The following is a 57671-nucleotide window of genomic DNA, read 5'->3' as shown; positions in this document are numbered from 1 at the left end:
ATCCTGCAGTTATCAAAAGTCCTATATCACTCATGGGCTTATCGCCAAATTGCTGCCCGCTAACCACTTGTTTAAACACACCAACTAAAAAGAGCCCGTTAATCCCTAACAGGATTAGCCAAAGCCACCATTGTTTGAATCTTTGTCTTTCTGTAAATAGAATTTCGTTGGCCATCGTTTTATTTGCTGTTTAATGTTTCATCAACAAATTGTATCCAATTGTATTCTGATATAGAGTTATCAATAAAATAATCGGGCTGCAAACCTATATCGTCAATTGCAAAATCCGGAATTCTATAACTTCTTGACAGGCCATAGTACAATTCAAAATCTTTACATGGTGATTCAATAATATTGACATTAGAAATATCAAGCATCCCATGAGTGGTCTTTCCGTATAGTTTTACCTTCTTACTTTGTTTTGCAGTCAGCAAAAACTGCTCGGTCGTACTTCCGTTTTTTTCGTTAATAATAATACCTACGTTTTCCGGATATCTTGTTATTTCTTTCTGTGTCTGTATAAAAACATCTTTGTCAAATATATTTACAAATTTCCCTAAAGATGCATTCAGCGTCTCATAATATTTTTTGAAACTTTCCTGAGATTCTTTATCAAAGTCAGGGTTTTGTGAAAGTTCCAACATTCTTTGATTATTAAGAGGCGTAGAATAAAACAAGGTACCTACTGTTCTTATCGGATTTGTATATAAAAATGGTATCAATGCACTATAACTCGCATCACTTCCTCCAGGATTATTACGAACATCAATAATCAAATTTTTTGTTGCTAAAATTATGTCCCTGTTTTTTGCAATTATACTGTCAATATGTTTCTTTTCAGAAATTTCAAAATCCGGTATTCTTAAATAGGCGGTATTATCATTTAATTTTTCAAATACCGGTTTTGTTGTACTCAATCGTTGAATTTCCTTCAAAAGAACAGCATCTTCCTTAAGTTGTGGATACGTTTTTTGTAAAATCGTATTATCAAATTTTAGATATGTATTTCCAATAGCAGTAATTTTACTTATCGTTTGTGGAGATTTGTTCCCTAAATAAAGAGTTCCGTTATTTTCAGTAAAAACAGTTTTTACATCGCCAACTTTCCAATTTTTATTTGTGGATGAAAGGATAGTCCCCACATATTCGTTGTTTCTTTGTTTTATAGCAATAACATAACTTCCAAAACTCCAAATACCTTCATATTTGTTTGATGTTTTCTTCTTGTCTATATATTTTTTAAAATCTTTCTCATTAATCGGAAGATTTTCAACAGTAAAATTAGTTTCCTGAGCAGGTTCTTTCAAATATTTAATTCCTATATGCCCGTCCCGAAAAAACCTTACCCATTTATCTATCACTATCGCGCATTCTTTATCATTTGGAAGCTGTTTTGCCTTTTCTAAATACATTTTGCTGTGCAGCTCATAAGCATCTCTCCCCTTTTTACTGATAATGTATTCAAAACCTGCATCATTTTCTTCAAATGTTTTTTTTACCCAATTAAAGTTGCTTTCGCAATCGCAGTTTTGGGCATAACTAAAAGTTGAAAAAGTTAATAGTAGAAAGGGTAAAATTTTTCTTCTCATTATGTAGTATGTAGTTTTTTATGTTTTGTATTTATTACAATATTTTACATGACTCCGCCAGGTACAACCTTGCAGTAACACCTGAGAAATTCTTAATTATTACTATTTTTTATTTTTCTGGTTGTTCTTGTAGTTTCTCACCAGGATATTAATTGATAATATAAAGGTAATACCATAAATAAAAGCCAATCCTGTATGTTCAAATTTTAGGGTTTTAAAATCGAACTGCTTGAATAAAACACTTCCTAAAATGATTGCTATAATACCAAAAATAAACGATGACGCTTTGTTATTTTCCATGATTTTCAAGGCTTTAAAAATGCTGATAAGTACTCTAATTTCGTATGTAATATATGACTTTTATGCTACTTTTTATCTGCTGTTTGAATATTCATTTTTTATTTTAATAATTGCCTGATGGATGCCAAATGTCCAAATAATACAATAGGGACAATAAAAGTGGGCAACCAATTAAAGGGGAAATTTAGAATTGCAATATTGGGCTGGTCAAAAGCAAATTTTTGTATTGGAGACGGAGTTGAAAATAGGGCATTTACAACAATATTTATTAAAAGTCCGAGGCTGATAAAATTCCAAAGCAATATTCCTTTTCGTCCTATCCTGTGTTTTGTAAAACCAAAATAGGCAATAAAAGGTGCCGTGATTCCAGCAAAAATATCAAGGTTTCGTCCTTCAAAAGTCATAAGTTCCGGTATTGTTTTGTAAAGAAAAAGCCAAAACAAAACAATTTCAACAGGTATTCTAACACTATGCAAATAGGTCAAATTTTTGAGCGGTAAACTGTCAATAAATTGCCTGCCTTTTAAAGTTGAAAATAAGGCAATGATTGTCAGAATTGCCGGAAATATTCCCATCAACATAATTTTTGGAGGAAATGAATCCATATCTGAATTGTATGTATTTTCTATAGCCAAAATGGCCTGAATTGTCAACCAAATTGTTAAGCTCGCAAAAATAGGAATTGCTTTTTTTCGGGTGTGTTCCTGATTTGAATTTCTGATTGTCCATACAAAAAGCAGTAAGGTTGCCAATGCTGTCAGTCCAAAAGTTAAAGATATGTATGTAGGCAAATTATCTATCATATTAACTATCAACTATTATCTATGATTGACTCTTCTTTCTATATATTTTGATACCTAACCAACCAGTAATGCTGATAATTAATAGTAATATAATTATCAAACCTATCAAATATCCAAAACCATAATCTGTAAGGCGATCATAGTCATATATAAATATTCTTCCAATAGTATAGGTCAAGATTAATCCTATTATCAATAGAAGTAAAAAAAGTATTTTTCTCATCATTATTAGTTTTTTTATTTTAAAAAATCCGCAGAGAGCGGAACTATTTCATACCGCTCTCTGTCAGAATTTAACCTTATTTTTGAACTGTTGTGGTTGTTGGTGTATAGATACCTAAAGTCAAACCAGCAAGTAGACCGTTAACAAATGAGTGCTTTGTAGTAACAGTGTAATCAGTTGCTCCTTCAGCCATTGCTTTAGCATCTGAAACACCAACTGGAGCTAAACCATAAATTACATAATGGTTCCATTTTGAAACTTTTTGATTTCCTTTTGCTCCTTGTCCTACAACGGTAGTATAGGTATAGCATGAAGTGAATAATGTTGAGCATAGTAGTGCTCCAACTGCTAGAGTGAAAACTCTTTTTTTCATAAATTGTCTTTTTAAGTTAAATTTCCTTACTCATAAGGCTTTTCAGTAACGCCCCGTTTTTTTGAGTGGTTTCTGGTCTCCACTTAATATTTAGCTATCAGGCAATCCTTAATTCGTTTTTTCAGATTTCTGGCATTTGTCGCTTCAGTGTTATAAAACATTTATTCCTAGCAGATTAGCCACATACTTATTTTTCTAAATTATCCTCGCCCCACTTATCCATCAAATTCAATAATGGTTGGAGTGAAAATCCAAGCTCGGTCAATTCATACTCAACCTTTGGAGGTACTTGTTGATGAACAATTCTATTAACCAATCCGTCATTTTCCAATTCTTTTAGTTGTGAAATCAACATCCGTTCTGAAATCCCGACTAATCTGTTTCTTAACTCACTATACCTAAGTACTTTTTCATTCAACAGATAAGACAGTATGTTTATTTTCCATCGCCCTCCAATTAAAGACAAGGTAAATGCAATACCACAGCTGTTTTTCCAGTATGTCTCATTGATACTGTTTGTTGAAGTCTCTTTTCTCTTTTTCATACTTACTTTTTTGTTAGTACCATACAATTTTGTACGTTCTATTATTTATGAAAGTTAATTAAGAAGTTTGCAATATCAACAAAAAATTATAAAACAATGAAAACTATTTCTATCATTTATTGGCTCAGTTATGTTTATTATGTTTATGTGTTTGGATATGCTTCACTGTTTAAGGTTTTTCAGAAACAATCTATGATGCAGAGTATGCAATCTTTGGGTTTTAATACAACCTGGACAATTCTAATTGGTATAGGCGAGTTGATAGGTGTACTCCTGGTTGTAATCGGAATTTTTAAATCCCAATTGAAAAACTTAGGAATACTGCTGCTGTTTCCTTTTGCGGTTGGAGCTTTTACGGCACACATGGCACATCAGGAATACTTCCATTTTTATGATTCCTTACCCATGTGTATACTCACCTTTGTTTTACTGGCAACAGATAAAAACTTTAAGATAATACTTTAAAACTTTTCTATTTGTGATTCGTACAGTTCTCGCTTTTGCTATAAACCAGATGGCACTTCCATTTTTATCAGAAGGTGTAGCCTATCCGGAGGTGTAGATTTAGTGTTGTTTCGCTTTTATTTTCGAGATAACCTGCCTGTTTAGCAAAAATATAGCGGTATCCAACACCAATGCCTGTCTCATAATTAAAATGTTTGCCTATATTCCTCCTGATTCCCCAAGTAGGTATAATTGAAATGTCACTAATAATATTTACATCATCATTGGAAATAACAAACCAATCCGGATGATAACTCGTTTTAAGCGAAATAAAGTTTCCGCTATTTCCATCAATTCTTTTTGATTTAGCTACTCTTTTATTCAAATTGTAATACCAACGTGGTTCTACTGTTATTACAGGTGTCATTAAAAAACCTGTTTTATCATAATAATCGCCTCCCCATATTCCACTATCTAATCCTAGCTCACTTCTTAACACAATCTGATTTGACAATTTAGTTTCATTATGCGCCCAAACACCCAAAAAACCGGTCTGGATTCCAAATAATGATTTTTCAACACTTGCGGTTTGAGATTTTGCAGCCATAGTCAGGCAGCATAAGATAAAGGTGGATAAATTCTTTCTCATTTTAATTTAAGGTTTTTATGTTAATTCGTATTATGCCAAATGATTACGGCTATCCTCGGACTGCTTTTTAAGATAGGCAACAATAATTTTATACAATGTCACGGCCAGACCGGCCGCTGCGAGGTAAAACAATATCAGATTTTGGTTAATTATTCTGAATACAAGCAAAATACAGCAAATTAGAAATAGCAAAATAAAAACAGGACAGTATTTTTTATTGCAAATCCAAGCCCAGAGTTTGTATTTTCTGCTGATAAAGATACCGGCAAGTCCTGAGATATATCCTATGATGCTACCTACTATTACATCAAACGGATAATGGGCTCCTACTCCTACTCGTGTAAAAACAAGCATCAATCCTGCAACAACAATTGCTAAATACCATACGATTTTATATTTCAGGCTCTTGGGCATAAATGAAAACAACAGGACAGTAAGTACAGTAAAGACTGTAATAGAATGCCCGGAAGGCAGACTGTTGTGTCCTGTTAATTTTTTCCCGATAATGATAAAGCTATCATCACTAAATACTGCTGCAGGCCGTGGGATCGCAAATATTTTTTTTAGCAAACCGGACAATAGCAAAGAAACTAATGAACCTGAAATCAGAGATTCCCAGACTTTTGACGCATAAACGAAGAAAATACTTAAAAGTGACAAAATAACCAGGGCATCTCCTAATTGGGTAAGATTGATCAGTAGGTTCGGGTACTGCCCGAGATAGTGGTTGATAAAAAAGAAACTGTTCTTTTGAATTTGTATATAGCCTCCAACACTTAGAGCATTCTGGCTGTACAGAAACAAAGCGATCACAGCTAACAGAAACAGAGGCAGCAAGAATAGAGATGCCTTAAGCCTTGTATAATTATTAATAACATTGGTGTTCATATACCCATTTGTTTACCTGTGTACTTGCTAAATTTATTTTTAACAGATACAGAATATAGTTTGTTGGGCTTCTAAACAATTTGACATATAAATGCCAAATAACAATCTTATTATGCCTAAGGCTGATTGTTAGTCCTAACATTCAATAGAATTCCTACTATTGAATCATACCTAAATTTTTTGTGGAAGTATAACTATCTTCCTTTAGATTTTGAATATTCCAGAAAAATAGTTTGTATTATGATCCCTAAACTAAGACCAGCGTATGTGCTAAAGAAGAATAGAGAATCGCAAATAAAACATTAAATATCATAAAAAACAACAGTTTAAATGTTATTTATTTGTTATGATACGAATAATGGATACAATTTTCAACATATTAAATGTATTCAAATCACCAATTAATCTATATAATGGCATCCGAAAATTATTTATTACTCAATTTTATATACCTGATTCCCACAATCCAAAATTATTTTCTGGTTGAGAAATAATTTATTCCCAATCATTCCCTGCATTCCCGAAAGTTTCATCAAAAAGTTTTGTGCCTTTGACGTTCCTTCTATGCAGGTCACTTCTGAAAGTTGGAGCATTTTACTTCCAAATCTTATTTCTCGATCTGATGGAGCTGTTATTACTGTGAGGACTTTTCCCCATGAATTTCCTTTTTCAATTTTTACCTTATCGCTTGCCTTGTATTTTTCCCATTTATCTCTATTCATAATAAGCTCATAACCGCTTGTTCCTGAATCGTACATCAGCTTAAGATTTTCATTACCAACGATAGCAGGAATTAGTATTCTTCGCTTTTTAAATTCAAATTTGGAAAAATCACTCTCTTCCATTGTTTTGGAAAAGGAACAGCGGCTGTTTTTAAAATCGAGCGTGATAATTCTTTTTTCTAATAAATCAGTTCCAATAGTTCCAATTATATTCCGGGTATTAGGATTTTCAAAATCAATTTTACTGCCATAATCCAATACCTCAAAAACATCTGACGAAACCTTCATATCCTGAAGCGAAAAATCCAATGCAATTTTTCCTTTTTCCGAAATTACCGGAATCTTATTCGAAAATGCGGTCTTGACAGATTCCAAAGAGTTCTTATAAAATACAGTGACGGGCGAACCCAAATCCAACTGCATAAAAAATGGCTTATCAATTCCTTTAATGTGAACCGGCAAAAGAAGAGCAGCATGCGGATTTTCATCATCTCCTTCCCATTGTATTGGCACATCTTCCGAAATACCCGAAACATGAAGATAATTTTCAGGCGGCGAGAATTTTTTTTCAAAATAAAAATAACCTCCAATCAGTGATGCCACAATAAGGACAAATAGTCCCAACAAGATTTTTTTTAAAGTTTTCATTCCGATTTCTTTTTTGTGCAAGATTCGGAATACAACTCGAATTTTGCGATAAATACAGGACGTCATTATTACGACAATTTTGCGACATCACCATAAACAACTGTATTACAAAACAATACAAACACTATTCTTTTCTGATAGTGCGAGCCAAAAACTTTACATTATTATAACCGGATGTTTTCCATGCTTATTTATTTTACTACTTTTATAAAGATTTTTTCTACAATAAATAATTCTGACAGGCAATTTGCGTTTTCTACCACAATGAAACCTTATTTTCTCCTTTTCTTTTTTCTTATGACGTCTTGTGTATGGGCACAGCGCGATAGCACCTATATCAAGCCATACGAACATAAATTCTCATTACGAACCTATCTTGCCTTTAATTTTCTGTCTATGGAGCAACAGATAGGTACCGAAGAATCCAAAAAGTTCACACCTAACAATCCTCCCAATATTGGAATCGGATTTTCTATGAACAATACGATTGTAAATGTCAGCTACGGACAGGGATTTAATTTTATGAGAGACAAGGAAAAAGGGAAAACCAAAGCGCTGGATCTCCAGATACACAATTACGGAAAGAAATTCATCTTTGATGTTTTTATACAGCGATATAAGGGATTCTATACTCAAGATGAATCAGGTAATGTACTTGCCCTTTATCCTGATTTGAAAATCAGGCAATATGGTGCCTTCGGACAATATGTTTTCAATAATAAGAAGTTTTCATACAGGGCGGCTTTTAACCAAAATGAAAGGCAATTGAAGTCAGCAGGGAGTTTTCTGATTGGCGGTGGTGTTTATTTTTCAAAAATCGAATCCGATAGTTCGTTCGTTCATGAGAAAAAAAACTCATTGCATAATTTTCAATTCGGAGTAAGCGGAGGTTATGCCTATCTATGGGCCATCAATAAAAAATGGTTTGCCGGAATCTCCACAACAGTAGGAGTTAATATTGGTTCCGAAAAATTCAACACATTTGGCAAGGAAAAAATCGAAGTGTATCCAACGTTATTTCCACGTGTAGCCTTAGGATATGATACGGAAAACTGGTCTGTTGGATTTTCGTATGTCAGCAATACCATATTTTCTGCCTTTTCAGATAACGACAATGCAAATGTCAGCCTATTTTCGGGAAATTTTAAACTTTCCTATATCCGAAGGCTCGACTCTTTTGATTTCTTAAAAAAGAAGAAAAATCAAAAGACTCAGGATTAAATAATTACTTACAAAAAACTTCTTTTCTCTTCCTATTTTATTAATTTGGTTGCTTGCTAACATTTTAATAAAAATTCTATGAAAAACATTTTTAGAGTATCATTCAGCTTAATTGTCCTTTTTACAGTCATTAGCTGTTCCAAAAAGGCAACAGGTCCGGGACTTGACGGAACATGGGAGCTTAGGCATATTGCAGGAATACAAGTTGCGGGAGTAAATCCTGATTTCAAAGCCGGCAATGGTAATTATTTCAAATTCGACGGACAGAATTTTGAAAAATACAACGATGGTAAAAAGACAGACAGCGGCAGTTTTTCTATTACTCCGGAAGAAAATGTACCTGTCAATGACAAAAAAGCCAATTATAGCATCACATTTAATAATGGAGAAAAGATGTATGTTCTCTTATCTGACAAAACAATGGTTCTTTTTAACGGAATTATCGCTGCAGACGGAACAGAATCTACTTACGAAAAACAATAAACAGAAAAAGGCCTCTTGAGAGGCCTTTTCTATTGGTAATTGTCAAAAACTTTATACCAAAATACATTCTAAAAACTTTACGGCTTAGCGTCTTTGCGAGCAACTATTCTCTCGCAAAGACGCTAAGCCGCAAAGAAAAATTATTCGCAAGAAACCACCTTAACCGGTTCAGCTTCTTCTTCTATCAATTCTTCTACCTCTATTGCTCCTTCTACAACCTTACGCTTCTTTTCTAACGTAATAAAAGTAAAACCAAAAGCCAGCAATAGCAAAGGAACACTCAACCAAATAACTTCATGAACGCCATAGTGTGCTATGACAAAACCTCCAAGCAAAGTTCCCAAGGTGATACCCGCATTAAAGAAAGAAGGCATCAGTCCGTTTACACTTTCAAGTGCCTGTTCAGGAACACCGTTTATGATATGGATATTGGCCGCTAGAAAACCTCCTGTGTGTATGAATCCCCATACTGAAAGAATAATAACCATAGGAACAAAAGCGCCTCCAAATTGATAGGCCAATAAATGGATTCCAATCAGGGAAAGCAAAAACAATCGGTTGGTCAGCATTACATTTTTACTGAGCGCAATTCCCATAAGCCAGTTCCCAACAATACCAGTAATACCAAAAACCAACAGCATGATACTAATTTCTGTCCCGTTCATGTGCGAAATCTTATCCAAAAATTCAGCCAGATAGCCATAAGTTGCAAACATTCCTGCTACTATAATTAGCGACGTGAAAAGCTTAAACCATACCTGCGGCTTGTCTAATACTTTTACCTGATTTTCCGCAGATGGCTTCTCCTCTACTGGCATTGAAGGCACAAAAATGGCCAAAGCAGCAAAAGCAACAAGATTAATGATTCCGGCCAGAATAAAGGAAGCTCTCCAATCAAACAGATCAGCCATATACGTTGTGATAGGCACACCTAAAACAGTCGCCACACTCAAACCTGCCATAACAACCGAAATTGCTTTTGGAGCATCTTTAGGCCCAGCTTGTTTGGCTGCCGCCGACATGGATACCGCCCAAAAAACCGGGTGTAAAAAAGCCGGTACTATACGGGCAATCATCAGCATCGTAAAATTGGGAGCAATAGCCGAAAGCAGATTCGAGAGTACGAAAGTTGCCAAAACAGCACACATAATTGTCTTGCGGTTTATCTTCGCAGTAAGCATGGTCGTAAAAGGACCGGCAACCGCAACGGTCAAAGCAAAAGCGCTTAACAGCCAGCCAGCCGTATCGATTGAAACTTGAAATTCTTTAGCCAACGTAGGCAAAATACCTATAACTCCAAATTCTGTGGTAATGATACCGAAGGCTCCCAAAGCCATTATATAGATTGACTTATTCATTAATTCAAATATTTAAATGTTTCTATTAATAATAAAGGTTAAAAAAATTGCGGACAAGTAAAGCTAACCTTTCAGGTTATTCAGGCAAGCTATATAATCGTCAAGCACTTTCTGGTTGAGCGAATATTTTAGGTTTCTTCCTTCTTTTTCAGGAATAAGAAGATCGGCATCTACCAATTGTTTGAGGTGATGGGAAACAGAAGGCTGCGTAAGATCGAGCATATCATTAACCTCAGCGCAATAAACACCATCGTGCTTTTTTTTGAATTGCTGCAAAATAGCAATCCGGCTTACATCGCTTAAGGCTTTGGATATTTTCTCTATTTTTTTGTTATCCATCATCATAATTATGATAAAGATTTATCTGGTAAATCCATTGCAAAATTACAAAACATATCGAAACATATAAATATATTCATGGATAAATCTGATTTTAATATCAATATTTTTTATTCTTTAGTACCAAGGCCATGAAAAATAAGGCTTCTTCCCTATTTTACAGGCAGTTGATTACTGAACTTTCTTTGATGCTCCTGATTACAAAAGCACTTTTGATATTGGAAATAATTTCTAGCTTGGAGATTTTGTGTACGGCAAAATTTTGATAATCTTCCATATCATCCAGCAAAAGTTTTAATAAAAAGTCATAGGTTCCTGCTATATAAGAGGCTTCCAAAACCTCATCGAGTCCTAAAACATAATCTTCAAATTCTTCAAAAAGCGATTCCTGATGCCTCACGAGAGTTACCTGGCAATAGACCAGCAATTTTTTCCCCAAGGCTTTTGGGTCAATTACTGCCGCATAATTCTGGATGACACCCGATGATTCCAGCTTTTTAATTCTTTCATGAACCGGCGTAATGGACAAGTTTACTTTCTCTGCCAGCTGTTTTATCGATTGTTTTGCGTCTTTTTGAAGCTCCAACAGCAATTTTCTATCGGTTGCGTCTAGTGTTGTCATAGTATGATTTTCTGTTTTAGATAAAATGCTCATTACAAAACTACAAAAACATACTGTGAAAATTAACTTAAAAAGAAAAATATACTGATTTTAATATATTTTACAGAATTAAACTATTTAATTAAATAAATTTGCCACAGAAATATGGACTAAGAATTTGATGCTACATCAAATATTAAAATCTAAAAAATGAATCAGCTTACAAACATCAGTGAAAACACTTTTTCAAAATCTAAAAACTTTTTTGGCTTTTTAGACAGTATGATGCTATGTAAAAGTTGTTGCCATAGCGCCACAACCTCCTGTACAAATTCTACTTCAATGTATGGCAATACATCAATGAGCTATTGGTGTATGGACATCTCATAAAATCGTAAGACCTCAACTTTGTATAAAACAAAGGAGGCTTGTGTGAGCCTCCTTTTTTTGTGCCGTTTTTTATAGCAGCTAAAAAACGATACGTGTATGTGTATGCTGCTAAAATTAATCAAATCTTTTAAAAATGAAGAGTAAACTATCAAAAATTCTATTCGGATTTTTGCTTCTCAACGCGCTAATAGCAGCAGCGCAAGAAAAGGAAATTTCCGGCTATGTTACTGATGCGAACAGCCTTTCGCTCCCCGGTGTTGCTGTAGCGATAAAAAACACTACGCTAGGAACCCAAACCGATTTCGATGGAAAGTTCACTATTAAAGCAGCTCCTGACGATATTCTTGTCTTTACTTTTTTGGGATACAAAACCCAGGAAATTAAGGTTGGAAACCAATCCAGTCTGACAGTACAGCTTTTGGATGAAAGCCTTGGGTTAGACGAAATTGTAATTGTAGCCTATGGTACTCAAAAGCAACGTGCGGTTGTTGGTGCTATTGGAAAAGTGAGCAGCGAAGTTTTGGAGAAACAGCAGGCCACTTCGGTAATTTCAGCCTTACAAGGTTCTGTTCCGGGTGTCAGCGTTATTAATTCAAGCGGACAGCCGGGTGAAAGTCCTACAATAAGGGTCAGAGGAATCGGTTCTATTAATGCATCTGCTTCTCCACTGATTATTGTAGATGGTGTTCCATTTAACGGAAACATTAACTCTATCAGTTCTGACCAGATTGAATCGATGAATGTCCTGAAAGATGCGGCTTCAACAGCCTTATACGGTTCGCGTGGTGCCAATGGAGTAATTGTTATCAAAACAAAATCAGGTAAGAGAAATTCACTGCCTCAGGTAAGTTTTAGAGTTTCATCAGGAATCTCCAGCGATGCTGTAAAAACCCATGAAGTTTTGGGCACTAACGACTATGTAAAATATTTATGGGAAGCCCGAAAAAACACGTATCAGTATGTGCAGGGACAAACGCCAGAAAATGCAGCTAATAATGCCGCTTCAGGTTTAGTTAGCGCATTGGGATACAATCCGTATAACGTTCCAAACATTATCGATTCGAACGGACAGTTAAATCCAAATGCTCAATTAAACTGGCAAACCAATTGGAAAGACGAACTGTTTAGAAACCAAAGTTTCAGGAATGAATACAATTTCAACGTAAGCGGCGGTAGCGATAATACGACGTATTTCTTTTCCGGAAATTATCTAAATCAGGACGGATTAGTAAAAACCTCAAAGTTTGAACGTTCCACCTTCCGATTGAACCTTGATACCAAAGTAAACGACTGGCTTGAAATTGGCAGCAATGTTGCTTATTCCGCTTCCCGACAAAACTTTCCGGTGCAATCCGGTACTTCTTTTACAAGTGCCATGAGCTGGATTTATGCAATGCCAAGCGTATATCCTGTATACAGACGAAATCCTGATGGCAGTCTTGTTGCTGGAAATATTTTTGACTACGGAAACACTGCCCAATTGGTTAATGGAGTACGTCCGTTAATGAGTGGTGATAATGCTGTTGGTTCACTTTATAACGACCAAAACCGGAACAACAGAAGTAATGTAAATCTTAACGGATATGCTAAGTTTTTATTGACGGACAATCTTTCTTTCAAGACCAATTTGGCTTATGAAGATTACAACTATGATGCTAAGGAATACATGAGTTCGGTTTATGGGCAAGCATCAAGCGTTAATGGTAGGGTAAGCCGTGAAAAGACGAGCACAAAAACCATAAACTTCATCAATGCATTGCGTTATGACAATAATTTTGGAGATCACTCCATAGGTGTTGATGTAATTTACGAAGCCTACCAATCCAAAAATGACCTGTTTGCAGCTTCTTCGACCGGATTTTTGCCTGGCGTGACGGTCATAGGCGGCGGAACTACTCCTGAATCTATAGATGGATACGTTTTGGAAGACCGTTTAAACAGTTTCTTGGGAAGAGTGAGTTATGATTTTTCAAACAAATATTTCCTTGAAGCCTCTTACAGAAGAGACGGTTCTTCCCGATTTTCGCAAGATGTACGTTGGGGCAATTTTTACTCGGTTGGAGCTTCCTGGATAATCTCGGACGAGAATTTCTTAAAAGACAGCAATGTTCTCAGTCTCTTAAAATTAAGAACTTCTTATGGTGAATTGGGTAACAATCAGACAACTTCGTATTTTCCATATATCCAAAGTTTTGAAACTGGTTTCAGCCAATTAGAAAACCCGGGCGTATTGCTAGGCAATCGGGTCGATAAAAATCTGACCTGGGAAAAAACGGCATCATTCAATATCGGATTGGATTTTAGCCTTTTCAACAACCGTCTGGAAGGTTCGGTAGACTACTATAACAAAAGCTCAATTGACCTTTTGTACAATGTCCCTATTCCATCATCAACCGGAAATACAAGTGTTTTGACCAATGCTGGCTCTCTAAGAAATTACGGACTTGAAGTAAGCCTGACATCGCATAACATCAAAACTGACAATTTCTCATGGAATACGAATCTGAATTTTTCTTTAGACAGAAACAAGGTTACGGAACTAACGCAGGATTCTTTTATCACTGGCTTGAACCGATGGGAAGTAGGTCGTTCGCTCTATGATTTTTATTTGAGAGACTATGCCGGTGTTGATCCAAATGACGGTTATGCCATGTGGTATAAAGATGTAACAGATGCCAACGGTGTTGTTGTTGGTAAAGAAACCACGAAAGATTATGATGAAGCAACAAGATATTATAACAAGTCAGCTCTTCCTAAAATCATTGGAGGTATTACAAACTCTATCCAATATAAAAGATTTGACGCAAGCGCCTTATTCAACTTTAGTTTAGGCTCTTATGTTTATGATTCGGATTATGCTTCATTGATGGGCGGAATTTCAAGAGGACGACAAAGCTCTCCTGATATTGAAAATCGTTGGACAAAACCGGGAGACATTACCAATATTCCGGTGCTGTTAAACTCAACCAACAATTTTGCGGCGGCTTCTACGCGATTCTTGTATAAAAACGATTACCTGAGATTAAAAGCCTTAACGATAGGATACACCCTTCCAATTGAGAACATTCACAATTTGAAAATCAACCAGGCAAGAGTTTACCTTCAGGCTGATAACCTGCTGACGTTCCAATCACATAAAGGAATCGATCCGGAACAAAGTATTAACGGTACAACCAATTTTAGGTCGCCGCTTTCAAGAACCGTGACATTAGGATTCAACCTTAATTTTTAATACCTAAAGACATGAAAAAAACATATATTTTACTCGCTCTTATATCTGCAAACCTTTTGCAAACCGGATGTTCTTCGGATTTCTTAAACGATCCGAAGCCAACAAATAATGTCACTCCCGATGTTATTTTTAGCAACCGCGCAGGTGTCGATGCCTTTATTGCGGGAATATTACGATTGAACCGAGGACAGTTCCTTAACAATGAAGCCGCCGGATTGCAGTCTATTTATTTTGCGAGAAGCGTCAGGGGCGAATCGTTAATCCAGAAACAGATTTGGTTTGGTGACGATTATGATTTCCAAAATCGGGAAGCAACTTATACACGTCCTAATTTTACATGGAGATTTTCATATAAGATTATCGACCAGTTGAACAACCTGATTCAAGGAATTGATTCCAGCAGTCAGCTATCAGAACAGGACAAGCGAGAAACAAAATCGCAGGCTCTGGCGCTCAGAGGATTTTATTATTTCCAATTGGCTTTGGAATTTGGTGATGCCTACCAGTCACCTAAAAACCTGCAATTCCCGCCTATTTATACGGAACCGACTTCTGAAGGAAAAGGCATGTCGACAAAAGCTGAATTTTTCGGCCAGATTTTATCCGATCTTGAAACGGCTGTCGCTGGTTTGTCAGACGAACGAATTGACAAATCGTACATCAACAAACAGGTGGCTCAGGCTTTTTTAGCACAGGTATATCAATATGTTGGAGATTGGAATAATGCTAAAATTACAGCCAATGAAGCCTATGGCGGAAATACTGCTTCGGTGTTGGATGCGGCAAGCTATTCCAAAGGATTTAATGATTTTAATGCCAGAGAATGGTTATGGGCTTTGCCACAAACGGCAGACCAAAGCGCCTATTACATGTCACATCCGCACGCCATGATGGATCACGTGGCTGTAGCTTATCACGGAACATTTGTCAATGATGATTTTGTCAGCCTGTTTTCTGCAACAGACGTCAGGAATTTGTTTTCAAATCTTTACAATGCTCCTGTTGGCGACTGGCAAGAATTTGTGACTTCAAAATTCAAGTTTACATTTGATGCCGATATTCCTATCATCCGCTACCCGGAATTGATTTTGATTGAAGCCGAAGCTGAATACCGTTTGGGCAACGAAAGCAGAGCACGAGAATTACTGGATGCGATTCGTTTGAATAGAGACAACCAGGCACTAGCTTCAACAGCTTCGGGCAATGCTCTTTTTGAACTTATCCTAACGGAAAGAAGAAAAGAACTTTACGGTGAAAACGGTGTCGAATGGTTTGATGCAAAACGTCTGTTACGTGGCATTACCCGAACTGGAAATCATAGAACTCAAATCAATCTGGCTCCAGATGATAAACGATTTGAGCTTAAGATTCCGCAAGAAGAAATTGATGCAAATCCACACATCACGAGTTCAGTAAACAGTAACCGATAAAATAGTTAGTTATAAACCCTAAAAACGCAATCTGCATTATGTGGATTGCGTTTTTTTATACCGCCCAATATCCCGCATATCTCCAATACTGATTTATTTTATTATTTTTGTTTAACAAACCATCAAAAACAATGAACAGCACTAAAAGTGTTTTCAGTATTAAAGACCTGGAAAATTTATCAGGCATAAAAGCCCATACCATTCGGATATGGGAAAAAAGATATAATATCCTTGAGCCGATGCGTACTTCTACAAACATCAGGCTATACGATGCTGAAAATCTACAAAAGCTGCTTAATATTACGTTGTTGCACAGTCATGGTTATAAAATATCCAAAATCTCAAAATTCCCACCTGAGAAGATTCCGCAGCTTGTGAGCGAAATCGTTTCGGATAAGAACATAAAACATCAGGCTATCAGTTCGTTTAAAATAGCAATGATGAATTTTGACACAAAGCTGTTCCATACCACTTATGACAATCTTCTTATCACCAAATCGTTCGGGGAAATTTTTAAGGAATTATTCATTCCCCTATTAAATGAGATTGGATTACTCTGGCAAACCGGAACAATCACGCCTGCCCATGAACATTTTATCAGTTATCTTGTCCGTCAGAAGTTAATAAACAATATCGAACAGCTGCAACTTGCTGCACCGCTCAAAAAAGATAAAGTCTTTGTATTGTACCTGCCACAGAATGAAATTCACGAGTTGGGACTATTATATCTTAACTATGAAATTCTTTGCCATGGCTACCAAACAGTTTATTTGGGACAATCTGTTCCGGTTGAAAATTTAAAAGGATTGTCTGCCCATTTTCAAAATATCGTATTCCTGACGTATTGGACTGTTGCACCGGAAACCGATACCATTCCTGACTATCTTAAAAAAGTACAGTCTGAAATTTTGAATAACGACAGTACTGAACTTTGGATTTTAGGAAAAATGGCACGCCATATCGAATTGGAAAACCTCAACCCAAAAATTTCCGTACTTACTGCTTTACAAGAGGCGCTAAACAAACTATAATTATTTCTTAAAACCTCAATTTTGTTTATCATTTTGTTATATTTGTTAAACAATATGGGCAAAAATATCAAAATCATAGGTTCCGGCTTTTCTGCTTTGGCAGCGTCATGCTATTTAGCAAAGCAAGGCCATTCTGTGGTGATTTATGAAAAAAATGCAACCTCCGGAGGACGTGCCAGACAATTAAAAAAAGAAGGCTTTGTTTTTGACATGGGCCCAACCTGGTACTGGATGCCTGATGTTTTTGAACGATTTTTTGCCGATTTTGGAAAAAAGCCATCAGACTATTATGATTTGTCTAAATTATCGCCGGCTTACAAAGTCTATTTTGGAGAAAAAGATAGTATTACCATTGCTGATAATCTGGAACAGATAGCCACAGCGTTTGAAGATGTAGAAAAAGGCAGTTCTCAAAAACTAAAAGAATTTATTTCGGAAGCCCAAAGCAATTATGACATCGCCATAAAAAATTTGGTTTACCGTCCGGGAGTTTCACCTTTAGAATTGATAACGCCAGAAACTATGATGAAGGTCGGGCAGTTCTTCGGCAACATTTCAAAAGATGTACGCAAACGGTTTAAGGATAAAAAGATAATTCAGATATTGGAATTTCCGGTATTGTTTTTAGGTGCTAAACCTTCGGATACGCCATCGTTCTATAGCTTTATGAATTTTGCCGATTTCGGACTCGGAACCTGGCATCCAAAAAACGGAATGTATGCCGTAGTCGAAGCCATGCAAAAACTGGCAGAAGAATTGGGCGTAGAAATAAAGACCAATGCTGTTATAAATGAAATTAGTGTAGCAGATGGAAAAGTGGAAGGGCTTATTGTGAATGGAACCTCAATGGAAGCCGACATCATTGTAAGCGGCGCCGATTATCACCATACAGAAACCCTCCTGCCACAAAAATACCGATCGTACTCTGAAGAGTATTGGAATAAAAAAACGTTTGCCCCGTCCAGCCTGCTCTTTTATGTAGGTTTTGACAAAAAGATAGCCGATGTAGAGCATCATACCTTATTTTTTGATGTGGATTTTGAGAAGCATGCCGCCGCCATATATGACGACCCAAAATGGCCTGAAGAACCATTGTTTTACGCCAGTTTTCCATCAAAAACCGATAAGAACGCTGCTCCTGAAGGAAAAGAAGCCGGAATATTTTTAATTCCGCTGGCACCAGGCATAACCGATACGGAAGAATTGAGAAACGTTTATTTTGGCAAAATCATGGAACGTTTTGAGAAACTTACCGGACAAAGCATTCGAAATAATATTATCTTTAAGGAATCCTTTTGTATCAATGATTTTACAAAAGAGTACAATTCCTATAAAGGAAATGCATACGGATTGGCGAATACGCTTTTGCAGACCGCCTTTTTAAGGCCCAAACTCAAAAGCAAAAAAGTCAAAAACCTATATTTTACAGGCCAGCTAACGGTTCCTGGACCCGGAGTTCCTCCTGCATTGATTTCAGGAAAATTGGTTTCGGAACTGATCCGGAAGAACAAATCTTAGAATTGCTAAACCACAACCACCATGAAAGCTATTTTTGACTACATTTCCTTTGAATCCAGCAAAAGCGTGACTAAGGCGTACAGTACTTCTTTTTCTTCTGCCGTAAAAATGCTTTCCCCAATTATCCGCCAGGATATTTACAACATCTACGGCTTTGTACGCTGTGCCGATGAAATTGTCGACAGCTTTCATGAATACGATAAGAAAAAATTGTTTGATTCTTTCGAACAGGATTTTTATCATGCCTTAGAAGATGGCATCAGCCTGAATCCCATATTAAATTCATTCCAGCATACCGTAAAAAAATACGACATTCCTATCGAACTGGTCAAAGCTTTTTTGGCAAGCATGCGTTGGGATCTGACCAAAACAGAATGCCAAAATAAAGACGAATACCAAAATTACATCTACGGTTCTGCTGATGTTGTAGGGTTGATGTGCTTAAAAGTATTTGTAAAAGGTGATACGGCAAAGTATGAAGAATTAAAGCATAGTGCCATGAAATTAGGATCTGCTCTTCAGAAGATAAACTTTCTGAGGGATATGAAAGAAGATTTTGAAAGTCTTAACCGCACTTATTTTCCAAATGCAAATCTGGAACAACTGGATGAAGCATCAAAAAAACAAATCATAGACGAAATTGAAAATGATTTCAAACATGCTTACGAAGGCATTATAAAACTACCTATCGAAGCCAGACTAGGCGTGTACACAGCTTACGTCTATTACAAAAAACTGTTATATAAGCTAAAGAAAACACCTTCGGCTAAAATAAGAACCACACGCATACGCGTTCCTGATTATGAAAAGCTAAGTTTGTTTGCCAAATGCTATTTCAGCTATAAATTGAACATTTTATAATTCGCATTATGTGGTTACATCTGATTGTTTTTATACTTACCTTCTGCATCATGGAATTTATGGCATGGTTTAGCCATAAATACATCATGCATGGTTTTTTATGGAAATTACATGCCGACCATCATAAAAAAGACCATGATTCGTGGTTTGAAAAAAATGATTCTTTTTTTATCATCTATGCCGTCATCAGCATTATCTTTTTTCTTTTATGGCAGAACAATATTCTTGAAATAGGATTGGCTATTGGGTTAGGAATCTTTACATATGGCTGTGCTTATTTTTTGGTACATGACATTTTTATCCATCAACGGTTTAAGCTATTCAGAAACACTGACAATCGGTACGCGAGGGCCGTAAGACGGGCACACAAAATGCATCATAAACATATCGGGAAAGAAGATGGAGAATGTTTCGGAATGCTGTTGGTTCCATTCAAATACTTCAGACAGGAATTCCGTAAAAAATAAAAGCGCCCAAAATTGGACGCTTTTATAACTAACCATAACAACCTAATCTAATTCGGTACCATTTTTTGCAGTGGTTTTAACTGCTCAATATCCAGATTTGCTTTTTTCAATACAGAAAGCATTGTCATTATTGATGATGGAGACATATTCTTGCCCAACACTCTGACTACTGCGAACCCTGCATCATTTTTATTGGCATAAAGCACAAACTCATCAATTGCATCATCTTTGCCTACGAAGTATACGGCTCCGCCTTCTTTTCCTGAATTCACCTTAATAAGCTCCTGATATTTTTCATTCTTCAGGATAGTCTTGACTTTAGCACGCTCTGTCTCATACTTCGCCGGATTTTTTTCATCTGCCTTAAACGCTAAGATGTTCATCTTTTTTAAGGTTTCCAGTGCCGTATTTTCTTCGGCAGAAATCTCAGATTTGTTCAATCTCAATATGTCTGTCGTAAGGTCAAGAGCGATAAAATCTTTTGATTCCGTGTTTTCAACAAAATATTGCTGTAAGGTTGGTTCTGAATTGCAGCTCCATAACATAAGGCATATTGCCGCTACTATTGCAAGTTTTTTCATGGCTTTCATTTTATTTTGGTCCTTTCGGTCCTTTTGGTCCTTTCGGCCCTTTTAATCCTTTTTTCAATGCGTCTCCACCCGGAAGATTGTCTGTCAATGCCGATACGTCGTTAAGGTCAAAATCACCTCTCAAAGACATCAAGACTGTTTCGTCTTTGCCACCGCCTTCGATAAACATCAGCAGTTCTTTTACTCTGGTAGAAGAGCCTCCTGATTTGACATAAATCTTGATGTTTTTTCCACCTTCGTTGACTCTCATGAGTTCTTCCAGGGCAGCAGACTTAAGATATTTATCAGAAGTCGCTTTCATATCAGACGTTACCTTAGGATCCGATGTAACGAATACCCTCAAGTTATCAAGTTTTTTGACCAGATTCATATATTGCTGTGATTCTTTGTCATTTGACTTGATGTTTCCCATCATTTCAAACATTTTTTTGTTTACGATGACTGCTGTTACTTCATCAAGCCCGTCATACTTGTCAAAAGCTGACTGTCCGAAAAAGGTGAGCGGCATTAATGCTAGGATTGCTGTTATTAAAAACTTCTTCATTTTAGTTGTATTTACTGATTTTTATATGCGTTTCTTATTTTGACAAACCGTCAAGATTGGCAAGGTCAATGTCACCGGTAAGTGAAATCAAAACTGTATCTTCACCTTTTTTATCTCCTCCGTCGATAAACATAAGCAATTCTTTTACTTTAGAAGAATTTTTTCCTGATTTCATGTAAATCATTACATTCTTTCCATCGTCATTTACTCTTAGTAATTCTTCAAGGCCTTCTTTTTTTCTGTAGGATTCGAATGCCGATTTCATTTCTGCCGCTTTTTTGATGCTTGATGTAGAGAACAATCTGAAATTATCAATATTGTTGGCCATCTTCATGTATTTTGCCGCTTCCTTCTGTTTTACATCCGGTTTGACTTCTCCAAGCATTTCAAATGCTTTTTTGTTTACGATTACGGAAGTAATGTCATCCTGCCCGTCAAATTTATCAAATACTGACTGTCCGAAAAAGAAAGTTGGAACTAAGGCTAAAGCTAGGGTAATTATAAATTTTGTCATTTTTTCTAATTTTTAAATATTAAGTTTTTTGAATCTTGGTACTCTTTAACGTATTGCATACTTTCAACGCCTACATTCACATTCTTAGACAACAATTTCAAGGCTTTTTGCGTTTCTTCAAACGCTTTTTCAGGATTGTTATAGGTACCTAAATCCTCGCTCTGATTGATGTTTCGGTTGTAAAATGTAAACATGCCCAGCATAATCACAATTGATGCTGCAACTGACAACCACGCTACCTGTAATTTTTTAGATTTTAGCGGTATTTGCTGCTCGAACTTTTGCTCTTTTGCTGAAGAGAAATAACCAAACATTGCCTTGTAATGCTCCAAATGCTGCGCAACATCTGCAGATGAAAAATAAGATTTTAACTCATTTTCTTCGGCAATAGAGGTTTCTCCCTCAAAGTATTTTTCTAATAATATTTCTATTCTATCCAATTCCATAACTGTGTGTTTTTGTCATAAATTCTCTAATCGTCTTCCTTGCTCTTGAAAGCGCAACTCGCACTGCGGTTTCATTCATATCCATCATTTTGGCAATTTCTTCAAATTCATATTGTTCAATATCTCTAAACTGAATAATCATTCGTTGCTGTTCCGGTAGTTCGTTAATCATTTTTTCAACCCATCCCAAGCTATCCCGGTCTTCAAGCTGCTTTTGCATTCCGGCCTGTCCATCTGTATAATTATTATGTACAATCTGGAGGTTTCCGGCTCTTTTTGATTTTAGCTGATCCAGACAATAATTCTTTGTAATTGTCATGGCAAAAGCTTCAACACTATTATACTTGTCCAACCCATTTTTTTTATCCCAAAGCTTGACCAAAACTTCCTGCGTTGCATCTTCTGCTTCCTCCGTACTGACAAGCAGACGCTTGGCAAGCCTAAAGACTTTATCCTTAAAAGGAGTTATCAGTTTTACAAACTCAGATTGGTTCATTATTTAACTTTTAATTGGTCGGTTATATAATCAAGACGAGCCACTTTATTTTTTGTTACAAGAAAAAATTGAAATTAAGACTAAAACCTCTAAATTTACGTTAATTATATTGCTATACCAATAAGATAATCTGTTTATGAAAAAGACTTTTATATTCGCAATCCTTTTATTCATCGGAATTTCCGGCTTTTTTGCTTGTCAGGATGACCTTGATGATATTGAAGTTCCAAGAGAATTAAAAATTAACGATTTTATTTGGAAAGGGCTTAACTTATATTATTATTGGCAAGCTGATGTAACAGATCTTTCAGATAGCCGCTTTGCTAATCAAGGTGAATTGAATGCTTATCTAAATGGTTTTAGCTCTCCAGAAGATTTGTTTTACAGTCTTCTGAACAATTATCCTAATACCGACAGATTTAGTGTAATTTTCAGCGATTATACGGTTTTAGAAGGCGTTCTTAGCGGAAATACGGCTAATAACGGAGTGGATTATCAACTGTTGCGAAAAACGGAAGGTTCAGATGAAGTTTTTGGTTGGGTACGTTATATTCTCCCAAATTCAGATGCTGCTTCTAAAGATATTCGTCGTGGTGACATTTTTTATGCCGTGAACGGAACTCCTTTAAATGTCAATAATTACAGAGAATTGCTTGCCGGACAGAATTATACCTTAAATCTGGCCGATTATGATAGTGGTAATATTACTCCAAACACACGTTCAGTGGCATTGGCCAAAACAATATTGGCTGAAAATCCAATCCTGATTAATAAGGTTCTTACTTATGATACGCATAAAATAGGCTATTTAATGTATAATGGCTTTTATGGAGAGTATGACAATAATCTGAATACAACCTTTGGGCAGTTCAGAGCAGAAGGCATAACTGATTTAGTATTAGACCTGAGATACAACTCCGGTGGTGCAGTCAAATCAGCCGCGTATCTTGCGAGTATGATTACCGGACAATTTAGCGGACAGGTTTTTGCAAAACAACAATGGAATGCCAAAATCGAAGATTATTTTAATGACAATGATCCGGAACAGCTTATTAACCGATTTTCAAATAATATCAGCGGTAATGCTATAAACAGCCTAAATCTGACTAAAGTATATGTATTGACTTCAAAAAGTACGGCTTCTGCCAGCGAATTAGTCATTAACGGACTAAAACCTTATATTGAGGTTATCCAGATTGGAGACGTTACAACTGGAAAAAATGTGGGTTCTGTAACTCTATATGATTCACCTTCGTTTGGAAAGCAAGGACGTTCCAATCGTCATAAATATGCAATGCAGCCTATCTGTTTCAAAATTGTGAACTCAACAGGATTTGGGGAATATCAAAATGGTCTGACTCCTACTACACCTCAAGTTGAAAATTTAGGTGATCTTGGTATTCTTGGCGAGCCTACTGAACCTCTTTTGAGTATCGCAATTTCACAGATTACAAACGTAGGAAGAAGAAGAGTACAACAGCCTGAAAAAATATACGAAGCTTTCAAAGACCGTAAATCAATGCAGCGATTTGGAACAGAAATGTATATTGATAAGGTTCCGGAGGGAATTAAAGATTTTTTCAAGTTTTAATCGATAGTAAAAAACAAAAAGGCTTCCAAAATTTGGAAGCCTTTTTTATTGTAAGGTTGCAAGATTATTTTATAATCAAACGTTCATTAACCTTTTTTGTTCCGATATGTATCTCTACTATATACATTCCTGTATTTAATCCCGAGACCGGAATAGCTTCCTCTTCCTGAATGTTCTTTTCATAAACAATTCTGCCAGACAGATCATAAATTGTTATCCTGGCACTTTCTTTCAGATTACGGATATAGAATTTTTCAGAAGCCGGATTTGGATACAGAGCCATTGCTTTTCTGGAAGCATGGCCTATACTCAATGCGCTTTGATGGATTACACCAACGGCATCCAAGTCAAATCCTCCCGAATTAAATGGCGTAGGAAAAGAATCATTCACTGCATTTCCATAACTGTCATAAGTAGCATACGACGGATCTATAGAGCCTACAACATCGATTACTTTTACATGTGTAATCTTGTTCTTATCTAACAAGGGATTGTCTGGAATATCCGTCAAATCAAAAGGCGTTCCTTTACTTCCGTATTTTCCTGCCAGATTGTTTAGAAAAGGTGCTGAAGGTGTCCCAAAAGTTCCAATCTGGGTAGCGGTCTGCGTTTGGCTATGCGCCGGAAATCTAAAAAAATTGATTCCGTCAGAACTTACTTCTACAAAACCAAGCTCTAAAAAAGCAGGGCCACCGTTTTCAAAAACAGCAAAATCAAATCCCGGTCCGTTAATGATTGGCAATTCAAATGTCAGAATTGCACTGCCTTCATCACCCAAACTCACGATGCTTCCATTTGCAGGTCCTAATGCATTTTCAGGAATACCAGCCGAAGCCCGGTTGCTCCCTGAAACAACAAGACTTGGATTTGCCTTATTGATATAGCCTCTTTCCACTGCAACGCCAGTAGCCCAAGCTACAAAAAGCTGACTATTTGGCTCTATAGCTGTCGAACCAGCCACTCCTGCTTCCGGTGCATACGATTGCGCTAAAACCGGAGAAAGAGCCATAAAAGACATCAGGGATAAGATTCTTTTCATTCAGTCTTATCTTTTTATTATTTTTTGAACACTTGTAGTATTATCAATTGTGATTTCCACAACATACATACCTGGATTTAATTCCGAAATACTAACTCCAGATGTAGCATAGGCCTGGTTTTTTATCAATCTTCCTGCCATATCATACATCTTTATCGTAGCCGGTTTGTCTGTACTCACATATAAATGGTCTGTTGCCGGATTAGGATAAAGCACAACATCCAGCTTTGTATGTCCTCCAGTTCCCAAATTGCTATCAACAGCTTTGATGAAACCATTAGGCAATTTCCCTACAGTATAGGTATTTGACAAAGTTCCATCGGTTGTGGAATACACATATACTTTACCGTTAGATACATAATTAACCGCATCTCCTACATATAGCTTGTTATTGATGATTTCCATTCCGTAGATTCCATATTGGTTCTGTGGAGGAAGTGTAAAGAAAGGCGTTGCTGGTATCGCAGTATCAGTAATCTGAGCTTTGTAAACATTTGCATCAATACCATAATACATATTGTTGCCATCGATTTTCAAATTCGATGGATGCTTTTGAGGAAAATCAACCTGTCCTATAACAGTATTGGTTTCCGTGTTTATTTTTACTAAAGCTCCAAAAGTTTCTGATCCTGACCAGTTTGGTTTTCCACCACAAAGCACATACAGAATCCCATCTTTTTCTACCATAGAATTTGGAACATCGCCTACCTGAATAGTTTGTTCCAATGTATTTGTTGTTGGATTGATTACAGAAATTCTGTTTCCATAACCATAACCTCCCTGATGTGCTACATAAAGCTTTCCGTTTATTTCCAGAATTCTTTCAACACCTTCAGCCAAAGCAATATTCGCTTCAATTGTATTTGTAGAAAGATTAATTACGGCCACATAATCATCATTCGCATTTCCTCCGTTACCCCAATTGGTTACATAGGCTTTTCCATTACTAAAGGCAATATATCTCGGATTGTTAAGTCCTGTATTGATAGTCGCTACATATTGAAATGTCTGGCTATTGACAATTTTAATCGTATTAGAAATATTCAAAACGATATAAGCATAATCACCGTGGATAGCGATATTTTGAGCCGTATCTCCAAGAGCTCCGTCATTAGGATTTACTGTTGCATAAATATTGTTTTGCAGGTCTCCTGCATTGGAAAGAAAAGAAACCGAAGAATTGTTAGATCCGGCACCTCCTTCATTCAGGATAAAAACGCCATCATTAAAAGTTTGTCCAAAAACCGGCAAAGCGGTAAAAGATAATAAACTGGCTGCAAGAAAGCCGTAAAGTTGTTTCATGGAATTGAGTTAAAAAAAATTGATTATTAATTGAAATTAAAGCCGTTTGGTCCCACACCTACTGTAATTGTTCTTAATAGGGAACCTGTTGTTGAATAGATATAGGCTTTGCTGTCTGAAGCGAAATCTCCTCCATCAGCAATATAAATCTTACCATCGTTTACTGCAAAACCATACATTCTTCCATATTCTGATTGAGATTGATAGGTAAGCAATGGAATTGACGGAGCCGCAGTTGCATTAATTGGCATAGCGTAAACAGCCGTATCCACTGTATAGTAAATCTTATTGTCTTCAATATTCAGGTTTTTAGCTCCTGCTGAAGTCGGTGCCGCAACAGTAACCGGAGTTCCTACAACCGTATTGGAAGCCAGATTGATTTTTGCAAGTTTTTCAGAACCTAAAACATATAGGATACCGTTTTCTTCTTCAAAAGAGTTCGGGCTAAATCCTAATGGAATAGTAGCTTCTACTGTATTGTTTGCAGGGTTAAAAACCGTTACGGACGTACCATTACCATAAGAACCATTCGCAATATAGAGCTTGCCATTTTCTTCAATTATTTTTTCTGACCAAACACCTATGGTTACAGTACTGGTAGAATAATCCGAAAGATTAATTACCGCCAAGTAATCGTCTGCTCCTGTTTCCCATCCCGCCGCATTGGTTACATAAGCCTTACCATTGGCTACCGCTCCAAATCGTGGATTTTGCAGGTTGGTACTGATGGTTGCAATAAATTCAAAAGTATAACGGTTAACGACCGTAATTTTATTAGCCGAACCTGAAATGATAAAAGCTCTCGTATTATCAAAGAACATTGGCTGAAGGTACGTTCCTAATCCTGCCGCTCCGGGATTGACATTCCTGAAAACATCTTGCTCTACAGCACCAGAATTGCTAATAAAAGTGATAGAGCTGGTAGTAACGGTTGAATTTCCTTCATTTACTACAAATACTCCATTATCATATTGACCTAATGATACGTTTGGAGAATTGTCATCACTGCTACATGAAGCCAAAAAAAGCGAGCTTGCAATCAGCATCAAAAAAAACTTATTTAGCTTTTTCATATTTTAAAAATTTAAGGTTAGATACATATTAAAATTTCTTCCAGGCAGAAATCTGCTTTCTACACTGGCATAGTTTTCATTTAGAAGATTCAAGACTTGAAAACCCAAAATCCAGGAATCTTTTTTTCCAAAGTCATAGCTTATTGAAGCATTATTTACAAAATAGGCATCAATATTATACCGCGAATTGTTGTCAGATCTTGTAAAAACTTCTCCGTTATATAAACATTGGTAATCCACAGCCAGCTTATTCCATGAATAACCCAATGAGGAAGTAGCCTTATGGTAGGGAACATAAATTAACTGTTTCTTTTTTTCCATATCTTCTGAAACGGTATAAGCATAAGTTCCATTCAATATGAAATGGTGTTTCCCAAAACTTTTGGACCAATTGAGTAAGGCTTCTCCTCCGTAGGTACGGACTTTGTCTGTATTTTGTGGTGACCAAACAGAACCATTCGGAATCCAGCGAAGCATATCTTTAATATCGATATAATATCCGGTCAATGTGACCTTGAAACCTGCAAAACGGAATTCGTTTCCTATTTCTGCCTGATAGGATGACTCCGGTTTTAAATTTTCATTTCCACCCGGCTGCCAATACAAATCATTAAAAGTGGGTACTCTGAAATTTTTTGATCCGTTCAGTTTCAGTGTATAAAAATCAGAAGCAGCCCATTTAGTTCCTAGAGAAAATAAGAATGGGCTTTTGTAATTATTGGTAAATTCTTTTCTGAAACTTAATTCATAAAGTATTTTTTGTGTCAGCTTATGCTTAAATAGCAGACTGGCAGAACCGATGTTTCTTTGCTCATTTTTAATATCCGAACCTTCTCCTTTATTTTGAGTAAAATCAACAACTGCATTCAACTTGATAGCATCGCCGGCATCAAAAGCAAGGTCATATTTCCCAATGTAAGTCCTGACTTGTCCATACGTGTATATATCTGAATTGGTGTTGCCAAAATATTTATACTTTTCGCTGAGGGCGGCTACTTTTACTTTGGAAACAAATTTGCCGAAAAAGCTATCCCATTCCAGTAAATTCCTCGAATTCAGGTCTTGGTATTTGGTTGGAGTTTCAGAAGGGAAGATTAGCGAAAAATGTCTTTCCCCTTCAAATACCTGACTGTATAGTTTTAAGAAGTTAGCCTCATTAATTTTATAACCCACTGCTGCATTCAGGCTGGTATTATAGTATTGTCCGTTTAAGTTTTTACTATCAGAATCCACAAAATCATAATCATTATCCGAACTGTTTCTGGACACACTTACCTGAACACTGAATTTGCCATTAGAAGCATCGATCTTATAGTTTCCGCCAAAAGTGTTGAAACTGCCATAATTTAATCGAAGTGTATTAGAGAAATGCTCTTCAAAATTAATTGTGTTATTGAGGTGGATACTTCCGCCAATGGCGCTGCTTCCGTAAATAGAACTTCCGCCTCCGGCGCGGACAGCAATAGAATTGAAATCTCTGGTAGTGATAGTATTGAAATCCGTCTGACCGTTCAATTGCGAATTAATATTGATACCGTTCCAGACAACGGCAGTTTGCTGCGCAGTTGTTCCTCTGAAAGACGGAGAAGATACCATGCCAAGACCGTTTTCTTTAAAATAGATTACGGAATTATAATTCAGCAATGAGGTAAGTGAAGATTGATTTTTGTTGATAATCGAGTCCGGCAATTTCAATACAGACTGCGAATCCGAATAATCCTTAAGTTGCAGATCTGAGATCTCTACTACTTTCAAATTATGAATGCTGTCGTGCTGTGCCAATACAGATTGGCAGATGCAGAAAAACAAAAACAGGTATAGCTTTCTAAAAATCATAATTTTCGAAACCTTTTTCCCGAAGGTTTGATAATTGTTAAGAAAAAAGGCAGGTCTCCTGGCTTGCGTCTTGCTGTTTACCTTCCCATCCGCTAAGCGGACAGTGGTTTGTAGATAACAGCAAGCTAAATAGCTTACAGTTGCGGGAACAGCTTTGGTTTTACACCAAATTCCCTTTTAATGTGATTTGTAACAATAAATCACAACCTTAATTCGAGTGCAAATATACTACATTAAGTCATATACTTTTTGCTGTTTCATTAATATTTATATCTTTACAATACCTAACAGTCAACATTTATGAGAAAAATAATACTTTTATTGCTAATTCCAATAGCGTCGTGGGCGCAAAACACCGGAGTTGAAATGATGTTGGTCAACCAACAAGTAGGAACTCCTTTGAGCAATTGGGGCGCTACTACTTCAAACGATCAGGGTTTGAATAGCATATTACAATCATATCCTATTTCAGAATATACATTAAAAGGAGGAAATCCTTATTCCGAATATGAAGGAAGAATTATACAGATCAAATGTGTAGGTTGTAATCTTAATGGACTTAAAGCTGATTTGGAGGCTTATTCTTCGGTCGTTGCAAAAGCATATCCTGCAAGTCAGACTCATTTCATAAATACTTTGTCTGTAGTTTTACAAAACGCAGCTGTTGGAACTCCTACGGGAACTACTGCAAATATTGCAACTACAAATGATTCAGGCCTAAACCAAATTTTTCAAAATTTCAATGTCAGGTCATTTGACCCGGCCGGAAGTCCAGTCGAGTATAAATTAAGCTGCGATTGCGATAACACTCAATTAAAAATGGCTTTAGACAACTACAACAATGTTGTTCAGAGTACAGGCTATAACACTGCTGCTTATTTGTTAAGCAACGAAGGTTTTAAAAATATAAACCCTAAAATTTACCCAAATCCTTTCAATTTGAATTTCCAAATTGAAACAAACGCTACTATTTCAAATTATTCATTATACGATATTTCCGGAAAGCTCTTGATTTCTACTGATTCAAAATCAAGACTGGATAATCAATCCGGCCTGCTTTCAAACGGTGCTTATTTTTTAAAACTAACGTTTGACAACAATCAGAACTATACTCAAAAACTGATTAAGATTTAAAAAGTAGTCTAAGACAAACACAAAATCGCTCTGAGAAATCGCAGCGATTTTTTTTATTCAATTCTTAAAATTATCCAACAGTTCGCTACAAATTCAGATACAAAAAAATCAAAATTTGTAAAACTGCTGTCGGTTCAATACAATAACTTTTATCTTTGCGGTCTTCACAAAAACTTTTTTATGAAATCATTTCTTTCAAAATATTCTTTGTTTCTGTTATTGCTTTTTGCAGTGGCATGTAAAAAAAATGAGCCGGTCAGCTCCAGTATTACTGAAACAAAGATTCAAAATAGCATTCGTTACGCAAAAGGATTTGAAATTTACAAACATGAAGGTTTTTCTATCGTAAAGGTTTCAAACCCTTGGCCTGAAGCCAATAAAACCTTTACCTATGTGCTTCATAAAAAAGGAGTTTCTTTACCCGACAGTTTAAAAAATTATACTTCGCTACAAGTTCCTATCAAGAGTATTGTGGTGACTTCAACAACACATATTCCGTCTTTAGAAATGCTTGGAGTTGAAAACACTCTGCTTGGTTTTCCGGACACCAACCTTGTTTCGTCTGAAAAGACCCGAAAGCTTATTGATGCCGGTAAGGTTACGGAAATTGGAGCGAACCAGAGTCTCAATACAGAAAGACTGATTGACCTTGATCCGGAAGCTCTCGTAGGCTACAGCAGTGGCAGCGATACCAAAACGTATGATAATTTGCAGAAAAGCGGACTAAAAGTTTTTTTTAATGGAGACTGGATGGAAGAATCGCCTTTGGGCAAAGCAGAATGGATTAAGTTTTTTGGAGCTTTATATGGACTGGACGAAAAGGCAGACCTCTTGTTTTCTGAAGTGGAAACTGCCTATAAAGAAGCTACAGAATTAGCTAAAAATGCAAAAACAAAACCAACTGTTTTAAGCGGCGCCATTTATAAAGAGCAATGGTATATGCCAAGAGGTAACAGCTGGGCAGCGACATTTCTGAAGGACGCCAATGCGGCTTATCTTTGGGCTGATACAGAAGGAACGGGAAGTTTGGCACTTTCTTTCGAAACCGTCATGGAAAAGGCTGAAAATGTAGATTTTTGGATTGGTCCGGCTCAATTTACTACTTTTAAGGAAATGGTAGAAAGTAATCCGAATTATGCCCATTTTAAAGCCTTTAAAAATAAAAACATTTATTCTTTTAGCAGCAAAAAAGGAAAAACGGGCGGAATATTGTATTATGAACTGGCATCAAATCGCCCGGATCTTATCCTGAAAGACCTTATCAAGATTTTACATCCTGAACTGCTTACGGAATATGAACTGTATATTTTTGAAAAATTAAAATAATCGATCGTTTGCAGCAAGACAGCCGAAATAAGATTCTTTTTACAGCCCTGCTTATCTGTCTGGCTGCCTGTTTTTTGCTGAATATCAGCTTGGGATCTGTCAATATCCCTATTGAGGATATCGCCAGTTCGCTTTCAGGCGGACAGGCCAGCAAAAATTCATGGGAAATTATTATTTGGAATTATCGGCTTCCTAAGGCTTTGACAGCAATATTGGTAGGCATGGGCTTATCGATAAGCGGTTTGCTGATGCAGACTTTATTTCGAAATCCGCTTGCCGGACCTTATATTTTAGGATTGAGTTCCGGAGCCAGTCTTGGAGTTGCTTTTATAATACTTGGCTCAGGACTTCTACCTTCATTTTTAAGCGTCTTTTTCCTTTCTTCCTACGGAATCGTACTTGCTTCATGCCTGGGTAGTCTTATGGTGTTGTTAGCCGTATTGGTAGTTTCACAAAGACTTCGCGATACGATGGCTATTCTTATAGTTGGCTTAATGTTTGGAAGTTTTACAAGCGCAATTATTGGAGTACTCTCCTATTTCAGTACGGCTGAAGAGCTGCAAAAGTTTACCTTTTGGTCTTTGGGCAGCCTGGGTAATCTATCCTGGGCAAATATTTTGATTTTGTCCATCTGTTGTTTGATTGGACTTTTATTGAGTGCCTTATGTATCAAACCCTTAAACGCCCTGCTTTTAGGCGAACGTTATGCAAAAAGCCTTGGGATCAATTTTAAAAAAACACGGCTGATTATTATTATAGCAACCAGCTTATTGGCAGGCAGCATTACCGCTTTTGCCGGGCCAATTGCTTTTATAGGACTCGCTGTTCCGCATATTTCAAAAATGGTTTTCCAGACCAGCAGCCATTATATATTATTTTGGGGCACCATACTTTTTGGGGCTATAATACTGTTAATATGCGACACCGTTGCACAAATGCCCGGAAATGATTTTACTTTGCCTATCAATGCGATAACTTCTATCGTAGGAGCACCAATCGTGGTATGGCTTTTAGTCCGTAAACGAAAATTCATGATCTGATGAGCACAGGCAAAACCATACTTAGGGCTGAAGAATTGAGCATTGGATATCTCTCAAAAAAAGAGAAAACCACCATCGCTTCGCAAATCCATTTGGATTTAAAAGCAGGAAAGCTAATTTCTTTGATTGGAGCTAACGGCATAGGAAAATCAACTTTGCTTAGAACGCTAACCGGAATCCAAAAAGCACTTTCTGGCCAGGTTATATTAAACGAAAAAGATATCCGGAATTATAGTCCGGCAGCTTTGGCGCAACAACTTAGTATTGTATTGACAGAGAGTTTACCACCAAGCAATCTTACCGTTTTTGAATTGGTTGCTTTAGGCAGGCAGCCTTATACAAACTGGATAGGAAAACTAACAACTGATGACAGGGAAAAGATCAGAGAAGCCATAGATCTTACACAAATCAGCCATCTGGCAGATAAAAAACATTATGAAATCAGTGATGGACAATTGCAAAAAGTTCTGGTTGCAAGAGCATTGGCACAAAGCACTCCTTTGATAATTCTGGATGAACCTACAACACATTTAGACCTGCTTCATAAAGTTTCTTTGTTAAAACTGCTTAAAAAACTGGCTGTAGAAACCCAAAAATGTATTTTGTTTTCTACACACGATTTAGATCTGGCCCTACAATTAAGTGATGAAATGATTGTCATGAGTCCCGAAAAAACCTTACAAGGCACACCTGAATTCTTAATTCAGACAGGAATATTAAATTCTTTATTTAAAGACGAAAACATCTTTTTTGATACCGGAAAGGCTAAATTTATTCTCAAAAACCTGTAAAATAATCGCTGTATCGCCTATCTTTGATAGAACACTAAAACCGATACCATGAAGTTTTGTTTTTCTATCTTATTCATTTTCACATCAATTATCGTCGGTGCGCAGGCTCGAATGGAATTGACACCAAAAGGATTTGATCCGAATCCGATACGAAGCAACCTTCCTTTTATGACCAACGAGAAATTTCTCGATGGTACAAAACTTTGGATACAAGAGTTTAGCCGTGGTGAAGCAGATGTTTCTGAAATAACCGAAAATTCGCTGACGATTGATGCTTTTAGGGACAATGCTTTTTTTTACCGAAACCTTGGAGATACCTATTATCAAAAAGTAAAATACCGCATGAAAATTTCTAAGGAAGGAAATGAATATGTGCTTTCTTTTCAGGTCACTGAAATTTATGCTAAAAACACCCTCATGAAATCGGGAATTACGGATTATTTTACGCCAGACGGAAAAATGAAAGACGGATTTCAGGAAGTAAAATCGTCTATTGAGAAAACAGTTGGCATTATACTCGATTCTTACAATAAATATATCACCAATTACGCCAAGACTTAATTTCCTTTTAACAGGTTGATACTTACGGTAGCGATATCGGAATCAGGAAATTTTCTAAAAATAGCTTCGTCCGGAAATAAGCCCGCTTCAGCTGCTATCTTATTAAACACATCTATTTCTACTATATACTGATCTGAAAATCCATGTGTAGCATCATAAGCAGTTGCTGCCGTCTTGCCTATATTCTTTGCAGTCAAAACAGGATTTATAGTATGGAGTTCTATAAGCAAAAGCCCAAACTTCTTAACGTAAGGCGACCATTTTTGAAGGTGTTCTAAAAGATTGTCTTCTACTTTATTATTAGAAATTCTCTCGCCTCTAAAAGCAAAAGCACCGGTAGAGCTGCTAATCCTATCTTGGGAAATATGTTTAGGCTCTTCCCAAATACGGTTATGGTCGAGAAACGTCCTGACATTCAGCAAATCTTTCAGGTCGATTGCATAATTTTCCATCAGATCATGCGATAACAGGTCCGGTCTTCCAATATCGCCCCAGATTACCTTTGCCCAGATGTCTGCTTTTATCAGGTTGGCACGCGTAACTTTTAAGGCTGCCTGATTGTAATCGGCTCCAACAAGAAACAGCGGATATTCATCAAGCATTTTTCCTCTTAGGGTTTGCCTGTCAATGACTTCAAAAATGTGTTGCAAAAAAGCACCGTTTCCACAACCCATATCCAAAATTCCTTTAGGTTGTTCTTCAATCGGGCGGTTAAAGAGCTGAACGATGATTTCATCCACAATTTTAAAATAAGTATCGTGTGCGCCTCCACTTCCCCAAACATTCATCTCGCGGTCTACATGGATTTCATTTTCGCCATCAGCAACCATCCTTAGCACATTTGGATCTCCAAATATCAGTTCATCTATCTTAGCAAATGTTGGTAAATACGAAACTGTAACACCATAGGCACTGGCTCTTTTAGCAAAGAACAGTCCGGTTTCGGTAAACTGGTAATTCCCATTTTTTTCCTGAAACCATCCCAAATGGGTAAAAAAGTTCAATATCTTTTTAAAACTTTCAGGGTTTTTGTGAAATTCTTCCGGCCTGAAAGAAGTTTCCATAAAATACTTATGGAACATTCCACTCATAGCCAATCGAACAACGGTTGGCCCTATCAGATAACCCTCAATATGTTTTAGGATTTGTTTCTGGACTTCATTCTCTAACGCATCCGCCGAAAAATTGATTCCATAATTCAGTTTAAATTTCTCAAAAATCCGATCCAGCATTTCAAAAGGAGCATCTTCAAAAATTCTGGGATGGAATTGTGTCGAAAACTGCAAAAGATCGACTACATCCTGATACAGATGTACCATTGAAAATGCTATTGGTGTCTTGTCGTTTATCGAAAAACTAATAGCATCGGCAGCATTATCAATATGATAGTCCAAAAAGCCTTGCGAACACAATACCCGTAAGCCAACGTTCAGATAACCTTCGTTGGCTTTGAATTGGTTTTTTAATTCTGACAGGCTGGCTTTTTTGTTCTCCTGGATGTATTCAAGAACTCCTTTGTTTTTTAGAGCAACGGCTACAGGAGCAACAGCCAGGCCGTCGAGATGCCTGAAAATAGAGCTGCGAAGGTAGGATTTGTCAATCATAGATATTTGAAAAAAGCTTCTTTCAAATATACTGTTTTTTTAGATGGAAAGCTGCCTTTTTGCCTCGCCTATTGCAAAAGCAACCGAGTTTGCCAGATTATAACTCCTTACCAGAGGTGAGATAGGAATAGTCAAATGGTTTTCAAATTGATCCAAAACTTCCTTACTCAGTCCAACCGATTCTTTTCCGAACACGAGCCAATCGCCATCCTGAAAAGTTTCCTGTAAATACGACTTTGGGCTGTGGGAACTAAATAGAAAAACTCTGGACTTATCCGGTATTTGCTCCATCCATTCTTTAACAGACTGGTATTCTTTCCAATCCAAATGTACCCAATAGTCAAGACCGGAACGTTTTAGGTTTTTATCGGTAATTTGAAAACCAAAAGGATGGATCAGGTGAAGACGACTGCCTGTGCCAACGCATAAACGGCCTATGTTACCGGTGTTATTTGGTATTTCTGGCTCTACAAGAACTATATTCAGCATTTTTAGAAATTTTAAAGTTTTTATTATAGTGAGAATTGGCCGACTTCTTTGACTTCTCCCGATTTCAAATTGTCAAGGTAAACATTGCCTACTCTTACTCGTACCAATCGCAATGTGGGAAATCCTACAGCCGATGTCATTTTCCTGACCTGGCGGAACTTTCCTTCATTTAATGTAATGGAAATCCAACTAGTGGGCCCGTGGCGCTCGTCTCTTATTTTTTTTGAGCGAGGTTCGAATCCCGGGTCATCTATCTTAACAGCATTACACGGATTTGTGACGTATCGTATTCCGTCAAAACCAATCTCAACGCCTTTTTTTAGCTTTTCAATGGCTTCTTGGGTTATTATTCCATCAACCTGCGCATAATATTCTTTGGTTACTTTTTTACTCCTCACCAATTCGCTCATCTGCCCATCTGTTGTCAAAAGCAGCAATCCTTCCGAATCTTCATCCAGTCGTCCAATTGCCATTGTGCCTTCTGGAAAATCATATAGTTCTCCCAACAGTTTTTTCTTTCGTTTTAATTCATAGATAAACTGGCTGAGATAACCATAAGGCTTATGCAACAAAAAATGCTTGTGGGCAGACATAGAATATTTTTGCCGCAAATTTACTACTAACAATCGGAAATCTTACACATTAAAGCAATGTTAAAGATGTGGCTTTTGTTTTTATATCGTCGTAAATTAACAAGACAAACTAAAAATTAAAATTATGGCAACTTCAGATAAAGACATTGGAAATAAAAAATGGAATAGCGAACAGGAAAAGCAAAAAGGAGAAATCAACGAAGGTTTTAGCGGAAAAAATCTTCCTGCCGATTATAATCCTTCCAAAGGGAAATTAAAAACGGAAATAGAAAAAGACGCAAAAGGCAATACCGATGTCGTAAAAAGAGCTCGTCCCAGTAAGGAGACTAAAACAGACGAAAATCTGAAAAACAAGAAAAATCCGGAGAACCGAGATAAAAATTCAGATATTGATCCGAATCGTTATCCTTCGTCACATCCGGACAATAAGAAAAACCGGGGCAATATAAAATAGAGGATTAATCTTCTTCTTTATCAAATTCGATGTTAGCATGGATTTTTAATTCTTCGCCAATTATCAAATGGCCGCTTTCGGTCACATCATCGGCTAAAATCCCAAAGTCTTTTCTGTCCAGCTTACCGCTGATTTCAAAACCTGCTTTCATTTTACCAAAACCGTCTTTTGCCTGTCCACCAAAAACAGCATCCAAGACAATTTCTCTGGTTACTGATTTAATGGTTATGTTTCCGGTGAGCTTATAATGATCTCCTTCTACTTTTTTGAGGCTTGTTGAGCTAAAGTTAATTTCAGGAAACTGGTCAGCATCTAAAAAATCTTTAGACTTGATATGCTCATCTCTTTCAATATTGTTCGTATCAAAACTATAAACATCAATGGATAAGGCTATTTCGGCAGTTTCAAAGTCGTCATTTTTTGTGGTCATCTTTCCGTTGAAAATCTTGAATGCTCCAGAAATATGAGAAATAACCAAATGCCTGATTCTAAATTCTATGTTTGAATGATCGGGATCGATAAACCAATGTGTAGTAAAATTCATAATTGTATCCTTTAGTGTGAGAATGGCTAAGTATAAATTTACGCATAGCGATTTTCATTTAGTAAAAATAAATCGTGAATTGTTTGTTAAAGTTTACACCCTATGATGATCTGGTTTCCAATCGATTATACTCTTTTTGATTGCCTGCCCAGAAAGATTTTCCTGCAGGGCTCTTTTTAACAGGTTCGGAAATTCTTCGTCTGGAGCAAATCTTAAAGCAAACAGCTGACTGTCGGATAATTGATTCTCTAACAATTCCAGCCTATCACCTGTCAGTGTAAAATACCGATAATGCAATTCCAGTCTAACAATCCTGTCTTGCAAAGTCAATGCATAATGCTGTCGCAACATAAAAGCCAGCCAGAAAATTAACAGCAGTACTATGCTGATAAAAATCCATATTGTTCTTTCAGTTTCCCTACTAAAAATAAAATAAATAGCTGTCCCAAGCAAAAGCAATAGCAAGGGATATAAAACAAAATGATGTGGATTATAGAAACGGATATGATTGGAATAGCTTTGCGTTTTCATAGGACGATAATTTTGGTTATATCCTATAAAAATAATCAATTCCAGAGATAATCCCGAGCTATATTAGCCTAAAACCGTATTCTCCAAATCCTGGAGAGAAGATTTTTTCAGTTCAATACAGAATGTACTGCTATCAATATACTCTGCTGCCGAAAAATCGAGCAGATACATTTTTTTCCTGAAAAATCCGTAGACGGTAAGTACAATTTTTTGTGACGCATCTGGCTTTTCAAGCAAGAAGTGTCTCTTTTCGGTAATTTTATTTCCTACCTTATACCATAAGGCATTTCGGAACCTGTAGTCTAATATGATAAATTTATCTCCAAAGAAGTGTTTATTCGAATAATTGGAGTAAATCAGCCTGATGTTTTTATCGGTCCTAAAAAGGACTTTGATAATACGCGTAGCTACATTAGTTACAAATTCATAATTAATAGGGGAATCTGTGACTTTTTCTAAAGTTAAATTTTGTGGTTTCATTTATAAGAACTTAGGGGGTAGACGACAATAATAAGACATTTTCTTAAAAATTAATTAAAAAATCGATGAAATACCAAAATACACCCTTAAATCACCTAATTGCCCTAAAAAACATAGCCTTTTTTTAAAATTATCTTACTACTTGTAGCACAAAAAAACCGCCTACAAGAGGCGGTTTTATATTTCAAATTAATTGAATCGCAGCTGATTAATTTTTAATCAAACGTTTAACAATTGTTCCGTTTTCTCCTTCCAGTTTCATGATGTAAACACCAGTGGCTGCTTTTTGAAGATCGACTGTATAGTTATCTGATGCATTGTTAAATTGCTTAGAATAAACTAACTGACCAGAAACTGAGTATACATTGATTGCATCAACCGTGGTTGGGTTAGCAAACTGTATATTCACCAATCCATTTGTAGGGTTTGGATAAACAGAAACTGAAGCATTTTCAAATCCAGGAGTTGAAAGTGATGGAGCTATTGTTACCGTATAATCTTCCATTTCACCAAAATTGTTATCAGCAACTACTGGTCCACAAGCAAATTGGTGTCCGAAAGATGTCGCTGCAGATGCTGCAACAACAACTCTCATCCTCGTATTACCTACTACTGCCGTTGCAGGAATTGTTATATTGGCAGTAAGTGCTTGATTCAAGCCGGTACCGATATAGTTATATTCTGCCTCATCAAAAACTCCGTTTTTGTTATAATCAATCCAAACGCCAACTGATTCATACAACCATCCATCTCCTGATGGACCTACAGAAACAGAAACCGGAACTGTCGCTCCAACATTCAATACCGGAGGCGTAACTGAACCACTATAATTAGTATATCCTGTTGTTGCATTTCCGCAAGTTGTAGCATTATTCATCGTTCCGATGCTAACATTAGTAATTACGTCACCGTCACCACAATTGAAATTGATAGCATTTGTACAGTAGCAAGCATCAGCTGGATTTTGTGCAACAGAAACTGCTGTTGAAGTAGCACTCAGACTACTACCTGTACAAGTTATTACAACTCTGTAAAAAGTAGTTTGTGATTGACCTGTTCTGGCATAACTTAAAAAAGATTGTGCTGTTCCTAAATTTGTCCATTGATCAGTCCCTGTAGGAGAAGACTGCCATTGATAGGAATATCCTGACGTTGGTGTTACTCCCGAAGCACTCAGAACAAAAGAACTTTGAAAACAAACAGAAGCCTGAGTAGATGTTGCTGCTCCTACTACAGGAGCACCTGTACATTCTGTTGGAGAAATTACAGTTACGGTATAGTCTTCATATTCTCCATATCCAAGATAAGGTTCGGCGCAAGAGCTCGTTGCGGCAATCGCTTGTGAATACTGAGACTTAACTCTCATCCTAATATTTCCAACCGGAACTGTAGCTGGAATTGTAATAGAAGTCGTCACTACTGAACCTGCTGCTGGAGAGCTTCCTATGTTTGTAAATTCTGAAGCATCAAAAGAACCATCGTTATTATAATCAAGCCATACACCTACTTGCTGGACACCAAAATGTTCAGGAATTGTTACCGAAATATCATACGGTCTTCCAGCAATAACGACAGCCGACATTGCTGAAGTATAATTACCATACCCAAATTCTGAGCAGGCAGAGGAGTTGTTAATCCCGGCAAAAGTAACATTTACAATTACGTCGCCATCAGAGCAGTCTCCTTCTTCTGGCGTACAATAAGTTTGAGATTGAGCAGAAACTGACGCTAATAAAAATGCGCCAAAAAATAAGCCTTTAATTTGTGTAAAGTTTTGTCTTACACCTGACAGTAATGTAGTTTTTTTCATGAAAGTTATTTTCATGCAAATAACACCTAATACATTTGGGTTAAGTTTCGTATTAAAAAATTATTTACATCGTTATACTCTACTAAGATATGAATTTTATTATTAAAATAAAATTTAAAAAGCCAAAATAGACCGTAAATCCTCAAACTTTAACATCTGTCAAAACTTTTTGGCTAGAAATCAAGCACCGCAAAACCTGAATAATTTATTCTTACTTTTACTTCTTCAAAAAATTCAAAATGAACGACACTATCATTACCATCATTGCTTTTATAATTGCCTTAGCTATAGGAATTTTTATTGGAAAAGCATTGTTTTCCGCCAATGCAAAATCAGAAAAAGCCGGCCTTGAAGAAAGGGTAAGTGGACTCATGTCACAAATCGAACAATTAAAGTTGCAGCAACAGCAGGAAATCCGAAATGCAGAAAATCAGTTGCAGCAGACGGCAATGGAACGGGAAAATCTCAGAGCGGAGAAAGAAGCGTTCGCAATACAGCTTTCCAAAAAAGAGGTAGATTTTGAAAACTTATGGGAACGTAACAAAGAACAGAAGCAGGAAGTAGAACAACTTCAGGAAAAATTCACAAAAGAGTTTGAAAACCTTGCCAATAAGATATTAGAAGAAAAATCTTCAAAATTCACCGAACAAAACAAAGAAAACTTAAAAAACATACTCTCCCCTCTTCAGGATAAAATTCAGCTTTTTGAAAAAAAAGTAGAAGACACGCATAAAGAAAGTATCGATTATCATGCCGCGCTTCGTCAACAAATACTAGGCCTTCGTGAAATGAACGAACAGATGAGCAAGGAAACGCTCAACCTTACCAAAGCATTAAAAGGCGATAGCAAAATGCAAGGAAACTGGGGCGAACTCATTCTTGAAAGAGTACTTGAAAAATCTGGTCTTGAAAAAGGCAGGGAATATGAAGTACAGCAAAGTTTTGTAACGGAAGAAGGAGCACGCGTTTTCCCAGACGTAGTAATTAATCTTCCGGACGGGAAGAAAATGGTCGTGGATTCAAAAGTATCGTTGATTTCCTATGAAAGATATATTAATGAAGAAGACGAAATACTGAAAGCCTCGTTTTTAAAAGAGCACTTAAATTCCATAAGACGACATGTTGAGCAGCTGGGCGCTAAAAACTATCACGATCTTTACCAAATAGAAAGCCCTGATTTTGTCCTGCTTTTCATTCCGATGGAACCTGCATTTGCCATAGCACTTAACGAAGACACAACTTTATACAATAAGGCTTTTGAAAAGAATATCGTAATCGTCACTCCATCTACTCTTTTAGCCACCTTACGAACAATTGATAGTATGTGGACCAACCAGAAGCAGCAGGAAAATGCTTTTGAAATTGCCAGACAAGCCGGAGCGTTATACGACAAGTTTGAAGGTTTTGTAAGCGACCTTATAAAAATTGGCAAGAAAATGGACGAAGCCAAGACAGAGTACCAGGGCGCAATGAACAAACTATTTGACGGAAAAGGCAACCTTATAAACAGTGTAGAACGATTGAAAAAAATGGGGGCCAAAGCAAAAAAATCACTTCCCGAAAATATATTAAGAAGAGCAGAAACCGACGAAACCGAAAATTAACCTTATTGAATATGGACAAAATCTATAAAACTCCGAAATCTTCGCGAATCACGATTTCCGAATTGATGCTACCTTCACATTCTAACTTCAGCGGTAAAATTCATGGCGGTTACATCTTATCCCTGATGGATCAGATTGCATTTGCCTGTGCTTCAAAATTTTCCGGAACTTATTGTGTCACAGCTTCCGTTGACACTGTAGATTTCTTAAATCCTATAGAAATTGGCGAATTAGTTACCTTGAAAGCCTCTGTAAATTATGTAGGCAACAGTTCGATGGTAATCGGTATTCGCGTTACGGCTGAAAATATCCAAACCCGAAAAATAAAACATTGCAATTCGTCCTATTTCACCATGGTCGCAAAAGACGATACAGGTAAAAACGTATCTGTACCAAGATTAACACTGACAACAGCAGAAGAAGTACGCCGTTTTTGTGATTCTTTGAGAAGAATCCGATCCAAAAAAGACCACAAGGAACAGGAACAATTATTTGACCACACCTCACTGGATATGCTGCAAGAGATTCAAAACATGGACATCAAAATCCATCTATAAAGACTTTCAAACAATTTATTATCAAGACTATAAGTTTTTTATTATAAAATCATTTTCTTTATAGTTTTATTATATATTTGCCATATTATTTCCTAATTTTTTGATAGCAAATCTATGAAACAAAACTATTTTTTAAAGAAATCTTTATTATTCCTGCTTTTCTTTGCCTTTATTTCATGCGGTTCTGACAATGATTATGTGCCTATCCCTGAACCGACTTCTCCGGTTGTAGTTGACCTTGCATCCGTCCCTTATGCAAAGTTATCTGATTACAAGTTTTTTGAGGGAACGATGAAAAATCAGGTTCCATCGCTTGACGTATTACCTTACGAGCCAGCCAGCCAGCTTTTCACAGATTATGCTCACAAAAAGAGATTTGTGTGGATGCCTAAAAACAAAAAAGCTGTCTATGACGGTGATGGAAAAACATTGGTTTTTCCTGTAGGCACTGTACTAATCAAGACTTTTTACTATGACAATGTACAACCTAATAATACTACCCGAATTATCGAAACACGGCTCATGATTCGAAAAGAAGAAGGTTGGATTTTTGCAAACTATGTATGGAATGCAGAACAGACAGAAGCCACGCTTGATACAAACGGTAGTTTCACTGAAATCACATGGAGGGAAGGCACAACCATAAAGACCGCGAACTATCGCATTCCGTCATCTGCTGGTGGCGAATGTTTAACCTGCCATAAATCAGTCGACAAAGCTTTGCCTATCGGGCCAAAACCTCAAAACCTGAACTTTGCAATAAATTATGGTTCGGGCAGTAAAAATCAATTGGAAAAATGGGCTGAAGTAGGCTATCTGGATAATAACTACCCAAGAGAAATTGTATCGACTGTACGATGGAATGATACGTCTCAGCCTTTGGAAAAAAGAGTACGATCCTACATTGACATTAATTGCGCTCACTGCCATCAGGAAGGCAGCCACTGTTCTTATCGTGACATGCGTTTTGCTTTCAATGAAACTTCTGACATTGCCAACATGGGTGTCTGCATGATTCCTGTAGATAATGTAGGTAGCGGGTTTTCTCACATTGTAGCACCGGGAAGCCCTAGAAGATCAGTACTATCTTTCCGAATTGAATCTGTAAACGAATCAACACGAATGCCCTTACTAGGAAGAACCATTGTCCATGAGGAAGCTGTCGAAATGATAAACCAGTGGATAGGTTCTTTAGAAACAAGATGTAACTAATAAACAAACAGCAATATGAAAAAAAAATTACCCCTAATTATCTTAGCCTTTTCCGCATTTTTTGCACAGGCACAAGATAATTGTCAATCTGCCCTGACTATTACACCAGGAAGATACACTATTGACATAATCAATGGAGCAGCCAACACAAGTGCTATTTGCGCTGGAAGCGGTACAGCATCAAATGCTAAATGGTACAAATACACACCAACTGCAAATATTTCTGCAACTATAACAACCGACCTTATTCTTAACATTGGTAGAGATACCCGATTTCAACTTTACAGAGGTACGTGTGGCGCCCTGACTTGTGCTGGCGGGGATGATGATAGCGGAGATTTAGGAAATGGATATTTGTCTAAGTATACTTTTAACGCCATTGCAGGAACTACTTACTATATTGTTTTTGATAACAGATGGGAAAACAACGGCTTTGATTTTGTTCTTGCTGAAGGATCTTATACTCCGGAACAGCCAGAAGTTCCAGGACAAATTGTTAGGTTTACAACGCAAACCCTCAATATTTCAGGTTCCTATAAAAACTGTGTTGTAGATATGAACGGCGATTATCTGGATGACATTGTCGGTATCAATGGCAATAATCTTAATATCCATTATCAAAATAGCGCTGGCGGATTTACTTCAACCACCGTACCTACTACATCAATTAGTTTTTTACCTTCATGGAGCGTTACTGCAGGTGATTTTGACAAAAATGGCTATAATGACTTATTATTTGGAGCTGGAAATGGCGTAACTTTCCTGAAAGCCAATAGTAACGGAACAGCATATACCGCAATATCAGGTCCTCAATCTATATTCAGCCAGCGTTCCAATTTTGTAGACATCAATAACGATGGACATCTTGATGCTTTTGTCTGCCATGACGTAAATCCTAATGTTTATTACATTAATGACGGAAACGGAAACCTTGTCTTCCATCAAGGAGGTATGGGTGATTATCCAAATGGAGGAAATTATGGCTCTATCTTTGTTGATTATGACAATGATGGCGACCAGGATCTTTTTATTGCAAAATGTAGAGGAGGTAACCCTGCAGCAAGTACTGATGAATTACACAGAAATAACGGAGACGGAACCTTTACCAATGTAGCCGCACAAGCCGGATTGGCTGATCCGGATCAATCATGGTCAAGTGCTTTTGGTGATTTTGACAATGACGGTTATATGGATGTTTTAATTGGCTCAAACGCAAATGGGACAGCACAGAAACTGATGCGTAATAATAAAGATGGTACGTTTACCAATGTAACTGCCGGGTCAGGATTTGACACCTACAATAATATGGGTAGAGAGTATATTGCGCGTGACTTCAACAACGATGGGTTTATTGATGTTTATGGTCCGGGTGGTATCATAATGATTAATAACGGCGACTGGACCTTCACAAAATCTGGTGGAGCTCCTCCTAATGGCCCTATCGGAGATTTAAATAATGATGGCTTCCTTGATGTTCAGAACGGGAACACCATCTATCTGAATACCGGAAATGATAACAACTGGATTACAATTAATCTTAAAGGCATTCAAAGCAACAGTAATGGTATTGGAGCAAGAGTCGAGCTTTACGGAACCTGGGGCAAACAAATCAGAGATGTTAGAAGTGGTGAAGGTTTTGAATTTGCCAATACTTTAAATACACATTTTGGAATAGGAACAGCGACAGTAATTGAAAAAGTAATTATCAAATGGCCTTCAGGATTAGTAGACATAATTCCAAATCCATCTAAAAATTCCAGACTGCTTGTTACTGAAGGTTCTACTTTAGGTATATCTGAAGCAAACAGCACCATGTTTATAATTTATCCTAATCCGGCATCTAATCAAATCCGAATTCAGCTTAATGAAATGAAATATGAGATTACTAATGCGAAGATCTATGACTATAACGGAAGAATGGTTTCCGATGTAAAAATCAAAGATAGCACTATTGATATCCAGTCTTTATCAGCAGGAAACTACATGATGGTTTTACAGAACAGCAAGGGTGAAAAATTCTCTCAAAAGTTCATCAAAAAATAAAACACACTTTAACCAATAAAAAAATCCCGAACAATGTTCGGGATTTTTTTATTGGTTCTTTTACGATTATTCAACTATCAACGTTTTTGTCGCGTTTCCATAATTTGTCCTGACAACTACCATATAAGAGCCTGTAGCCAAACCAGAAGTGCTAATGGTAGCCTGCGATTCTGAAACAGCCTGTACCTTAATTACCTTACCTAAATTGTCATATATTTTAATTTCACCTTCTGACACAAAATCAGGAAGCTCTACCGTTGTAAAACCTTTAGCAGGATTAGGATATAACTTAAACGATTCCGCAGTAAAACTTTCGGTTCCGAGTGTAAAATTAGCGGCAGTAGCCCCACTATTCCCAGATCCATGATAACCCATAGCCAAACTTCCAGGTCTATGTGCCCATGCCAGATTGAGCGCCTGAGCCGAAGCGCTAAAAGTATAATCATTGGAATCTCCCGTATCGCGTGCACGTGTTGCCGTCACGGTTCTTACGCCAGCATTGATCGTATTAGAGGTTACTGTCCAATTTTGGCTGGCATCCAAAGGCGGCGTCACACCTATTCCAGCAAATGTCCGATCTGTCATATTAGTCCCGTCAAAAATTACCACATCGCTTCCATTGTCATTCATAGATGTTGAATTAAAAGACAAGCCCAGCCAATCTGTTGACGGACCAACAAAAGTGAGCGTAACCAGACTGCTGGTTACATCTATCTTAGCGGTAAATCCAGTTGTCAAAGTCACTGTTCCCGTACTATAGGTTTGGGCAGTCGAAGCAAAACCCGAAAGTAGTATTGCAAAAAAAGCTAAAGTAGTTTTTCTCATATCAATTTGTTTTTAGAATTTGTATCAACTTATCGTCATTGGATAATATGGCATAATCAATAGCAGAATTTCCCCGATTGTCTTTTGCATTCGGATCAGCTTTCGCCTTCATGAGAAAATCTGCAATTTCATAGTTTTTAAAAATAGAAGCATATATCAAGGCGGTGGTTCCATTTGAATCCGGAATATTAGGGTCTGCCTTTTTTTCAAGCAGCTTTTTTACTATTCTTACATTTCCTTTTACGGTAGCTGCCATCAAAGCTGTACCCATACCACTCACCATATTGATATCTTTTACATGCTGTATCAAAAAATCGGCTACCTCAACATTTCCTCTATAACAGGCCAAAATGAGCGGAGAATAACCTTCAGGAGATAAATTATTAATGCAATCCGGGCTGTGTTTCATCAGTGTTTTTGCTTCATCGACTGTTCCGGTTCGGGCTACATTAAAAATATCTTTTTGGGAAAAGACCGTTGCGGATAAAAAGAAAAGAAAAAGAAGAAAAGTAGTTTTTTTCATAGGTCGTTCATTAAAAATAATATTCAAGGCATTTGTAAATTTATTTAAAATTTATATCATTACTCAATATTTTAGTTAATTATTGAACAATAAATCATTATTAATTTAAAATAAGCAATAAAAAAAGCCCCGTTTGGGGCTTTTTATTTTTATTAAAATTGAGCTTATTATTTGCTCAAATACATCTTCCTTCTGGAATACAATTCATAGAACTGATCGTCTTTCAGATCATCAATAAACAAAATACTTTCTCCTGTAGATTTCATTTCCGGGCCAAGTGCCTTGTTAACTCCTGCAAATTTGCTGAATGAGAAAACCGGCTGTTTTATGGCATAACCTTTCAGATGAGGATTAAAGTCAAAGTCAGTTACTTTATTATGTCCCAACATTACTTTAGTCGCATAATTCACATAAGGCTCACCATAGGCTTTTGCTATAAACGGAACCGTTCTGGATGCTCTCGGGTTGGCTTCGATGATATAAACCATATCATCTTTAATAGCAAACTGGATATTAATCAAACCTACCGTCTTTAAGGCCAGAGCGATTTTCTTCGTATGGTCTTTAATCTGCTGCATCACGAACTCACCCAAATTGAATGGTGGTAAAGTAGCATTAGAATCTCCCGAGTGTACTCCGCAAGGCTCTATGTGCTCCATGATTCCAATGATGTAGACATTTTCACCATCGCAAATTGCATCGGCTTCTGCCTCAATCGCACCATCTAAATAGTGATCTAGTAACAGTTTATTTCCAGGAATACTACGTAACAAATCAATTACATGTTCTTCCAGTTCTTTTTTATTGATAACGATTTTCATTCCTTGTCCGCCAAGCACATACGATGGTCTAACCAACAAAGGGAAATCCAGTTTATCTGCCAAAGCCGAAGCTTCATCAGCCGTTTCTGCAATACCAAATTGAGGGAACGGAATCTTCAATTCTGTCAAGAGTTCTGAGAAACGCCCTCTGTCTTCAGCCAAATCCAGCGCATCAAAACTTGTTCCTATAATTTTGATTCCATATTTAGAAAGTTTTTCTGCCAGTTTTAATGCAGTCTGGCCGCCTAACTGAACAATTACGCCTTCCGGTTTTTCATGCTGGATAATATCGTAGATATGTTCCCAGAAAACAGGCTCGAAGTATAATTTATCTGCCGTATCAAAATCAGTAGAAACCGTTTCAGGGTTGCAATTAATCATTATGGTTTCGTAGCCACATTCTTTAGCTGCCAAAACTCCATGTACGCAGGAGTAATCAAACTCAATTCCCTGTCCGATACGGTTCGGGCCCGATCCAAGCACAACAATTTTCTTTCTGTCAGTTACCGTACTTTCGTTATGCACATATCGCTTGCCGTCAGCTGTTTCGATTTCTGCTTCAAATGTCGAATAGTAATAAGGTGTTTTTGCAGTAAACTCGGCAGCACAGGTATCAACCAGCTTGTATACGCGATTGATATTCATGTCCTCACGCAGCTTGTGTACCTGACTTTCAAGACAACCCATCATGTGAGCAATCTGTCTGTCGGCAAAACCTTTTTGTTTGGCTTCTAATAATAATTCTTTTGGAAGCGTGTCTATTTTAAAGTTGGAAATTTCTTTTTCCAACGTATATAATTCTTCGTATTGTTTCAGGAACCACATATCGATTCTCGTAATTTCATGAATTCTGCTCAATGGAATTCCCATCTGTATAGCATCATAAATCACAAAAACACGATCCCAGCTTGCAAAAGTCAGCTTCTCGATAATCTGCTCATAGTTGGTATAGCCTTTTCCGTCAGCTCCCAAACCATTTCTTTTGATTTCCAAAGATTGTGTAGCCTTATGCAGCGCTTCCTGAAAAGAACGGCCAATACCCATCACCTCTCCTACTGATTTCATCTGAAGTCCCAACGTTCTGTCTGCTCCTTCAAATTTATCAAAGTTCCAACGTGGTATTTTTACGATTACATAATCCAAAGTAGGTTCGAATAAAGCTGAAGTCGACTTTGTGATTTGATTTTGAAGTTCGTCTAAGTGATATCCCAAAGCCAGTTTTGAAGCAATCTTAGCAATTGGGTAACCTGTTGCTTTTGATGCCAAGGCCGAAGAACGGGAAACACGTGGATTGATTTCGATGGCTACAATATCTTCTTTTTCATCAGGAGAAACAGCAAACTGGACATTACATCCACCTGCAAAATTCCCAATGCTTCGCATCATTTTGATAGCCATGTCACGCATCTTTTGGAAAGTCGCGTCAGACAATGTCATAGCCGGAGCTACCGTAATAGAATCGCCTGTATGGATTCCCATTGGGTCCATGTTTTCAATAGAACAGATGATTACGACATTATCATTTTTATCTCTTAAAAGTTCTAATTCATATTCTTTCCAGCCAAATAAGGCTTTATCAATAAGTACTTCGTGTATAGGAGACGCTTCTAATCCTTTAGTAAGCAGGTCATCAAAATCTTCTTTTTTATGTACGAAAGCTGCTCCGGTCCCTCCTAAAGTAAACGACGGGCGTATTACCAGCGGAAAGCCAAATTCCTGAGCGATTTCTTTTCCTTGCAAGAAAGATGTTGCTGTTTTTGCAGGTGCTGCAGGAATTTCAATTTTTTCAAGCAATTGTTTGAACTGTTCACGATCTTCAGTAATATTGATTGCATTGATATCCACTCCAATCAATTTGACACCAAAATCTGCCCAGATTCCTTTTTCATCAGCTTCAAGACATAAATTCAAAGCTGTCTGTCCACCCATTGTAGGCAAAACAGCATCAATCTGCGGATGTTCTTTAAGGATTTCGATAATAGACTTGGTAGTCAGTGGCTTTAAATAAACGTGGTCGGCCATTGACGGGTCTGTCATGATTGTGGCTGGATTGGAATTGATCAGGATGACTTCAATTCCTTCTTCTCTGATTGATCGCGCGGATTGCGAACCAGCATAATCAAACTCGCAGGCCTGTCCTATAACGATTGGACCTGAACCGATGATCAAAACTGATTTGATTGAATTGTCTTTTGGCATGTGTTGTGTGTTGTTGTAGTTAATCCTGCCAGGGCGAGCCCTGACCTATTTAATTTAGCGACAAGGTATAAAAAAAGGCGGTACTAAAACAAGTAACGCCTTTATCGATGTTTATTCAAACATTATTTTTTGTGTCTTGGTTCAGAAGAAACAGTCAATTTATGTCTTCCTTTAGCTCTTCTACGAGCAAGCACTTTTCTTCCATTGGCAGTAGCCATTCTATCCATAAAACCGTGCTTATTTCTTCTTTTTCTTTTCGATGGTTGAAACGTTCTTTTGCTCATTGCTTTATATCTTTAAAAATCTTAATTAAATATCTTTTTATAGGTTCGAAATCAATAGCTGTTCCAAAACCGAGTGCAAATATACAAAGTCTTTTTTTTCTGGCAAGTAGTTTTATAAAAATATTTTTAATTGATTTTATTACCTTTGCGACTCAAATATACAAAATTATGTTCCATAGAAATATTAAACTCATCTTAGCCGGACTAATTATCGCTACCGGAATTTGGCAATTTACAGAAAACAACATTGGAAACGGGATCTTTCTTATTCTGTTTTCATTAGTCTTTATATTACTTTATTTTAAAAATGAATTTATCTTACTGGCTTTCCTGAAATTGAGAAAACAGGATTTTGCAGGAGCGCAAAAATGGTTAGCCTATATCAAGAACCCTGAAACTGCCTTAGTCAGAAAACAACAAGGATATTATAACTACCTTCACGGACTGATGCTTTCGCAAACTAACCTGATGCAGGCTGAGAAACATTTCAAAAAAGCGGTAGAGTTAGGATTATCAATGGATATGGATCTTGCCGTTGCTAAATTAAATCTTGCCGGTGTTGCCATGTCCAGAAGACGAAAAATTGAGGCGACGAACTTATTGAACGAAGTCAAAAAATTAGACAAGCAGAATATGCTTAAGGATCAGATTAAGATGATGAAGGAACAGATGAAGAAAATCTAAAAAATCATATTCATAAAAAAAGCCATACTGAGTGTATGGCTTTTTTTATGGGTTTTATTTAATATCCTGTTGTAGGAATTTCTATTACATATTTCTTTTTGGTAGGATTTGTCAATTTCCTGTCACGAAGCCACGGGTTATGGATTTTCAAAATCTTATAATTGATGCCCTGTGATTTTGCGAAAGAAGCCAAATCAGTTATCGAACTGTCAATCTCCAGCTTTCGGGTTGGAATAGTCTGATACAATTCTGCCGGTGCTATATCAAATCCGTATTGTACCGGATTTTTCATAATCTGCTTTAAGGCCAGAATCCTGAAAACATAACGAGCTGTCTCATCTGTCAGAAGCAAATCATAGTAATCTGTAACTCCCTGTATCGTAATCTGCTTATTTACGCCACCAAAACCTCCATTATAGGAAGCTGCTGCCAAAGTCCAGCTGCCAAATTTTTTATAGGCATCCAGTAAATATTTACAGGCTGCTTCTGTTGATTTTTCTAAATGGTATCTTTCATCGACAACATCATTTACCTCCATACCTCTTTCTTTTGCCGTGTCAGCCATAAATTGCCAGAAGCCTTTGGCTCCAGCAGAAGAAGTAGCATTCATTAATGCGCTTTCAGCCACAGCCAAATATTTGAAATCATCCGGAACACCATTCTTTTTCAAAATAGGTTCTATAACCGGAAAAAAGCGGTTGGCTCTTTTTATAATCAAAAGCGTGGAAGCATCCAGATTTGCATTTACTAACAACTCTCTATCCAAACGTTCTTTTACATCAATAATATTAAGTGGTGTTTTTTCACCGGCAAAATCAATTTCCGCAGGAAAAAAATATCCTTTTGTTACCGGAGCCTTATCTTCTATCTTTTCATTGGAAACCGCATGGATTAAAATCCCGCTTACCAAAACAACCGAGGCTATCAAGCCAGTCTTTTTCATCAATTTCATAGTCTTTATTCTTTGTGTTTTTGTAAACCTACAAACATTTTTTTAATTTTTATACTCCTGATATAATTTTAGGAAGGTGCTCATTCAGCCATTTGAACTTAGTAATAATCATAATATGCGTTCCACCTTTCACAGGAATAAAATCCTTGATGTATTTAGACGGAAAAACTTCGTCTTCATCACCATGAATATGAACCACTTGCCCATCCGGCTCAGTCCTATCCCACAGAATAATCTGCTCTAAAGCCCAGTCCAGATATTTTTTGTCTCTCATGGAAAGAAATTTTTCATAAAGCTTTAGCTTTTTATTCATCTTATCGTTTCCAAAAGAAAATTTGGCAAAGGTTTCGACATTCTGCATCAGTCCGGTCGGGAAAAACTTGTAGGCCTTAATCGATTTTGCAACCTTCATCCTTCGTGGAAATTCGGCATTGCTTTTGACACTTGAAATAATAATGACTTTTCTCGGATGTACAAACCTGGCCATTTCCTGAACCAAAACTCCTCCAAAAGACACGCCTATTAGTACCGGATTTTTATGTTTGATTTCTTTCGCTATCCGTTCTGCATACTGCCTAAGACCCTCTCCTTCAAGCGGAAGTGTCCATTCTAAAAGATGGATTTCAAACTGGTCTTCCGGAAGACGGATCCTTTCAAAAATTGTTGAGCTTGCCGCCATGCCGGGCATAAAATACACTGGAACTTTCTCCATCATAATTGTTTTAACGGTATCATAACAGCAACAAAAGGTTTTTATTACGAAATTTGTATAAAATTATGGTTTTTATACCAAACACCTCTTCTCAACATTTTAAATAATCGATAAGTTATGAAACGCCGATGTTTTTTTAAAATCAAAACTCATGCCGTTTAAAGCATCGATACCACTACAATATCTTTATTTGAATTATGGAAATTAAAGACAATACTTTTTCAAGACAGTTTGAAGCTCATATTGACGGAAAACTAATTGCAGTTGAATATTCTTTCCAGGAGAAAAAAATTTTCCTGACAAAAATACTCACTCCCGATCCCTTTGAGAATGACGATTTTTTAAACGATTTTCTAAAAGAAATCATGTCGATTGCAGAGCAGCGTAAATTAAAAGTGGTTCCGATTCATCCAAAAATCGCAGCTTTTTTCAGAAAAAATCCTGCTTACAAAGAATTACTTCCTCCTGGAATCCGCATTTAATCTGGCTAGTCCAGCTATGTTATATTAGCCACAGATTAGAATAATTATACCTAATTTATGTCTATTCCAAATGAAGGAAGGCATGAAAAATTTTAAGTTTCAATGATTCTCTCTTTGCGGCTCTGCGTCTTTGCGTGAAAAACTGCTCGCAAAGACGCAGAGCCGCAAAACATATCGAATATATTTTTGTTGTAAAGTTTCCGGCAATCAATTATTTTTATCGAATGACAGAAGAAAATCTTAAAATTCTTAGCTTCTTCGAAAACATCGAGAAATATTATGGGTGCAAAACCGAAATCACGGAAGGACTGTATAGCCTCCACGATAGTTTTGACCACCATTCTACTACCTGGAATTTATCAGAATTTACGCTTATCCGTTCAGGCTATCGAAAAACCGGCGACCGAATGATGATGGAAGGTGAAAAGATGTATTTTGAAATTTCCGCAGCTCTGATTGTAAGTTTTAAACAAACTGGCAGAAATTCTTTTGAGTTTATAGAAAAATATGGGGAATCCGTTTTTAGAATTACTAAAATTCGATTCCATTATAAGTATTGAAGCCCAAATCTTGATTAGACTTCAACGTTTAAAAATTCCATCCTTACCAATCCGTCTTCATCTATTTTTGTCAGATTGATATCGTGCAGCGTATTCACCAATTCCGGATTCCAAGGCGTTTTTACCTTTACATAGTTCTCCGTAAAACCATGAATATAGCCTTCCTTGTTTTCTCCTTCAAACAAGACTGTTCTGTTGGTTCCTAACTGGCCTTCATAAAAGGCTCTTCTCTTTTTGACGGACAATCCTCTCAGCATTTTGCTCCTTTTGGCTCGCACGTTTGCCGGAACAGGGTTTGGCATTGCTGCCGCTTCTGTATTATCTCTTTCGGAATAGGTAAAAACATGCAGGTAGGAAATATCCAAATCATTTAGGAAATGATAAGTTTCCAGGAAATGCTCATCGGTTTCACCAGGAAATCCTACGATAACATCAACACCTATACAGGCATGCGGCATAACTTCACGGATTTTATTTACCCTATCGGTATATACTTCTCTCAGATAGCGGCGTTTCATCTTTTTCAGAATATCATTGCTTCCTGATTGTAACGGAATATGAAAATGCGGAACAAACGTTCTTGATTTTGAAACGAATTCTATGGTTTCATTACGAAGTAAATTCGGCTCTATTGAAGAAATTCTCAAACGTTCAATTCCTTCTACTTTGTCCAATTCCTGAACCAATTCGTAAAAAGTATGTTCGTGTTTTTTATTTCCGAATTCTCCTTTTCCATAATCACCAATGTTGACACCGGTAAGAACGATTTCCTTAATATTTTGCTGTGAAATTTCTTTGGCGTTCTTTAGGACATTCTCCATAGTATCGCTTCTGGAAATTCCTCTTGCTAAAGGAATCGTGCAGTAGGTGCATTTATAATCGCAGCCGTCCTGAACTTTCAAAAACGCTCTTGTTCTGTCTCCAATAGAATAACTGCCCACATAAAAATCAGCTTCGCCAATTTCACAAGAGTGTACTTCGCCGAAATCATTTTTCGACAAATCGTTTATATAATCTGTAATCTTGAACTTTTCTGTAGCACCCAAAACCAAATCCACACCATCAACTGCTGCCAATTCTTCTGGCTTCAATTGTGCATAACAACCCACTGCTGCTACAAATGCCTTTTCATTGAGTTTCATTGCTTTTTTTACAACCTGTTTGAATTGTTTGTCAGCATTTTCGGTTACGGAGCACGTATTTATAACATAAATATCGGCAACTTCTTCAAATTCGACACGGTCAAAACCTTCATCCTGAAAGTTTCGGGCAATAGTAGATGTTTCTGAGAAATTCAGCTTACATCCCAGCGTATAAAAAGCAACTTTTTTTCTGTTCTCTGTCATTATAAATATTCCCGAAAATTGGGGAATTGGTATCTTTAATTATATTTACATTTTGCAAATAGCCTGCAAATTTACATACAATATTTTTCAAAATGAAATCAACAATACACTATATATCAATATTTTGGATAACGTTAACTTTATATTCCTGCGGAAAAAGAGCGGAAGAAAATCGTGACCATGAAGTTTTCCGATTTAATCAGGATGCGAATGTTAGCTCTCTTGACCCTGCTTTTGCAAAATCTCAGGACAATATATGGATGTGCAACCAGCTTTATAATGGCCTGGTACAATTGGACGACAGCCTGAATATTAAGCCTGACTTGGCTAAATCCTGGACGATTTCTGAAGATGGGAAAACCTATAGTTTCAACTTAAGAAAGGATGTGTTTTTTCACAAAAACGGCGTGTTTGCCAGTAGTAAAGATTCTACTCGTACGGTAAATGCTCCCGATTTTGAGTACAGCTTTAACCGACTTCTGGACGAAAAAATAGCATCGCCCGGTGGGTGGATCATGCAGAACGTAGAAAATTTCAAGGCCAGGAATGATTCGGTGTTTGAAATACAGTTAAAAAAGCCATTTCCTGCTTTTTTAGGGCTGCTTTCTATGAAATATGCTTCGGTAGTTCCAAAGGAAGCTTTTGCTATTTCTGGTTACGATTTCAGAACCAGACCTATAGGTACCGGCCCTTTTCAGTTTAAATTATGGGAAGAAAACGTAAAACTCGTGCTGAGAAAAAACCCGTTGTATTTTGAAAAAGATAAAAACGGACAGCAGCTGCCGTATCTGGAAGCCGTAGCTGTAACTTTTCTTCCTGACAAGCAGAGTGGCTTTCTTTTGTTTGCACAAGGTAAAATTGACTTTATATCCGGACTACATCCGTCTTACAAAGATGAAATCCTGACACAAAGTGGACAATTACAGGAAAAATATAAGAAAGACGTCACTATGATTACAGGCCCTTATCTCAATACAGAATATTTGGGTTTTCGTATGGATGGAAAAGACAAAGCCATACTCGACAAGAGAATTCGTCAGGCAATGAATTACGGATTTGACAGGCAAAAATTAGTAACCTATCTCAGAAATGGAATGGGAACTCCTGCAATAAATGGAATGATTCCTGCCGGACTTCCAAGTTTTGATGCTTCAAAAATAGGATATGATTATGATATCCAAAAAGCAAGAGAACTGGTAGCATCCTATAAAAAAGCTACTGGCGATTCTAATCCAAAAATTGCCTTGAGCACCAATGCCACTTATCTTGATATTTCAGAATATTTACAGCGGGAATGGAAAAAAATTGGTCTTGATGTTGCTATAGATGTCAATCCTCCTGCAACTTTAAGACAGGCAATAGCCACCGGAAAAGTTTCTTTTTTCAGGGCAAGCTGGATTGCAGATTATCCTGATGCTGAAAATTATCTTTCATTATTTTACAGTAAAAATTTTGCTCCTAACGGGCCTAATTATACGCACTTTAAAAACGACGAATTTGACAAACTCTACGAACAGGCTTTCTTAGAGACAGATAATGCAAAACGTTTTGAATTATATCAGAAAATGGATGCATTGGTTATTAAAGAAGCTCCCGTTATTCCGTTATTTTATGACAAAGTTGCCCGATTTACAAGAAAAAACGTTACCGGCCTGGGTATAAATCCTCTAAATATGTTGGATTTGAGACGGGTTAAAAAAAGTAAAATATAACCCTGACAGTTCAATCTATATATTTTCTTTTTTAAGTTCTATTTATCAGAGTTGACTACATAATTACATCATTTTTATAAAAATCCAAAGGGAGCTTACCATAAAACAGTAGCTCCCTTTTTCAATCAAAATAACCTAAACAAAATTATCATTATCTCTTTAACGAGAAGTGAGCCTTGAACTCCTTGCTCGCACTGTTCTCCTTGTAGAGTACCTTGAACCAGTAGTCGGTCGATGGCAGCGGGTGCCCGTT

Annotated in this window: 60 protein-coding genes and 1 riboswitch (1 of these 61 running past the window's edge); of the genes, 25 read left to right on the top strand and 35 right to left on the bottom strand. The window is 36.9% G+C overall.

The window, feature by feature from the left end:
• The 6 genes from ABH942_RS14505 to ABH942_RS14480 form a co-directional block, all read right to left on the bottom strand.
• Positions 1–175, bottom strand: partial view of a hypothetical protein gene (locus tag ABH942_RS14505; protein ID WP_370033195.1) — the beginning only. Its footprint begins 338 nt before the window's first position; 175 of the gene's 513 nt are visible here — the first part of the coding sequence; its start codon is at positions 173–175; its stop codon lies off the left edge, out of view.
• A gap of 4 nt (positions 176–179) precedes the next feature.
• The gene (locus ABH942_RS14500; protein ID WP_370033193.1) at positions 180–1589 is read right to left on the bottom strand and encodes a S41 family peptidase; all 1410 of its coding nucleotides are present in this window, start codon (positions 1587–1589) and stop codon (positions 180–182) included.
• A gap of 102 nt (positions 1590–1691) precedes the next feature.
• Complete coding sequence (locus tag ABH942_RS14495; RefSeq protein ID WP_370033191.1) at positions 1692–1889, bottom strand: hypothetical protein; 198 nt, start codon at positions 1887–1889, stop codon at positions 1692–1694.
• Between the two features lie 98 nt (positions 1890–1987).
• Positions 1988–2692 carry a hypothetical protein gene (locus tag ABH942_RS14490; protein ID WP_370033189.1) on the bottom strand — a complete coding sequence of 235 codons (705 nt, stop codon included), beginning with the start codon at positions 2690–2692 and terminating at the stop codon, positions 1988–1990.
• A 299-nt stretch (positions 2693–2991) separates the two neighbouring features.
• On the bottom strand, positions 2992–3288 hold the full coding sequence (locus ABH942_RS14485) for a Bor family protein (protein WP_370033187.1): 297 nt from the start codon (positions 3286–3288) through the stop codon (positions 2992–2994).
• A 187-nt stretch (positions 3289–3475) separates the two neighbouring features.
• Positions 3476–3832 (bottom strand): winged helix-turn-helix transcriptional regulator, encoded by a 357-nt coding sequence (locus tag ABH942_RS14480; protein ID WP_370033185.1) that lies wholly within the window; start codon positions 3830–3832, stop codon positions 3476–3478.
• A 96-nt stretch (positions 3833–3928) separates the two neighbouring features.
• On the opposite strand from ABH942_RS14480, the gene ABH942_RS14475 reads away from it, so the two are divergent.
• Entirely contained in the window at positions 3929–4297 is a 369-nt protein-coding gene (locus ABH942_RS14475; RefSeq protein WP_370033183.1) for a DoxX family protein, read from the top strand.
• A 67-nt stretch (positions 4298–4364) separates the two neighbouring features.
• On the opposite strand, the gene ABH942_RS14470 is transcribed toward ABH942_RS14475, so the two are convergent.
• The 3 genes from ABH942_RS14470 to ABH942_RS14460 all read right to left on the bottom strand — a co-directional run bounded on the left by ABH942_RS14470 (position 4365) and on the right by ABH942_RS14460 (position 7183).
• Positions 4365–4925: a hypothetical protein gene (locus ABH942_RS14470; protein WP_370033181.1), complete on the bottom strand. Its 561-nt coding sequence runs from the start codon at positions 4923–4925 to the stop codon at positions 4365–4367.
• 30 nt (positions 4926–4955) lie between these two features.
• Positions 4956–5813, bottom strand: a complete 858-nt coding sequence (locus ABH942_RS14465) for a phosphatase PAP2 family protein (RefSeq protein WP_370033179.1) — start codon at positions 5811–5813, stop codon at positions 4956–4958.
• 434 nt (positions 5814–6247) lie between these two features.
• Positions 6248–7183: a hypothetical protein gene (locus ABH942_RS14460; RefSeq protein ID WP_370033177.1), complete on the bottom strand. Its 936-nt coding sequence runs from the start codon at positions 7181–7183 to the stop codon at positions 6248–6250.
• A gap of 264 nt (positions 7184–7447) precedes the next feature.
• On the opposite strand from ABH942_RS14460, the gene ABH942_RS14455 reads away from it, so the two are divergent.
• Positions 7448–8404: a DUF4421 family protein gene (locus tag ABH942_RS14455; RefSeq protein ID WP_370033175.1), complete on the top strand. Its 957-nt coding sequence runs from the start codon at positions 7448–7450 to the stop codon at positions 8402–8404.
• Between the two features lie 78 nt (positions 8405–8482).
• A complete protein-coding gene (locus tag ABH942_RS14450) occupies positions 8483–8887 on the top strand; it encodes a hypothetical protein (protein ID WP_370033173.1) in 405 nt (134 codons plus the stop codon).
• 140 nt (positions 8888–9027) lie between these two features.
• On the opposite strand, the gene ABH942_RS14445 is transcribed toward ABH942_RS14450, so the two are convergent.
• The 3 genes from ABH942_RS14445 to ABH942_RS14435 form a co-directional block, all read right to left on the bottom strand.
• On the bottom strand, positions 9028–10245 hold the full coding sequence (locus ABH942_RS14445) for an MFS transporter (RefSeq protein WP_370033171.1): 1218 nt from the start codon (positions 10243–10245) through the stop codon (positions 9028–9030).
• A gap of 63 nt (positions 10246–10308) precedes the next feature.
• Entirely contained in the window at positions 10309–10590 is a 282-nt protein-coding gene (locus tag ABH942_RS14440) for an ArsR/SmtB family transcription factor (protein WP_370033169.1), read from the bottom strand.
• A gap of 151 nt (positions 10591–10741) precedes the next feature.
• Positions 10742–11206, bottom strand: a complete 465-nt coding sequence (locus ABH942_RS14435; protein ID WP_370033167.1) for an Lrp/AsnC family transcriptional regulator — start codon at positions 11204–11206, stop codon at positions 10742–10744.
• A gap of 189 nt (positions 11207–11395) precedes the next feature.
• Between ABH942_RS14435 and ABH942_RS14430 the strand changes: the two genes are divergently transcribed.
• From ABH942_RS14430 to ABH942_RS14400, 7 genes are all read left to right on the top strand, one after another.
• Positions 11396–11575, top strand: coding sequence for a hypothetical protein (locus tag ABH942_RS14430; RefSeq protein ID WP_370033165.1), 180 nt, complete (start codon positions 11396–11398; stop codon positions 11573–11575).
• Between the two features lie 133 nt (positions 11576–11708).
• On the top strand, positions 11709–14807 hold the full coding sequence (locus tag ABH942_RS14425) for a SusC/RagA family TonB-linked outer membrane protein (protein ID WP_370033163.1): 3099 nt from the start codon (positions 11709–11711) through the stop codon (positions 14805–14807).
• Between the two features lie 11 nt (positions 14808–14818).
• Entirely contained in the window at positions 14819–16237 is a 1419-nt protein-coding gene (locus tag ABH942_RS14420; protein WP_370033161.1) for a RagB/SusD family nutrient uptake outer membrane protein, read from the top strand.
• A 131-nt stretch (positions 16238–16368) separates the two neighbouring features.
• Positions 16369–17268, top strand: coding sequence for a MerR family transcriptional regulator (locus ABH942_RS14415; protein WP_370033159.1), 900 nt, complete (start codon positions 16369–16371; stop codon positions 17266–17268).
• A gap of 54 nt (positions 17269–17322) precedes the next feature.
• Complete coding sequence (locus tag ABH942_RS14410; RefSeq protein ID WP_370033157.1) at positions 17323–18786, top strand: phytoene desaturase family protein; 1464 nt, start codon at positions 17323–17325, stop codon at positions 18784–18786.
• 21 nt (positions 18787–18807) lie between these two features.
• The gene (locus ABH942_RS14405) at positions 18808–19647 is read left to right on the top strand and encodes a phytoene/squalene synthase family protein (RefSeq protein WP_370033155.1); all 840 of its coding nucleotides are present in this window, start codon (positions 18808–18810) and stop codon (positions 19645–19647) included.
• Between the two features lie 8 nt (positions 19648–19655).
• Positions 19656–20114 (top strand): sterol desaturase family protein, encoded by a 459-nt coding sequence (locus ABH942_RS14400; protein ID WP_370033153.1) that lies wholly within the window; start codon positions 19656–19658, stop codon positions 20112–20114.
• A gap of 47 nt (positions 20115–20161) precedes the next feature.
• Here the strand turns inward: ABH942_RS14400 and ABH942_RS14395 are convergent, their stop codons facing one another.
• Genes ABH942_RS14395 through ABH942_RS14375 form a run of 5 tightly spaced genes read right to left on the bottom strand, consistent with a single transcriptional unit; the run spans position 20162 to position 22704 of the window.
• On the bottom strand, positions 20162–20695 hold the full coding sequence (locus tag ABH942_RS14395; RefSeq protein ID WP_370033151.1) for a DUF4252 domain-containing protein: 534 nt from the start codon (positions 20693–20695) through the stop codon (positions 20162–20164).
• 10 nt (positions 20696–20705) lie between these two features.
• Positions 20706–21248: a DUF4252 domain-containing protein gene (locus ABH942_RS14390; RefSeq protein ID WP_370033149.1), complete on the bottom strand. Its 543-nt coding sequence runs from the start codon at positions 21246–21248 to the stop codon at positions 20706–20708.
• A gap of 34 nt (positions 21249–21282) precedes the next feature.
• Complete coding sequence (locus ABH942_RS14385; protein ID WP_370033147.1) at positions 21283–21762, bottom strand: DUF4252 domain-containing protein; 480 nt, start codon at positions 21760–21762, stop codon at positions 21283–21285.
• A 5-nt stretch (positions 21763–21767) separates the two neighbouring features.
• Complete coding sequence (locus tag ABH942_RS14380) at positions 21768–22208, bottom strand: hypothetical protein (protein ID WP_370033146.1); 441 nt, start codon at positions 22206–22208, stop codon at positions 21768–21770.
• Positions 22195–22704, bottom strand: a complete 510-nt coding sequence (locus ABH942_RS14375; protein WP_370033144.1) for an RNA polymerase sigma factor — start codon at positions 22702–22704, stop codon at positions 22195–22197. The genes ABH942_RS14380 and ABH942_RS14375 overlap by 14 nt, the downstream gene beginning before the upstream one ends.
• A gap of 136 nt (positions 22705–22840) precedes the next feature.
• On the opposite strand from ABH942_RS14375, the gene ABH942_RS14370 reads away from it, so the two are divergent.
• The gene (locus tag ABH942_RS14370) at positions 22841–24295 is read left to right on the top strand and encodes a S41 family peptidase (RefSeq protein ID WP_370033142.1); all 1455 of its coding nucleotides are present in this window, start codon (positions 22841–22843) and stop codon (positions 24293–24295) included.
• A gap of 64 nt (positions 24296–24359) precedes the next feature.
• Here ABH942_RS14370 and ABH942_RS14365 read toward each other — a convergent pair whose 3' ends face one another.
• Genes ABH942_RS14365 through ABH942_RS14350 form a run of 4 tightly spaced genes read right to left on the bottom strand, consistent with a single transcriptional unit; the run spans position 24360 to position 29545 of the window.
• Positions 24360–25334 (bottom strand): T9SS type A sorting domain-containing protein, encoded by a 975-nt coding sequence (locus tag ABH942_RS14365; RefSeq protein ID WP_370033140.1) that lies wholly within the window; start codon positions 25332–25334, stop codon positions 24360–24362.
• Between the two features lie 6 nt (positions 25335–25340).
• The gene (locus ABH942_RS14360; RefSeq protein ID WP_370033138.1) at positions 25341–26636 is read right to left on the bottom strand and encodes a DUF5074 domain-containing protein; all 1296 of its coding nucleotides are present in this window, start codon (positions 26634–26636) and stop codon (positions 25341–25343) included.
• Positions 26637–26662: 26 nt separating this feature from the next.
• Positions 26663–27709, bottom strand: a complete 1047-nt coding sequence (locus ABH942_RS14355) for a DUF5074 domain-containing protein (RefSeq protein ID WP_370033136.1) — start codon at positions 27707–27709, stop codon at positions 26663–26665.
• A 3-nt stretch (positions 27710–27712) separates the two neighbouring features.
• Positions 27713–29545 carry a TonB-dependent receptor plug domain-containing protein gene (locus ABH942_RS14350; protein WP_370033134.1) on the bottom strand — a complete coding sequence of 611 codons (1833 nt, stop codon included), beginning with the start codon at positions 29543–29545 and terminating at the stop codon, positions 27713–27715.
• 30 nt (positions 29546–29575) lie between these two features.
• A riboswitch (cobalamin riboswitch) is annotated at positions 29576–29771 on the bottom strand.
• A gap of 74 nt (positions 29772–29845) precedes the next feature.
• Here ABH942_RS14350 and ABH942_RS14345 point away from each other — a divergent pair.
• The 5 genes from ABH942_RS14345 to ABH942_RS14325 all read left to right on the top strand — a co-directional run bounded on the left by ABH942_RS14345 (position 29846) and on the right by ABH942_RS14325 (position 34397).
• Positions 29846–30679: a T9SS type A sorting domain-containing protein gene (locus tag ABH942_RS14345; protein WP_370033132.1), complete on the top strand. Its 834-nt coding sequence runs from the start codon at positions 29846–29848 to the stop codon at positions 30677–30679.
• A 180-nt stretch (positions 30680–30859) separates the two neighbouring features.
• Positions 30860–32005: an ABC transporter substrate-binding protein gene (locus tag ABH942_RS14340; RefSeq protein WP_370033130.1), complete on the top strand. Its 1146-nt coding sequence runs from the start codon at positions 30860–30862 to the stop codon at positions 32003–32005.
• An 8-nt stretch (positions 32006–32013) separates the two neighbouring features.
• Positions 32014–33045, top strand: a complete 1032-nt coding sequence (locus tag ABH942_RS14335) for a FecCD family ABC transporter permease (protein ID WP_370033128.1) — start codon at positions 32014–32016, stop codon at positions 33043–33045.
• Positions 33045–33836 (top strand): ABC transporter ATP-binding protein, encoded by a 792-nt coding sequence (locus tag ABH942_RS14330; protein ID WP_370033126.1) that lies wholly within the window; start codon positions 33045–33047, stop codon positions 33834–33836. The genes ABH942_RS14335 and ABH942_RS14330 overlap by 1 nt, the downstream gene beginning before the upstream one ends.
• Positions 33837–33884: 48 nt before the next feature.
• Complete coding sequence (locus tag ABH942_RS14325; protein WP_370033124.1) at positions 33885–34397, top strand: hypothetical protein; 513 nt, start codon at positions 33885–33887, stop codon at positions 34395–34397.
• On the opposite strand, the gene ABH942_RS14320 is transcribed toward ABH942_RS14325, so the two are convergent.
• The 3 genes from ABH942_RS14320 to ABH942_RS14310 are packed head-to-tail and all read right to left on the bottom strand — an operon-like array spanning position 34394 to position 37083.
• Positions 34394–36001: a class I SAM-dependent methyltransferase gene (locus tag ABH942_RS14320; protein WP_370033122.1), complete on the bottom strand. Its 1608-nt coding sequence runs from the start codon at positions 35999–36001 to the stop codon at positions 34394–34396. The genes ABH942_RS14325 and ABH942_RS14320 overlap by 4 nt on opposite strands.
• Positions 36002–36040: 39 nt before the next feature.
• The gene (locus tag ABH942_RS14315; protein ID WP_370033120.1) at positions 36041–36490 is read right to left on the bottom strand and encodes a tRNA (cytidine(34)-2'-O)-methyltransferase; all 450 of its coding nucleotides are present in this window, start codon (positions 36488–36490) and stop codon (positions 36041–36043) included.
• A 23-nt stretch (positions 36491–36513) separates the two neighbouring features.
• Positions 36514–37083 (bottom strand): pseudouridine synthase, encoded by a 570-nt coding sequence (locus ABH942_RS14310; protein WP_370033118.1) that lies wholly within the window; start codon positions 37081–37083, stop codon positions 36514–36516.
• A gap of 124 nt (positions 37084–37207) precedes the next feature.
• On the opposite strand from ABH942_RS14310, the gene ABH942_RS14305 reads away from it, so the two are divergent.
• Positions 37208–37537: a hypothetical protein gene (locus tag ABH942_RS14305; protein ID WP_370033116.1), complete on the top strand. Its 330-nt coding sequence runs from the start codon at positions 37208–37210 to the stop codon at positions 37535–37537.
• A 4-nt stretch (positions 37538–37541) separates the two neighbouring features.
• Here ABH942_RS14305 and ABH942_RS14300 read toward each other — a convergent pair whose 3' ends face one another.
• The 4 genes from ABH942_RS14300 to ABH942_RS14285 all read right to left on the bottom strand — a co-directional run bounded on the left by ABH942_RS14300 (position 37542) and on the right by ABH942_RS14285 (position 40902).
• The gene (locus ABH942_RS14300) at positions 37542–38081 is read right to left on the bottom strand and encodes a YceI family protein (protein ID WP_370033114.1); all 540 of its coding nucleotides are present in this window, start codon (positions 38079–38081) and stop codon (positions 37542–37544) included.
• Between the two features lie 93 nt (positions 38082–38174).
• Positions 38175–38612, bottom strand: a complete 438-nt coding sequence (locus ABH942_RS14295) for a DUF6526 family protein (protein ID WP_370033112.1) — start codon at positions 38610–38612, stop codon at positions 38175–38177.
• A 63-nt stretch (positions 38613–38675) separates the two neighbouring features.
• On the bottom strand, positions 38676–39092 hold the full coding sequence (locus ABH942_RS14290; RefSeq protein ID WP_370033110.1) for a hypothetical protein: 417 nt from the start codon (positions 39090–39092) through the stop codon (positions 38676–38678).
• Positions 39093–39300: 208 nt separating this feature from the next.
• Positions 39301–40902, bottom strand: coding sequence for a GEVED domain-containing protein (locus ABH942_RS14285; protein WP_370033108.1), 1602 nt, complete (start codon positions 40900–40902; stop codon positions 39301–39303).
• A gap of 239 nt (positions 40903–41141) precedes the next feature.
• Between ABH942_RS14285 and ABH942_RS14280 the strand changes: the two genes are divergently transcribed.
• The 4 genes from ABH942_RS14280 (at position 41142) to ABH942_RS14265 (ending at position 46318) form a co-directional block, all read left to right on the top strand.
• On the top strand, positions 41142–42506 hold the full coding sequence (locus ABH942_RS14280) for a DNA recombination protein RmuC (RefSeq protein ID WP_370033106.1): 1365 nt from the start codon (positions 41142–41144) through the stop codon (positions 42504–42506).
• A gap of 11 nt (positions 42507–42517) precedes the next feature.
• Positions 42518–43063, top strand: a complete 546-nt coding sequence (locus ABH942_RS14275) for an acyl-CoA thioesterase (RefSeq protein ID WP_370033104.1) — start codon at positions 42518–42520, stop codon at positions 43061–43063.
• Positions 43064–43177: 114 nt separating this feature from the next.
• Positions 43178–44275, top strand: coding sequence for a hypothetical protein (locus ABH942_RS14270; protein WP_370033102.1), 1098 nt, complete (start codon positions 43178–43180; stop codon positions 44273–44275).
• A 15-nt stretch (positions 44276–44290) separates the two neighbouring features.
• Positions 44291–46318 carry an FG-GAP-like repeat-containing protein gene (locus ABH942_RS14265; protein ID WP_370033100.1) on the top strand — a complete coding sequence of 676 codons (2028 nt, stop codon included), beginning with the start codon at positions 44291–44293 and terminating at the stop codon, positions 46316–46318.
• Between the two features lie 66 nt (positions 46319–46384).
• Here ABH942_RS14265 and ABH942_RS14260 read toward each other — a convergent pair whose 3' ends face one another.
• The 4 genes from ABH942_RS14260 to rpmH form a co-directional block, all read right to left on the bottom strand.
• A complete protein-coding gene (locus ABH942_RS14260; protein WP_370033098.1) occupies positions 46385–47143 on the bottom strand; it encodes a T9SS type A sorting domain-containing protein in 759 nt (252 codons plus the stop codon).
• Position 47144: 1 nt separating this feature from the next.
• A complete protein-coding gene (locus tag ABH942_RS14255; RefSeq protein WP_370033096.1) occupies positions 47145–47666 on the bottom strand; it encodes an ankyrin repeat domain-containing protein in 522 nt (173 codons plus the stop codon).
• A gap of 167 nt (positions 47667–47833) precedes the next feature.
• Positions 47834–50686 (bottom strand): carbamoyl-phosphate synthase large subunit, encoded by a 2853-nt coding sequence (gene carB / locus ABH942_RS14250; RefSeq protein ID WP_370033094.1) that lies wholly within the window; start codon positions 50684–50686, stop codon positions 47834–47836.
• A gap of 122 nt (positions 50687–50808) precedes the next feature.
• Positions 50809–50970: a 50S ribosomal protein L34 gene (gene rpmH / locus ABH942_RS14245; protein WP_091142558.1), complete on the bottom strand. Its 162-nt coding sequence runs from the start codon at positions 50968–50970 to the stop codon at positions 50809–50811.
• Between the two features lie 168 nt (positions 50971–51138).
• Between rpmH and ABH942_RS14240 the strand changes: the two genes are divergently transcribed.
• Positions 51139–51654: a DUF2892 domain-containing protein gene (locus ABH942_RS14240; RefSeq protein WP_370033092.1), complete on the top strand. Its 516-nt coding sequence runs from the start codon at positions 51139–51141 to the stop codon at positions 51652–51654.
• Positions 51655–51712: 58 nt separating this feature from the next.
• Here ABH942_RS14240 and ABH942_RS14235 read toward each other — a convergent pair whose 3' ends face one another.
• Together ABH942_RS14235 and ABH942_RS14230 are read right to left on the bottom strand one after the other, a co-directional pair.
• On the bottom strand, positions 51713–52606 hold the full coding sequence (locus ABH942_RS14235) for a lytic transglycosylase domain-containing protein (RefSeq protein WP_370033091.1): 894 nt from the start codon (positions 52604–52606) through the stop codon (positions 51713–51715).
• A gap of 49 nt (positions 52607–52655) precedes the next feature.
• Complete coding sequence (locus tag ABH942_RS14230) at positions 52656–53318, bottom strand: alpha/beta fold hydrolase (RefSeq protein ID WP_370033089.1); 663 nt, start codon at positions 53316–53318, stop codon at positions 52656–52658.
• Between the two features lie 197 nt (positions 53319–53515).
• Between ABH942_RS14230 and ABH942_RS14225 the strand changes: the two genes are divergently transcribed.
• A complete protein-coding gene (locus ABH942_RS14225) occupies positions 53516–53800 on the top strand; it encodes a GNAT family N-acetyltransferase (protein WP_370033087.1) in 285 nt (94 codons plus the stop codon).
• A gap of 224 nt (positions 53801–54024) precedes the next feature.
• On the top strand, positions 54025–54360 hold the full coding sequence (locus ABH942_RS14220; RefSeq protein ID WP_370033086.1) for a hypothetical protein: 336 nt from the start codon (positions 54025–54027) through the stop codon (positions 54358–54360).
• A 14-nt stretch (positions 54361–54374) separates the two neighbouring features.
• On the opposite strand, the gene mtaB is transcribed toward ABH942_RS14220, so the two are convergent.
• The gene (gene mtaB, locus ABH942_RS14215; RefSeq protein ID WP_370033084.1) at positions 54375–55706 is read right to left on the bottom strand and encodes a tRNA (N(6)-L-threonylcarbamoyladenosine(37)-C(2))-methylthiotransferase MtaB; all 1332 of its coding nucleotides are present in this window, start codon (positions 55704–55706) and stop codon (positions 54375–54377) included.
• 92 nt (positions 55707–55798) lie between these two features.
• Between mtaB and ABH942_RS14210 the strand changes: the two genes are divergently transcribed.
• Positions 55799–57418 carry an ABC transporter substrate-binding protein gene (locus ABH942_RS14210; RefSeq protein WP_370033082.1) on the top strand — a complete coding sequence of 540 codons (1620 nt, stop codon included), beginning with the start codon at positions 55799–55801 and terminating at the stop codon, positions 57416–57418.
• Positions 57419–57671 lie beyond the last annotated feature (253 nt).

The sequence above is a fragment of the Flavobacterium sp. 28YEA47A genome, assembly GCF_041262125.1.
In the GTDB taxonomy this organism is placed as follows: domain Bacteria; phylum Bacteroidota; class Bacteroidia; order Flavobacteriales; family Flavobacteriaceae; genus Flavobacterium.
Note: the sequence above shows the minus strand (reverse complement) of the source record. Positions and strands in the feature narration are given on the sequence as shown.

Bases quoted from the DNA above. Each gene is read 5' to 3' on its own strand.
- ABH942_RS14500 (WP_370033193.1), bottom strand. From the start codon at position 1,589: ATGAGAAGAAAAATTTTACCCTTTCTACTATTAACTTTTTCAACTTTT.
- ABH942_RS14495 (WP_370033191.1), bottom strand. From the start codon at position 1,889: ATGGAAAATAACAAAGCGTCATCGTTTATTTTTGGTATTATAGCAATC.
- ABH942_RS14490 (WP_370033189.1), bottom strand. From the start codon at position 2,692: ATGATAGATAATTTGCCTACATACATATCTTTAACTTTTGGACTGACA.
- ABH942_RS14485 (WP_370033187.1), bottom strand. From the start codon at position 3,288: ATGAAAAAAAGAGTTTTCACTCTAGCAGTTGGAGCACTACTATGCTCA.
- ABH942_RS14480 (WP_370033185.1), bottom strand. From the start codon at position 3,832: ATGAAAAAGAGAAAAGAGACTTCAACAAACAGTATCAATGAGACATAC.
- ABH942_RS14475 (WP_370033183.1), top strand. From the start codon at position 3,929: ATGAAAACTATTTCTATCATTTATTGGCTCAGTTATGTTTATTATGTT.
- ABH942_RS14470 (WP_370033181.1), bottom strand. From the start codon at position 4,925: ATGAGAAAGAATTTATCCACCTTTATCTTATGCTGCCTGACTATGGCT.
- ABH942_RS14465 (WP_370033179.1), bottom strand. From the start codon at position 5,813: ATGAACACCAATGTTATTAATAATTATACAAGGCTTAAGGCATCTCTA.
- ABH942_RS14460 (WP_370033177.1), bottom strand. From the start codon at position 7,183: ATGAAAACTTTAAAAAAAATCTTGTTGGGACTATTTGTCCTTATTGTG.
- ABH942_RS14455 (WP_370033175.1), top strand. From the start codon at position 7,448: ATGAAACCTTATTTTCTCCTTTTCTTTTTTCTTATGACGTCTTGTGTA.
- ABH942_RS14450 (WP_370033173.1), top strand. From the start codon at position 8,483: ATGAAAAACATTTTTAGAGTATCATTCAGCTTAATTGTCCTTTTTACA.
- ABH942_RS14445 (WP_370033171.1), bottom strand. From the start codon at position 10,245: ATGAATAAGTCAATCTATATAATGGCTTTGGGAGCCTTCGGTATCATT.
- ABH942_RS14440 (WP_370033169.1), bottom strand. From the start codon at position 10,590: ATGATGATGGATAACAAAAAAATAGAGAAAATATCCAAAGCCTTAAGC.
- ABH942_RS14435 (WP_370033167.1), bottom strand. From the start codon at position 11,206: ATGACAACACTAGACGCAACCGATAGAAAATTGCTGTTGGAGCTTCAA.
- ABH942_RS14430 (WP_370033165.1), top strand. From the start codon at position 11,396: ATGAATCAGCTTACAAACATCAGTGAAAACACTTTTTCAAAATCTAAA.
- ABH942_RS14425 (WP_370033163.1), top strand. From the start codon at position 11,709: ATGAAGAGTAAACTATCAAAAATTCTATTCGGATTTTTGCTTCTCAAC.
- ABH942_RS14420 (WP_370033161.1), top strand. From the start codon at position 14,819: ATGAAAAAAACATATATTTTACTCGCTCTTATATCTGCAAACCTTTTG.
- ABH942_RS14415 (WP_370033159.1), top strand. From the start codon at position 16,369: ATGAACAGCACTAAAAGTGTTTTCAGTATTAAAGACCTGGAAAATTTA.
- ABH942_RS14410 (WP_370033157.1), top strand. From the start codon at position 17,323: ATGGGCAAAAATATCAAAATCATAGGTTCCGGCTTTTCTGCTTTGGCA.
- ABH942_RS14405 (WP_370033155.1), top strand. From the start codon at position 18,808: ATGAAAGCTATTTTTGACTACATTTCCTTTGAATCCAGCAAAAGCGTG.
- ABH942_RS14400 (WP_370033153.1), top strand. From the start codon at position 19,656: ATGTGGTTACATCTGATTGTTTTTATACTTACCTTCTGCATCATGGAA.
- ABH942_RS14395 (WP_370033151.1), bottom strand. From the start codon at position 20,695: ATGAAAAAACTTGCAATAGTAGCGGCAATATGCCTTATGTTATGGAGC.
- ABH942_RS14390 (WP_370033149.1), bottom strand. From the start codon at position 21,248: ATGAAGAAGTTTTTAATAACAGCAATCCTAGCATTAATGCCGCTCACC.
- ABH942_RS14385 (WP_370033147.1), bottom strand. From the start codon at position 21,762: ATGACAAAATTTATAATTACCCTAGCTTTAGCCTTAGTTCCAACTTTC.
- ABH942_RS14380 (WP_370033146.1), bottom strand. From the start codon at position 22,208: ATGGAATTGGATAGAATAGAAATATTATTAGAAAAATACTTTGAGGGA.
- ABH942_RS14375 (WP_370033144.1), bottom strand. From the start codon at position 22,704: ATGAACCAATCTGAGTTTGTAAAACTGATAACTCCTTTTAAGGATAAA.
- ABH942_RS14370 (WP_370033142.1), top strand. From the start codon at position 22,841: ATGAAAAAGACTTTTATATTCGCAATCCTTTTATTCATCGGAATTTCC.
- ABH942_RS14365 (WP_370033140.1), bottom strand. From the start codon at position 25,334: ATGAAAAGAATCTTATCCCTGATGTCTTTTATGGCTCTTTCTCCGGTT.
- ABH942_RS14360 (WP_370033138.1), bottom strand. From the start codon at position 26,636: ATGAAACAACTTTACGGCTTTCTTGCAGCCAGTTTATTATCTTTTACC.
- ABH942_RS14355 (WP_370033136.1), bottom strand. From the start codon at position 27,709: ATGAAAAAGCTAAATAAGTTTTTTTTGATGCTGATTGCAAGCTCGCTT.
- ABH942_RS14350 (WP_370033134.1), bottom strand. From the start codon at position 29,545: ATGATTTTTAGAAAGCTATACCTGTTTTTGTTTTTCTGCATCTGCCAA.
- ABH942_RS14345 (WP_370033132.1), top strand. From the start codon at position 29,846: ATGAGAAAAATAATACTTTTATTGCTAATTCCAATAGCGTCGTGGGCG.
- ABH942_RS14340 (WP_370033130.1), top strand. From the start codon at position 30,860: ATGAAATCATTTCTTTCAAAATATTCTTTGTTTCTGTTATTGCTTTTT.
- ABH942_RS14330 (WP_370033126.1), top strand. From the start codon at position 33,045: ATGAGCACAGGCAAAACCATACTTAGGGCTGAAGAATTGAGCATTGGA.
- ABH942_RS14325 (WP_370033124.1), top strand. From the start codon at position 33,885: ATGAAGTTTTGTTTTTCTATCTTATTCATTTTCACATCAATTATCGTC.
- ABH942_RS14320 (WP_370033122.1), bottom strand. From the start codon at position 36,001: ATGATTGACAAATCCTACCTTCGCAGCTCTATTTTCAGGCATCTCGAC.
- ABH942_RS14315 (WP_370033120.1), bottom strand. From the start codon at position 36,490: ATGCTGAATATAGTTCTTGTAGAGCCAGAAATACCAAATAACACCGGT.
- ABH942_RS14310 (WP_370033118.1), bottom strand. From the start codon at position 37,083: ATGTCTGCCCACAAGCATTTTTTGTTGCATAAGCCTTATGGTTATCTC.
- ABH942_RS14305 (WP_370033116.1), top strand. From the start codon at position 37,208: ATGGCAACTTCAGATAAAGACATTGGAAATAAAAAATGGAATAGCGAA.
- ABH942_RS14300 (WP_370033114.1), bottom strand. From the start codon at position 38,081: ATGAATTTTACTACACATTGGTTTATCGATCCCGATCATTCAAACATA.
- ABH942_RS14295 (WP_370033112.1), bottom strand. From the start codon at position 38,612: ATGAAAACGCAAAGCTATTCCAATCATATCCGTTTCTATAATCCACAT.
- ABH942_RS14290 (WP_370033110.1), bottom strand. From the start codon at position 39,092: ATGAAACCACAAAATTTAACTTTAGAAAAAGTCACAGATTCCCCTATT.
- ABH942_RS14285 (WP_370033108.1), bottom strand. From the start codon at position 40,902: ATGAAAAAAACTACATTACTGTCAGGTGTAAGACAAAACTTTACACAA.
- ABH942_RS14280 (WP_370033106.1), top strand. From the start codon at position 41,142: ATGAACGACACTATCATTACCATCATTGCTTTTATAATTGCCTTAGCT.
- ABH942_RS14275 (WP_370033104.1), top strand. From the start codon at position 42,518: ATGGACAAAATCTATAAAACTCCGAAATCTTCGCGAATCACGATTTCC.
- ABH942_RS14270 (WP_370033102.1), top strand. From the start codon at position 43,178: ATGAAACAAAACTATTTTTTAAAGAAATCTTTATTATTCCTGCTTTTC.
- ABH942_RS14265 (WP_370033100.1), top strand. From the start codon at position 44,291: ATGAAAAAAAAATTACCCCTAATTATCTTAGCCTTTTCCGCATTTTTT.
- ABH942_RS14260 (WP_370033098.1), bottom strand. From the start codon at position 47,143: ATGAGAAAAACTACTTTAGCTTTTTTTGCAATACTACTTTCGGGTTTT.
- ABH942_RS14255 (WP_370033096.1), bottom strand. From the start codon at position 47,666: ATGAAAAAAACTACTTTTCTTCTTTTTCTTTTCTTTTTATCCGCAACG.
- carB (WP_370033094.1), bottom strand. From the start codon at position 50,686: ATGCCAAAAGACAATTCAATCAAATCAGTTTTGATCATCGGTTCAGGT.
- rpmH (WP_091142558.1), bottom strand. From the start codon at position 50,970: ATGAGCAAAAGAACGTTTCAACCATCGAAAAGAAAAAGAAGAAATAAG.
- ABH942_RS14240 (WP_370033092.1), top strand. From the start codon at position 51,139: ATGTTCCATAGAAATATTAAACTCATCTTAGCCGGACTAATTATCGCT.
- ABH942_RS14235 (WP_370033091.1), bottom strand. From the start codon at position 52,606: ATGAAATTGATGAAAAAGACTGGCTTGATAGCCTCGGTTGTTTTGGTA.
- ABH942_RS14230 (WP_370033089.1), bottom strand. From the start codon at position 53,318: ATGGAGAAAGTTCCAGTGTATTTTATGCCCGGCATGGCGGCAAGCTCA.
- ABH942_RS14225 (WP_370033087.1), top strand. From the start codon at position 53,516: ATGGAAATTAAAGACAATACTTTTTCAAGACAGTTTGAAGCTCATATT.
- ABH942_RS14220 (WP_370033086.1), top strand. From the start codon at position 54,025: ATGACAGAAGAAAATCTTAAAATTCTTAGCTTCTTCGAAAACATCGAG.
- mtaB (WP_370033084.1), bottom strand. From the start codon at position 55,706: ATGACAGAGAACAGAAAAAAAGTTGCTTTTTATACGCTGGGATGTAAG.
- ABH942_RS14210 (WP_370033082.1), top strand. From the start codon at position 55,799: ATGAAATCAACAATACACTATATATCAATATTTTGGATAACGTTAACT.